This window comes from Hugenholtzia roseola DSM 9546 (genome assembly GCF_000422585.1).
GTDB lineage: Bacteria > Bacteroidota > Bacteroidia > Cytophagales > Bernardetiaceae > Hugenholtzia > Hugenholtzia roseola.
The window spans coordinates 177,083-234,753 of record NZ_KE383878.1 but is presented as its reverse complement, the minus strand read 5'-3'; the positions used below and the strand labels follow the sequence as shown (position 1 = coordinate 234,753).

Here is a 57,671-nt window from a genome sequence, read left to right as displayed (position 1 = left end):
CTTTCTTATCGAGCGTTTTGGAGCAGACGCTTAGTTTTTGGGTCTTATTTGGGGGCTTTTTTGTATAAATAAAACGCCACTAAGCCGAAGGTGATATTAGGCAAAAAAGCCACTATTTCGGGCGGGTAGCTGCCACTTTGCCCCAAACTGCGCGAAATAATCACAAAAATTAGAAAGACAAACGCCAAAATAAAACCCAAGGCGATTTGAAAACTTGTACCCTGTCGGGTTTTGCGCGAAGAAACGGCTACGCCCAGTAGGGTCAGCACCAAAATAGAAAAAGGCGAGGCATAGCGTTGGAATTTTTCTACATAATAAATCCCTAAGTCTTGGATTCTGCCGCGCTGCTGTTGGGTGCTGATATAATTTTCTAATTCGGGGAAGGTGAGCGTTTCGTAATAACGGTGCTTGCTCTCAAAGTCTTTGGGTTGTAAAGCGATAAGGGTGTCCAAATCGCGCCCTTCTTTGAGCTTTTCTTTTTCACCGTCAAAATAGTGGATGACGTAATTTTCTAAGTGCCAACTTCGGCGTGCCGTATCCCAAGTAATGACATCGGCTTGTAATTTTTCTATAATTTGATGGTTGATGATTTTTTCTAATGAAAAATAACGCCCTGTATGGGTCTGATTGTTGTAGCTCTGCATATAGGCATAGACATTTTCGCCTACGCGCGAATGGAAATTGCGCTCATCAAAACTATAAGGCTTTTTGATGTAGCGCACCTCGAAGGCGATACGCTCTTTATTGGCATCTGGCACTACCCAACCGCCCAAATAAAAGGAGAAAATTCCGATAAGGGTTGCCCCTGCAAAATAAGGCACAAGCAAACGCCGAAAACTCACGCCCGAACTTAGCATGGCTATCCATTCGGTACGCCCTGCCAAACGCGCCGTAATAAAGACCGTCGCGATAAAGACCAAAAGTGGCGTGATAAGGGTTGCTAAATGGAGAATGAAATTGATGTAGTAATCAAATAAAATTTCCGAAAGGGGAACGGCATTTTTGATAAAATCGTCGCTTTTTTCGCTATAATCTATCACACAAATTACCAAAACCAGAATTAAGACCGTAAAGAGGTAGGTCGTCAGGAATTGAAAAAAGATGTATCTATCTAATAATTTCATACAGAGATAATTTCATACAAAAAGGAGGGCAGGCAGAGATAATTTTAGGCAAAGGCTTCAAAGAAGCCAAGAAACAAGCGGCAAATGAGCCATTCAGTTGGCAGACACCGATAACAGACGCAAAATTAGCCTTTTTGCGCTATTTTGCACCCAAGTTTGCCTTTTTTAAGACAAGGAAAAAAGCCAAAAAAACCTAAGAGCCTGCAAGACGCTTAGGTTTTAACTCGAAGTTAAGAATGTGAGTGTTAAGGTAGTCTATCAAAGACCTAATATAAAGTGCGGTGTATTTTTAGCCATTTAGCTCCTTACACCATAATTGTTTTTGCCTTTATCGCCTTCTTTAAACAAGAGATAAAGCCCATAAAACGGTATCAAGCACCACCAACCGCTATTGCCCACATCATGGCTACGCTTGACCGCCTGCGCAAGGCTTATCCAGCAGAGGAACAAACTTAGTAGAGCTACTAAGAAAAGCGCAGTTGTCGGGTCGTCAGAAGCCACAATATTTAGGAAGTATGTAGCTAAACTATTTGCAACAAATACCCCAATTCCAGTAAGGAAATATTCCAAACGCCCGATGCGTCCAGAAAAAGAGAAAATAGACATATTGATTTAGTTTTTAGTTTTGTACTTTCTTCCGAATAACAATTTGCCACCAAGATTGCCTAACGACTTTGCAGCCTCTTTAAAAAGTTTGGCTTGCTTGATGCTATCTTCTTTGCTCATTGGGCGATTAGCAGAAGTAGCAGTGGCGGAATATTTTGCGTTGGGCGAGGCTTTTTTTTCACAAGCCATCAAGCCCAAAAAAGAAAAACAAAGTGCAAGAGGGAGAATGTATTTTTTCATCAGAAATTGAGATAAAGAGGTTTATTCCATGTAGCCTTTAAATTCTAAAACAGAGTTTCTTGCCAGCTCTACTATTTGGCAGGTAAATTTAATTGTACCCTGAATGTAGATTTTCCGCAGTGTTACGGCGCAAGTTCCTCTTTTGTAATCATAGGTGTTTTGATAGTTCCAAGTAAACTTGTATTCGTCATAGCCGTATTGCGTGCTTGTTTCAGCAACTGACCTTTTTTTGAGTGCAGTACAAGCTCCATAAGATTGAGAGTCGCTTTCGCGCCACACGTTTGCAAATGAAAAAGTGCCGCTTTCACTTGTGTAAAAACACAGAGCCACGTCATTATTGATGGCTATGTTGTCGCGATTCACGCCATCGATGGTATAGTTTGTTACCTTAAAACAGACATCGTCTTGTCCCCAAGCGGTGTAGGTAGAGCAGAGTAGCAAAAGCCACAAAAGCCATGTTTTTTTCATTGTGATAGATAAGTTATGCAGTAAGAAAAGGTGTTTCTACTTAATCCTACGCAAAGAACCTAAAAAAAATATAGTTTTCATAAAAAAATGAAATTGCATGAAATTTCATGCAAGACCTCTCTACCTGCCTCGAGCTTCTTTTCTTAAAAAAGTCTAAAAAATAAGGATAAACCACTATTGCTTGCTTCTCTTTTGCAATATGACGAAACAAAATCTTTTTTTTATTAAAGCCAAAAAAACCTAAGAGCCTGCAAGACGCTTAGGTTTTTAGATTTATTTTTGTAGAAAATTAGCCTCTGTATTTTTTCATAATCACACAGGCATTGTGTCCGCCAAAGCCGAAGGTATTGCTCATGGCTACTTCTACCTGACGGTTTTGGGCTTTGTTGAGGGTTAGATTCAGGGCAGGGTCGATGGTTTCGTCGATGGTTTCGTGATTGATAGTAGGGGGTATGATACCCTTTTCTATCGCCATCAAACAGGCTAAGGCTTCTACCGAACCCGCTGCGCCCAAGAGGTGTCCTGTCATCGATTTGGTCGAGCTAATATTCATCTTGTAGGCATGCTGCTCAAAAACTTTCAAGACGGCTTTGATTTCCTGCTCATCACCTAAGGGCGTAGAAGTGCCATGCACGTTGAGATAATCTACCGCCTCTGGCTCTATTTGCGCATCACGCAAGGCATCTAACATCACATTACGCGCTCCCAAGCCTTCGGGGTGTGGGGCAGTTAGGTGGTGCGCATCAGCCGTAATGCCGCCGCCGATAATTTCGGCGTAAATCTTCGCGCCTCTTGCTTTGGCATGCTCCAATTCTTCTAAAATAAGGCAGGCACCGCCTTCGCCCATGACAAAGCCATCGCGATTTTTATCGAAAGGACGAGAAGCCGTTTGGGGCGAATCGTTGCGCTCTGAAAGGGCTTTCATCGCATTGAAACCCCCGATACCCGAACGGGTAATCGCCGCTTCCGAGCCACCCGTAACGATAACATCAGCTCTGCCCAAGCGAATGTAGGTAAAAGCATCAATTAGGGCGTTGGTAGAAGAAGCGCAGGCAGAAACGGTTACGTAGTTGGGACCTCTAAAACCGTATTTGATAGAAATATGCCCCGAACAGATATCGACAATCATCTTAGGAATGAAAAACGGATTGAAGCGTGGCACGCCGCTCCCTTTGGCAAATCCTTCTACTTCCTCTTCGAAAGTGGTGATACCGCCAATGCCAGACCCCCAAATGACCCCGACGCGGTCGGCGTTGCAATTTTGCCCTACCTGCAAGTTGGCATCTGCAACGGCTTGGGTCGCGACTGCCATTGCGTATTGTGTAAAGATGTCCATGCGCTTGGATTCTTTCCTATCCATGTACTGATGGACATCAAAATTTTTGACTTCGCAGGCGAATTTGGTCTTAAAATGTTCGGTATCGAAGCGCGTAATAGGGGCTGCACCGCTCACGCCTGCTGCCAAATTGTCCCAGTAGCTCTGGACATCATTTCCCAGGGGCGTGAGTGCGCCTAAGCCAGTAACAACAACTCTTTTTAATTGCATCATATCAGGCAAATTGATTTGTATGGGTCTTTTGCGTACTTTTTTTCAAAATTAGGCACATGGCTGCATTTTTCAAAATCTTTGCCCTATTTTTATTAGAAAACTCCAATCGCACAAGCCACAATGAACGCGCTACTTTTGGGAACGGCACAAAAAGAACAAGAGAAGCCGTTTTTTGCCTTTCTCTATCCTTTGTGTTTTTTATTTCCAAATTTTATTTTATCTTAGCCCAAAGAAAGGCGGCTTTCTTATGAAAAGCCTACCGACAAGCCAAACAAACCGAACAAATCGGCTACCTTGAAGGTTTGAAAACCATTCACACGTTTTTAGAAATGCAAAAGCAGGTTTGGTAAATAGAATGATAAACATAAAAAAATGAACCTACAAAATCGCTTGCCTTTGTTTTTTTTAGACCAAAAGCGCAAGACACACGCCTTTTTCTGTGCCTTACGCCTTGTTTTGGGTCTGCTTTTTTTCTTTGGCACTTCCTTTTCGGCTGCTTTTTTGATGGCACAAGAAAACTACACCTTGGAAAATACGGATAGTCTGTATCTGTATCAGTTTTCTATTGAAGATTTGCAGGCGAGCGATTCTGCCGAAAATTATACCTCTTTGGCTACCCAAACGCTTTTGGAAAGAAGGGACGCGCCCAGCGTATTAAGCGTAATGGGGCGGCGCGAGATAGAAAACAGCGGTGCAAGGGATTTGATAGACCTGCTTCGGCTTGTGCCAGGGTTTAATTTTGGCGTAGATGTCAATGGCGTGGTGGGCTTGGGTATGCGTGGGAATTGGGCGCACGAGGGCAAAGTCTTATTGATGATTGATGGCTTAGAAATTACGGAATTGCTCTATGCGACAAATCAATTTGGGAATCATATTTCGCCTGACCAAATCGAGCGCATCGAAATCATTCGAGGACCTGGGTCGGCAATTTATGGGGGCGCAGCAGCCTACGCCGTTATCAATGTCGTAACAAGGGCGCAGTCTGCCTTTCAAGGTTTGGAAGCGACGCAGGTTTTGGGTACGATGGAAAAGCCTAACACGCAGCGCAAAAATCTAAACCTAAGTTTGGGCAAGGCGGGTGAAAAATGGTCGGGCGCAGCCTCTGCCTTCGTAGGTGATGCCCTTCGTAGTGCGCAACCTTATACCGATTTTCGCAACCAAACAATTCAGATGCAAGCGGTTTCGCGCCTCCAAACTTTCAACCTAATAGGAAATTTGCGATACAAAGGCTTGGAAATCAGGGCTTTATGGGATAATTATCGCAGCCGTATCCAAACGGGTTTGAACTACATTCGCCCCTACCCTTACGAGCGCAATTTTCAGACAGGCATCATAGATATTCGCTACCTTTGGCAAAATGAAAGTGGCACGCTCAAAATTCTGCCGCGTTTTAGCTATACTTATTCCAATCCTTGGAACTATGAAAGTGGCGATTCGCTCACCAAATCTTTTGAAAATGTGGAAAATGTCCGCCGTTTGCGAGCCAATTTGAGCCTTTTTTATACGCCTATTCAAAATCTAAACCTTACCTTCGGTACGGAATATTTCAACGACAATGCCTTTTATAGAAGCGGCTTTTTTACGGGTTCGCAATGGATTCGCTTCGAAAATATTGCTCTTTTTGGGCAGATGCTCTGGAATCATAAATGGGCAAACCTGACACTTGGGGCGCGTTATGAAAATCATAGCTTCTATGAGTCTGTTTTTGTGCCTCGCTTAGGGCTTACCAAAACTTGGACGCAATTTCACCTCAAACTCCTTTATAGTTCGGCTTTTCGTGCGCCTGTGGTGCAGAACATCAATTTTAGCCTCAATCAAAGCATCAGACCCGAAATTACAAATGTGATAGAATTGGAAGCAGGCTATCAAATTGATAAAAAACTTTCCCTAACGCTTAATTTTTACGACATCACAACGCACGACCCCATTACCTACTTAGTCGTAGATGAAAATACGGAAGGCTACACCAACTATCCACAAACAGGCACGCGCGGTTTTGAAATCGAAACACGCTATCGCTTCACACGTGGCAGCTTATATGCCGCCTACGCCTTTTATACTGTGGCAGGCAAACCGATTATCGATACTTATCGCATCAACGACGAAATAGACAACCAACATTTGGGATTAGCACCTCATAAAATCAGCCTGCAAGCCAGCTATCGCCTCTACAAAGGGTTGCACCTGAATCTAAGTAGCAATTTTCTATCCAAGCGTTGGGCTTTTACTGCCGAAACGCCCGAAGGTGATTTTATTGCCACAGAGCAGAAGGCAGCCCTCATTTTCAATGCCTTTCTCCTCTATCGCAACTTTTTACGTTATGGTCTAAACCTTTCCGTAGGCGTGCATGATGCCTTCAATGCAGCCCCGCCCTTCATACAACCTTACAACGGCGGACATGCACCCTATCCTACCACAAATCGCGAATGGCTCTTGCGCCTCAATTATGCGATAGATTGGTGAAAAATTTAAAATAATATAAAAAAACATAAAAAAGCAATCGCCTTTTTTCCTATTTCCACAAGCAGGAAAAAGGCTTTTAGTTTGAAAGTCCAAATTCAAACCCTTTTGCTATCTTTGCCGTTTGGAAAGAAACGACTTCTTCCTTCGCTTTTTCCTCTGCATCTTCGCGCCTTTTCTATACATAGCGAATCTATGTAAAAGGCGCGTTCCTATTTCCCTTTTCCTATGGCGCAAAAAGAACAGGCAAATCAAAAAATCTTTGATTATGCCACGCTCAAAAAAATATTCCCCTTTGTACGTCCATACCTCCGCCATTTTTACGGTGTGCTGTTGCTTACCATTTTGCTTGGCGTGATTGCTCCTGTTCGTCCGTATCTGATAAAATATACCGTAGATGACCATATCGCGACGGGTAATTTTGCAGGACTCAACCAAATGCTGGTCTTGATGCTCGTCTTTGTCCTTTTGCAAGGGCTGATGGAATTTGCACACAACTATTATTCGGGGTGGCTTGGGCAGTATGTCGTGCGCGACGTGCGCGTGCGTGTATTTGAGCATATTCTCAAATTGCGCCTTAGTTTTTTCGATAAAACCCCCGTTGGTAGGCTTGTTACACGCAATATCTCTGATGTGCAGACGCTTTCGGATATTTTTACACAGGGTTTGGCAAATATTATCGGCGATATTCTACAAATCATCTTTATTTTTAGTGCCATGCTTTATTTGGATTGGAAACTAACCTTAGTGAGCCTAACGGTGTTGCCTTTCCTGATTGTCAGCACCTACATCTTCAAAGAAAAAATAAAGGTAGCCTTCAATCTCACGCGCACTGCTGTTTCTAATCTCAATTCCTTTGTGCAGGAACACATCACAGGCATGGCGATTGTTCAGATTTTTAATAGTGAAAAAAGAGAATACGAAAAGTTTAAAGACATCAATCGCGACCATAAAAAAGCCCAAATCAAGACGGTTTTGTACTATTCGCTTTATTTTCCTGTGGCTGAAATTGTTACGGCAGCAGGGACGGGCTTAGTGGTTTGGTATGGGGCAAAAAGCGTTTTAGAATCTCACTTAGAATTGGGAACGCTTATCGCTTTTATTCTTTTTCTGAATATGTTTTTCCGCCCTATTCGCATGTTGGCAGATAGGTTCAATACGTTGCAGATGGGCATTGTCGGTTCGGATAGGATAATTCAGCTTTTAGAAGATACGGCGCAAATTCAAGTAGATGGCACTTTCGCACCAGAAACCTTAGTGGGCGACATCTCTTTCCAAAAAGTTTGGTTTGCCTACAACGAGCCAGATTTTGTCTTGAAGGACATCTCCTTTGAAGTCCGACGAGGTGAAACGATTGCCTTCGTAGGGGCAACGGGAGCAGGCAAATCTTCTATCATCAATCTTATCAACCGTTTCTATGAAATTCAAGAGGGCAAAATCTTGATAGATGGTTACGATTTAAACGATTTTAAGTTGGAGGCTTTGCGCAGACATATCGGTGTGGTCTTGCAAGATGTATTTCTTTTTTCGGGTACAATTTTAGAAAACATAACCTTAGGCAACCCCGACATTTCGGAAGAAAGGGTGCGTCAGGTAGCCAAATTTATAGGCGCAAGCGAATTTATAGAACGCCTACCCGACAATTTTCACTACAAGGTGCAGGAGCGCGGCGCGACCCTTTCCGTAGGGCAGCGGCAGCTTATTTCCTTTGTGCGTGCTATGGTCTATGACCCGAAGGTTATTATTTTAGATGAAGCCACCTCCTCGGTAGATTCTGAAACAGAAGAACTTATCCAAGTCGCCATCGAAAAAATGATGCAGGGCAGAACTGCCATTGTCATTGCGCACCGTTTGGCTACTATCCAGAAAGCCGACCAAATTATTGTCTTAGATAAGGGCAGTATCGTAGAAAAAGGCACACACGACGAGCTGCTCCGCCAAGATGGTTATTACAAACAACTCTATGAAATGCAGTTTGCACATAGTTTGTAGTAAAATATAGGTAAAATTGAAAAGATAAAACAAAACCAAAATGTTTGACCAAATTTTGATAGACAAGTCATGGAGCTTTTCAGAGTATTCGCCCAAAGACACGTCTTATGTTACGCATAGTTACTACACTTACCCTGCGAAGTTTATTCCACAATTAGCAAGCAGGCTCATTTTGGCGCATAGCCAAGAAGGTGAAATGGTGATAGACCCTTTTATGGGAAGTGGCACGACGATTCTGGAAAGCCTTGTTCATCAAAGGGTTGGGATAGGAACGGACATTAACGAAATTGCTTATCTGGTAGCAAAAACCAAAACTACGCCTATTAAGTCGAGTGATTTGACACAAGAGCTATTTTCATTGGAAATGGATTTAAAAAATCTTACAAATGGTAGAAAAGAATATGCTTGGGAAAAAGCCTGTCAAAAACTTTACTTTCATGAGAGAATAGATTATTGGTATAAATCTTCTCAAAAAGAAAATTTAGCAATTTTGCTTTATAGAATATTAGAGATTGAAGACGAAAGTATCAAAAATTTCTTTTTAGTTGCCTTTGCTCAAATTTTGAAAACCTGCTCTATTTGGCTGCAAAAAAGCATCAAACCCACGCGGGATTTGAAGAAAAAAGATTATGATGTCTTGACTACATTTTTGCGGCAGGCTAAAAAAATGCTCAAAAAAAATGAGGCTTTGTGCCAAATATTGTCCCCACAAGTTGCTGAAAATGTGGAGCATTTTAGAAAAATAGCGTGTCAAGATGCCCGAAATTTACCCTGTCAAAATGAAATGGCAAGCCTTATCGTAACAAGTCCGCCTTATGTAACGAGCTATGAGTATGCCGACTTGCACCAACTTCCCTTATATTGGTTAGGGCATTTAGAAGAGTTGGCACAATTTCGTAAAAAGTTTATTGGTTCTTCGGCTGCACAAAGAGAAGAAGTTGAACTGCACAGCAATTTGGCAACTGCAATCGTGTCAAAATTGGGTAATAATAAAAAAGGGCGTGAGGTTCGCAATTACTTCGCTGATATGTACGAGGTTTTCAAGGAAATGTATCGCGTACTCAAACCGCAGGGCAAGGCTTGTATCGTGATTGGCAATACAAATTTTAGAGGCGTGGAAATCCAAAATGCAGAGGTCTTTGTCGAACAAATGCAGCAGATTGGTTTTCAAATTTTTGACGTTGTAAAAAGAGAAATTCCTTCTAAAATGTTGCCTTCTACCAGAGATAGCCAGACAGGGCAATTTGCCAAAGCTACTGATGCCAACTTGAAATTGGCGTATCCTACCGAATATATCTTAATCATGCAAAAAAGCAACAAGTATGAATATTAAAAACTTGATAGCTATGTACGAAAGAGAAAAAGCGCAACATGGAAAAAATGCGTATCGATATGTTTCAAAACTGCTTTCGGAAGCAAAAGACCTGCATCAAATCGCTTTCCTGCAAAGTAAGACAGCCAAAAAAGCAATACGAGAAGGTAAGTTGCCACAGCCAGACCAGTCTTGGCGTGCCTTTAAAGGCAAAAACTTAGAAAAACTCATTGAATACATCATCAAAGATGAAATTCAAGACTTGGGGTTGAAAGTCATCAACGGAAATGCTTTGGAGAGAACAGAAGGCAAAAATCTAACCGAAGAATTAAGTAAAGTCAAGCGAAACTTGTTGGTAGATTATGGTGAATATGGCTATCATCTGCCTGATGTAGATTTGATAATTTATGAACCTAAAACGTCTAAAATTATCGCCGTTTTGTCAAGTAAAGTTACTTTGCGAGAAAGAGTAGCCCAGACAGGCTATTGGAAAGTAAAGTTAGTAGCCGATACAACAACCAAACACATCAAAGTTTATTTCATTACACCAGATGAAGATGGTACGCTGACTATCAAACGCCCAACGAAAAAGGGTAGAGCCATTGTGGAAATAGACACAGACGGCTGCTACGTTCTGAGTGAAGCCCAAATAGAAGAAAGCGATAAGGTGAAAATGTTTGACAGATTCATTCCAGACTTACAAGTCTTACTTAATACTTAAAGCATCTAACCCCCCCTTTTCCTTTTCTCACAACCAAAATCCTCAAAACAATGTGGCAAATTCTTAAAAAGGAAATGAATAGCTTTCTTAGTTCGCTGATAGGCTATTTGGTAATGGTCATCTTCCTGACCGCTATGGGGCTTTTTGTGTGGGTCTTTCCACAGACGAGCGTCTTGGCGTATGGTTTTGCCGACTTATACGCGCTCTTTTCACTTGCCCCCTATGTCTTTCTCTTTCTTATTCCTGCAATTACGATGCGTGCCTTTGCCGAAGAGCGCAGGGCAGGCACGATGGAATTGCTCCTGACGCGCCCTTTGAGCGATTGGGAAATTATTTTGGGCAAATATTTAGCATGCTTAGGGCTTGCAGTAGTGGCTTTGCTGCCTACTTTGCTCTACTATTACAGCGTCTATCAGTTGGGACTGCCCAAAGGCAACATCGATACCGCTGCCGTTATGGGTTCTTATATCGGACTTTTTTGCTTGGCGGCAGTTTTTACGGCTATTGGTATTTTTGCGTCTTCTATTACCGAAAATCAAATAGTAGCCTTTATCATTGCCGTTTTTGTGAGCTTTATTTTGTATGAAGGCTTTACTTCGCTCTCTCAAATCAATGTTTGGTCGCAGGCAGCTTATACCATTAGCCAATTAGGAATAGATTTTCACTACAACGCCCTTAGCAGAGGTCTGATAGATTCGCGCAACTTGCTCTATTTCCTAAGTCTGATTGTGGTCATGCTCTACGCCACGCGCACAGTGCTAAGGAGCAGAAAATGGTAGCACATTCATAGGTCTTAACACTTCTTTTGAGGCGCACCATCGAAAAAAAAGCTATAAAATGCTTTTCCTTCGGCAATGAATTTGTAAGAACCAAAGAAAAGTATTATTTTTCGCCTAAATGATTTCAAACCGCTTGCTTTTCTCGCCGCCCCCTATAAGCAGTGACGTTAAATTCTAAAAAATAGGTGCAAATATAGGGCAAGGCATTGCCTTGTCCGAAGTGAAATTGAGATAAAAAAAAGGGTTTTCAGACCCAAAAATAGGGCTTAGCCCAAATTTTATTTTTTTTCTAATTTCACAAGACAAAGACTTTTGCAGAATTTAACCTTATTGCCCCTATGAGGGTTTTCTAATAGTACGACCGCATTATGGCAAAACCAGCATTTTGGCTTTATCTAAGCCTTCGCACTTTTCGCGGAAAAATCGTCTTGGGCAGTACCTTTTTAGGCGTACTCACTTTGGCGTTTTTTATCCTATACTTGCTTTACATCGAGGCACAACTTATCACGCCCTACCACCATATCGTCAATAATACCGTCCCGACGCAGTATTATTGCAAGGTAGTAGAGGATTGTATCAATAGCAGCACCAGCGCAACTGCTGTCTATCTTTCCACAGGCGAGGAAAGCTATCGTGCCGAAAGAGAAGCGATTTGGAAAGAGTGTGAGCAGGCACTCGATATGTTGGGAAATTATACCAATACTTGGCAAGATGAAACCATTGTGTCGCTTCTCTACAATGTCAAGACGAAGGCAAACCGTTTGCGAAAGGAACAAGAACACGTAGAACAGCTTTATTTTGTAAAACGCCTCAATCTCAAAGAAGAAGTACGCGACGAGCGTGTCCGACAAATAGACCAGCTCAAAATGCTTGCCGCCGACGCGCGTGCCGAACTCGAACTTATCATCAACATTCAAAGGCAGGAAATTGCACGCACACGCGCTACCATCGATTTTAGCCTCTTCCAACTCAAATATATCTATACCACTATCCTGACTTCGCTCATGGCAGTGGCTTGTGTTTTTGTCGCCTATCAAATCAATCATGCCCTTCTCACGCGCCTAAGAAGGCTTAAAGTACAACTGCGCGAATACACAAAGGGCGCGATTCCTACCCCTATCCCCATAGAGCAGGCTGACGAAATCACGCCCATCGAGATGGCGGCAAACCACCCCAATCAAGACTTACGTAGCATTAAAGAATTTGCCCAAAAGGTAGGCGAAGAAAAATACGACACCCAACTTACTGCCTTCAACCAATCAGGGGAGATAGGCAACGCCCTAATGCAGATGCGCGATAGCTTGCGCATTGTCGCTGAAAAGGAAGACAAAATCTCTTGGGGCATAGCAGGGGAGGCGCGTTTTGCACAAATTCTGCGCATTAGCACCCAAAATATAGAAGAACTCTGCGATATTTTCCTAAAAGAATTAGTCGCCTATTTGAAGGCTGCACAAGCGAGCATCTTTATTTATTATCCCAAAGCAAGCCCTTATCAAGAGGATACCTTAGAAGTAAAAGCCTGGTATGCCTACGATACAAAACGGTATAGAATGCGCCAAATCGCCGTAGGAGAGGGTATCTTGGGCGAGGCTTTTCGTGAAAATCGCCTACTCTACATCGATAGAGTGCCTGAAAGCCACCTCGAAATCGTTTCGGGGTTAGGCGATTCAAAACCACATTCTTTGCTCATTGTGCCGATTTGCATTGGCAACCAAAAAGAAGGCGTGTTAGAATTGGCTACCTTACATAAGATGCAGCCACACGAAATAGAATTTGTAGAAAAAATCATGGAAAGTTTGGCTTCGGCAGTTATTGCAGTGCGAACCAATGAAAAAACTCGTAAGCTCCTCGAAGAATCACAGCAGCAGGCAGAAGCCCTACGCGCACAAGAAGAGGAAATGCGACAAAATTTAGAAGAACTACAAGCCACACAAGAGGAGATGGAGCGCAAAGAGCGTGCTATCAAAAAGATGCTCGACGAGGCAGCAGAAAACGAGCAGAAATTACGTTCGTATGTTCAGCAGTTAGAAGAAGCACGACAAGCGGTAGAGGAGAAAAATAAGGAAATCGAGCTTTTCAAAGAGGAAGAGAAAAATCGTACCGAAACCCAACTAAAAGCCCAAAAAGCACTTTTAGAGCGTGTCAAGAAGCGATACGACGAGCAGGAAGCGCAGGCGCAGGCGCGTATTGCGGCTTTGGAAAAACAGCTAAATGATTTAAACAAATCATAAAAAAACGCCCTACCGCATTTTTTTGCGCTAAAATTTTATTTTTCTTACGCATTGCCAAACAAAATTTCTCACATAAGGTTGCATTTGCTTTTTTTTCTGCATAGTATTTTCTATCTTATCGGTCTGAAATACTCACTCCCCTTTTGAGCAAACTAAATGTTTCCTACTATGCGCGAAAAAATTTACTATTGGGGGCTTCGTCCGCTCCAACTGATATTGACTGCCATTTTTGTCTTGGGTCTTTTTTCGGCTTACCTCTTTACCTTTTGGAAACAAAAAGAATTTGAAACGCGGGAGGCACAGATGCGTTGGGCGCAGCAAGCCCTTGTCCAGCTGCAAAGCTTACAAAATGCAAGCCTGACCTTTGTGCAGGTGCCTACGCCTCAAAAGGCAAGTGGGCTTGAAAATGCTTTGCAGAAGGCAGAAGCCCATTTCTACCCTAATGCCGAATCCGCAGAGGCGGCACTTTTGCAAGCCCTACCGCCTTCCACTTGGCGCAGTTTGCAGGCAGCGCGGCAGGAATGGAAAAGTTTGCAGTTGCCCTTGCAAGGCTTATTAGCCTTGCCCAAACAGAGCGGTTTGAGCCAGACCGATAGCCTTTTGCAGACTTATCGCTTGCAGAGTTTTGAAGAAGCACAGCTCAAATTGGCGCAAAGCCTACTTTTTATCCAAACGGACACAAAGGCAGCTTTTCAAAATGAGTTGGCAAAAACGCAGGGCGAATTTCAGATGGGGCTTTCGGCTTCTTTGATTGGCAGTTTTTTATTGGTCGTGATTTTGATATTTTTAATACGTCAATATTTTTTAAGTCCGATTCAAAAAATTGCGACACAGGTAGGAAAAATGGCACAAGGCGATTTGGAAAAAAATATTTCCTACCAACAAAATAACAATCTGGGACAAATTGGAAAAGGGGTCAATATCTTATTAGAAGAAGTCCGCCGCACCTCTTTTTTTATCCAAAACCTAACAGAGGGCAATTTGGAGCAGCAGTACCAAAGCCAATTTGTGCAACAGACGGAATTGGAAAAGGCTATCTTGCGCATGCAAAGCCAAATGCAGCAGGTTGCCGAGCAGGAAAGCCAACGCCGCTGGATTGCAGACGGTTTGGCACGTTTTGTAGAGATTTTGCGCCAAAACAACAACGATTTACAGAAATTAGCCGACGACTTAATCCTCAATCTGGTCAGCTATATGCAGGTAAATCAGGGCGGACTTTTTATTGTGCGCCTACCCGAAGATGAAGCCGCAGGCTATTTTGAGCTTCTGGCGTGTGTGGCGTATGATAGAAAAAAACATCAGACCAAAACCATTGGCTTGCGAGAGGGGCTTTTAGGGCAGGTCTATGTAGAAAAAGAGGTCATTTATCTGAAAGAAATTCCCAACGAATACTTGCAAATTACTTCGGGATTGGGGCAGGCAAATCCGCAACATCTTCTTATTGTGCCTTTGAAGACGCAAGAAAAAGTCTTGGGCGTTCTCGAATTGGCTTCTTTTGCCGAAATTCCCGACTACAAGCGCGATTTTATCGTCCGCTTAGGTGAAAGTTTGGCAGTGGCTCTGCAAAATGTGCAGACCAACGAGCATACGAAGGTACTTTTAGCCGAGTCGCAAAAATTGGCACAAAACCTCAAAGACCGCGAAGAGGTACTCAAAAGAGCTTTGGAAAAGATGAAGGCAGTGCAGGGCGAAATGGAAACAAAGGAGCTACAACTTTCAGGGCAGCTAACGGCTATCAATAGCACCTTAGCCACTGTGAGTTATTCGCCCAAAGGCTTGATTTTGCAGGCAAATAATATCTTTTTAGAGTTGGTAGGATATGATTTTGCCGAAATTGAGCGCAAGCACCATCAACTTTTTATGCCCCTACAAGAGGGCAAATCCGAGCAGTACAATGCCTTTTGGCAGGAACTTGCGGCAGGAAAGGCGCAATCGGGCGAATTTAAGTTTTTGGGGCGCAATGGCATAGAAATTTGGCTGGCGGCTACTTTTACGCCTATGTTTGATGTGCAGGGAAAGGTGGAAAGCATCTTACAATTAGCACAAGACATCACCGAAGTCAAGACGCGCTCCTTAGATTACGAGCAACAACTGAAAGCCGTAGAAAATTCGGCTGCCTTAGCTCTTTATGACAAAGAAGGCATTTTATTGTATGCCAATCAAGAGTTTTCCGCACTTACGGGCTATCAGGTGTCTGATATTTTGGGCAAAAACCATAAAGTCTTTGCTCTTGCCCAAGAAAGTCAGGGACATGGCTATGTCGAGTTTTGGGAAAAATTGCGGACGGGCGAATCTATCAGAGGCGAATATGAGCGTATCGGCAAAAATGGCGAACATTATTGGGAACAAGCCTCCTACAATCCTATCCTCGACCTAAATGGAAAAGTCGTCAAAGTCATTGCTTTTTCGCAGGACATCACCACGCGCAAGCACCTCGAACTTGTCAATAACAACCAAATTTTAGAATTGCAATCCGTAGAAGAAGAATTGCGACAAAATTTGGAAGAAATGGCGGCGACCCAAGAGGAATTAGAACGCCAAGCCCTTCAAAATGAAGCCATTAAAAATGAATTAGCCGCAAGGCAGGGCGTTATTGATAAGTCTGCCCTTGTTACAGAGTCGGATTTGTATGGTACAATTACTTATGTAAATGAAAGATTTACCCAGATTTCGCAATACACACCCGAAGAAGCCGTAGGCAAGCCGCACAGCATTTTGCGACACCCTGATACGCCCAAAGCCGTTTTCAAAAAGATGTGGGAAACGATTAAGGCGGGCAAAATTTTCCAAGCCACTTATGCCAATCGCGCCAAAGATGGCAGTACGTATTGGGTAGAAACTACGATTGCGCCCATTTTGGACAAAAGTGGAAAACCTGTCAAATACATTGGCGTTAGGTTTGATATTACCGAAAAGGTAAAACAGCAAGACGAAGTCAGCCGCCTGCTCTTTCAAGCCCAACAGCAAAATGAGGAACTTCGCGCACAGGAGGAGGAAATTCGCCAAAATATGGAGGAAATGGCGGCGACCCAAGAGGCTTTGCAGCGAAAAGAGGAGGAGCTAAGTGCCTCGCTCAATGCCATAGACCGCACTTTGGCTACCATTTCTTTTGCCCCCGACGGCAAAATTTTAGACTTCAATGAGTCCTTTGAAAAGATTATCGGCTATCCCAAATCAGAACTTATTGGCAGGCATCATAGCCTACTTTTAGAAGAAGCCGATTCGAAAAGCAAAGGATATGAAAAGTTTTGGCAGCAGCTTCGTGCAGGCATCGCGCAAAGTGGTGAATTTAAAAGGCTCAATAAAAATGGCGATTTCGTGTGGCTTAGTGCCACTTATACTCCCATCATCAGGCGCGACGGCAGCGTTGAGCGCGTCATGAAGTTAGCCATCGATATCACCGATACCAAAATCAAGACGCAACAGTATGCGCAAGAGTTGGAAAAGTTAGCACAAAACTTTGCCATTTTATCGATTGATGCAAAAGGAAAGATTAGTGATTTGAACGAAGTATTTTCACAAATAACAAACTATGGCAAGCAGGAGTTGATAGGCAGAGATTGGCAATATCTCTTTACGCCTTTGGCAGGTTCAGACCTGAATTTGAACGAATGGTCAGAAAAACTATGGCGCGGAACAAACCAGAAAGCCCTTCTACTTTGTAAAAGTAAGCAGGAAAAAACGCCGCTTATCAAGTTCCTTGTAGATGCGCTCCCTTTGCAAGATGAAGAGGGCGAAATCAGACAGGTTGTTTTTTACCTCTCGCCTTTGGAAGGGTAGCATTGTAAGGTTTGGGTCTAAAAATGCTTTTTCAGTGTAGGGATAGGATAGGGGGCTTGTCCGAAGTGAGGTTTGAACCCGAAGCATTGCGAAAAGGCTTAGGGGCTGGTCGTATTGCCAAATTTTATTTTGTTCAAAATCAGATAAGAAAACATGAAGTTTGGAAAAATCTCACAACTCGAAGACCTCAATCGCCTCGATTGGCAGCTTCCGCCTACGCCTTCTGCCACAGCGCGAGTTTTGGCGCAAAGAGAGCCGCTTTCCGATTTGCCCCTACGCATAGGTGCGCCTGTGTGGAACAATCTTGCATGGCGTGGTTCGCTTTATGCACCCAAAACGCCGCAAAAAGATTTCCTCAAAAGTTATGTTACGCAATTAAATTGCATCGAGTTAAACGTTACGCATTATCAAATACCGACGGCGGCTACCATTTTGCGGTGGCAGCAGACGGCAGAGGCAAATCCTGATTTCGAATTTTGCCCCAAAATTTATAAGGGCATTAGCCATGTGCGCAATTTGGCACAAGCGAGCGAACTGACGCATATTTTTTGTGAGCGTCTTAGCGGTTTGGAACGGCACTTGGGTCTGTTTTTTTTACAACTGCCGCCTCATTTTTCGGTAGAAAAGGCAGAGATTTTGGCGCATTTTATAGAAAAATTCCCAAAAGGCTTTGCGTGGGCGATAGAATTTCGCCACCCCTCTTGGTTTTTAGAAGGCGAGCCTACGGCAGAAAAGATGTTTGCCCTGATGGAAAAAGAAAACGTTTCTATGGTGCAAACAGATGTGGCGGGGCGGCGTGATGTGCTTTCGCTGCGCCTGACTACGCCCATTTTGGTCTTGCGTTTGGTAGGAAATGGACTGCACCCTACCGATTATTTACGCGCCCAGCAGTGGATTGAACGCTTAAAAGTATGGAAAAAGCAAGGGCTTCAAAAAGCCTACCTTTGGCTGCACCAGCCCGATAGTTTGCGCGAGCCTGAATTTGCGCATTTCCTTATTTCTAAAATCTTTAAAGAAGCCGACTTACAGAGTTTGGGTTTGAAAGTTCCAACTTTGTATGCCAAACCTTTGCTTTTTTAGCTTATCTTTGGGTCTATTTTTGGACTTATTTTTGAGCTTGTTTTGGGTCTAAAAAAGGCGACTTTGTGCGGCTTCCTCCATCAGGGCTTCGGCGGTGCTTTTTCCCAAATAAGCATCAATGAGCCAATGGGCAACGTAAAGCAAGGGCGTTAGCAAAATGGCGATAACAAATTTGTAGCAGTAATTGACCAAGCCCACTGCCAAGACCTGTTCTAAACTCCAAGCAGGCTGACCAAGAAGATAGAAAGCTACCCAAAGGACAACAAAACTATCGATAAATTGTGAAACCAAAGTAGAACCCGTAGCGCGAAGCCAAATTTTTTTACTACCCGTAAGGCGGCGCAGCCCCTGAAAAATACTTACATCTATAAATTGTCCGATTAAAAAGGCAAGCAAAGAGCCTACAATAATGCCCAAACTTTGCAAGAAGATGCGCTCAAAGGCTAAGTTTATATCCAAAGGCTGATTGATTTGCACCCAAAATTCCGCAGGCGAAAGACCCGCTACCAGCCAAAGCATCACAAAGATATAGACAATGAGCAGAGCCGCCAAAGAGGAAATGTAGCGCACGCCTGCCTTCCCAAAATATTCGTTGATAAGGTCAGTCGTGATAAAGACAAAGGGCCACAAGACCACGCCTGCGGTGAGGTTGAAGGCAAGGGGCTGTTCAAAAAAGGGGAATTGTATGGCAAAGGGCGAAAGACCTAAGCTCGCCTCCAAAGAGAATATTTTTGTGCCGATAATTTCGGCTAAGATGACGTTGGTCAGAAAAAAACTTGCCAAGAGCAAAAATAAGGTCTGTCGTTTGTTCATTTTGTTGCTTCAAATCTTGTAAGCGATTCAAGTGCCTAACACGTAGGGGCGCATTTTGTTTAGGGCTTCAAAATCTGACCCTGAATTTCATAAAAAAGTGTTTCATTGCCCAACGCATTTTCTTTGCCTATGATATGATAGCGTTTGAGTTGCTGCTCCTCAAATTCTAAGGAAAGTGTCTGCTCGATGGCATAAAGGCTATTTTGTTCGCGCTTCTCTACCGTAATTTTTTTCCAACCTCCTGCCTTTGCGCGTTGCAAACAGAGGCGGCGGATAGCCAACTTTTCATCTTTGGCAAGATAGACCAAACTATCGTTGAAATGTGCAATGCTGTATTTGTCGCGCCTTTGTGGGGCGGAAATGTCGGTTTCTTTGAAAAAAAGAAGTTCTTTTTGCCAATCTTTATCTGAAAAAGTGAGAATTTTTTGTTCCTCTTTAATAGGCGCGGCGGCGTTCTGATGGAATTGCAAGATGCGTTTTTCTACTTTGGGTGTTTGTTGGGATAGGATATTTTGCAAAGAATCTGTAAAAAAAGAAGAACTAAAAACACCCGTTTCGAAAGATGAACCAGCCAGTTGCGTCTTTTCCACTGATTCCTGCATCTGACAAGCTCCCAAAAGAAGGAGAAAGGATAGGCACTTGACCGAGCGCAAGGCAAAATGTGTGAGATTGAAAGACATATCTAAAAGGGGGAAAGGTTTTAAAATCGGAAGATTCAAACTGCTTTTGGGTAATGAAAAAAGCGATACAGCTCTACCTGTATCGCTTTTTGGAGAAAGAGCAAGGAAGCAAAATTATTGCTTGTTGTTGTCTTTCATATCTTCTTTTAGTTGTGAAAGGGCATCATTATCTGCCAAAGAAGTAGTCGCTTCTACGTCTTTGATAGAAGTTTTTGCCTCTTCGCCGTCAAACTCTTCGTCTGAACCGTCTTCTTTCTTGCGCTTGCCTTTGCTGGCATCGCCGCTGCGGTAAGTAGCAACGTGAGAGAGAACGATTCGCTGCTCTTCCTTAGAAAACTCTACCACTTTGAAGTCGGCAGTTTCGCCTAATTCAATTTTTGAGCCGTCTTCGCGTACCAAATATTTAGTAGAAGCAAAGCCTTGTACGCCGTAAGCTAATTCGATAGAAGTACCTTTGTCGGTCTTATTCACTACCGTACCCTGATGCACAGAATTAGGCACAAAGATAGTAGCGAAAGTATCCCAAGGGTTTTCTTCTAATTGCTTGTGTCCTAAGGCTAAACGACGCTGCTCGATGTCGAGTTCTAAGACAACGACTTCTAATTCTTCGCCAATCTTGACAAATTCCTTAGGGTCTTTGATTTTCTTTGTCCAAGAGAGGTCGGAGATATGTACCAAACCGTCAATTCCTTCTTGCAATTCTAAGAACAAACCGTAGTTGGTTAGATTGCGAACGATACCTTTATGGCGCGTATTGGCGGCATATTTCTGGTGTACTTCGGTGTTTGTCCAAGGGTCTTCGGTAAGTTGTTTGATACCCAAAGACATCTTGCGCTCTTCGCGGTCGATGGTCAAGACCTCTGCCTGAATTTCATCGCCAATTTGCAAGAACTCCTGTGGGTTGCGCAAATGCTGCGACCACGACATTTCCGAAACGTGAATCAAACCTTCCACGCCGGGCTTAATTTCTAAAAATGCGCCGTAATCGGCTACATTTACAATTCTACCCATAACACGCGAGCCTACTTGAATGGCAGCATCGAGAGAATCCCATGGGTGTGGCTGTAATTGCTTCATACCCAAAGAGATACGCTTCTTGTCTTCGTCGAAGTCTAAAACTACAATATTGACTTTTTGGTCTAATTCCAAAACTTCGCTTGGGTGTGTAATTCTGCCCCAAGAGATGTCGGTGATGTGCAATAAGCCATCTACGCCACCCAAATCTACGAACACGCCGAAGTGTGTGATATTTTTCACCACGCCCTCTAAAACTTGTCCTTTTTCTAAGTTGTTGAGGATTTGCTGACGCTGCGCTTCTAAGTCTTTTTCAATCAAGACTTTATGCGAAACAACTACGTTGTCGTTGGCATAGTTTATCTTGACGACTTTCAATTCCATCTTTTTGCCTACATAGATGTCGAAGTCGCGAATCGGTTTCACATCAATCTGCGAACCGGGAAGGAAGGCTTCAATGCCAAATACATCTGCGATAAGACCGCCTTTGGTACGACGCTTGATAACGCCTTCGATGATGGTATCATTTTTAAACGCCTCGTCAATAGATTTCCACGCGCTTACAGCCATCGCTTTTTTGCGTGAAAGGATAATCTGTCCGTTTGCGTCTTCTTGTTGCTCGATGTACACATCTACTTCGTCGCCTACTTTCAGTTCGGGCAAATCGCGAAATTCAGAAATAGAGACGACACCGTCAGATTTGAAGCCTACATTAACCAAGACTTCGCGGTCGGTGATGCCTACCACTTTGCCTTTCAAAACCTCATTTTCAGAGATTTCGCGCATCGTGCTTTCGTACATCTCTACCAATTCGCTCAACTGTGAGTTGGAAAGCGATTGTTTGTTATCAAGTTCGTCCCAATTGACGTTACCCGCAGTGTTATTTTCTATCATGTAATTAAAACAATTATTTTCAGGCTTGCTATGCCTGTCTTGCAAAATAGAGCCGAGCCAAAACTCTTTTCTGCCTTGCAAGAGGGGTGAAAATTAAAATTTGGAAATAAGGTAAAAACGTGCCTGCAAAGGTAGGCAAAATCTTTGAAAAAGAGAAATTTAACGACTTTTTTCTTCTGGCAAAACCGCTCTAAATTGTAGCAATGTTATGTTCTGAAAGTTCGGTGCAAATGTAGGGACAAGGTACTGCCTTGTCCGCTGTGAGATTGAAATAAAAAAGGGCTTTCAGACCCAAAAATAGGATTCAGCCCAAATTTTATTTCGTTTCTAATTTTGCAAAACAAGACCTTTCGCAGCACTTCATTTCACCGCTCTAAATTGCCCAATTCTGATACGAAATCAAGACCACTGCCACCACTGCCGCCACGACTCCTACTTTATTCCACCAAAAAAGTTTTTCGCTAAAAAGAATAATAGAAAGCAGCGTCGCCGAAACGATAACGCTGATATTGAAAATCGGAAAGACAAGTGCGCCATTGTTGTCGAAAATCCGCAAGACTACCAATAAAAGCAAGACTGAAAAAAAGTTGGGAACGCCCAGTACAATGCCTGCCTTGATGTTTTTAGTGGCTAATTTCTCTTTCTGCCTTATTTTTTGAAAAAGTAGGAAAATTGTACCCAAAATAGCCGCCGAGCCAAAGACCATCGTCGTAAAAATAGATTCTTCACCTGCCTGCAACCAAAGTTCGCTTGCTGTATTAAAAATCGTGTCTATCGTGCCTGTCATCAAAAAAACGATAAAAGGCAAAAGGGCATTTTGTCGCTCTTTTTGGGAGGGTTTGTAACTACTCAATAAAACGGAAATAAAAGCCAGAAAAAGACCTATAATATTTAAAAAACTAAAACTTATTTCTTTGTTTAGTATAAAATAACCTGCCAATAAAGGTATGGCAAAAGAGATACGACTTGCCAGAGATGCCGCCGAAACGCCTGCCTTTTGCGTCGCCAAAGCCGTTAGGTAGAAGCCGCTGATGAAAAGCACGCCCATGCCCGAAGCCGTTAGGAGAAGTTTGATAAAGTTTGGATTCTGACTAATATCAGATACTTCCATCACGCCCAACTGCATAAAAATTGTTCCTACAATCACACAGACCCAATAATTAACCACGATTGCCTCAAAGACTTTTACCTGATAGCGTGTGAAATATTGAAATATTACAAACAATCCTGCTGTAAGTGCAATCCAGAGTATAAAGGGTAGCATATCTTCAAAACGTAAATCGTAGGAAAAGGGAAGCAAATTTTAAAAGCCTGCAAAGTTAGTCATTTTTTAGTTTGCGGCTTAATTATTTTGCGGCGTATCCGAAGCAGGGAAAGAAATTTTAAACGTAGTTCCCTGATTTTCAATGCTTTCTAAGCTAATTTCGCCCTGATTTTGCTCCACAAAATCTTTCACAATCACCAGCCCTAAGCCTGTTCCTTTTTCTCCTGCCGTCCCTTTGGTGCTGTGCTTGTTGCCCAAACTAAACAGTTTTTCCGCAACGGAGGCAGGCATGCCCACGCCTTGGTCAGAAATGAACACATGCACACGTGCGCCCTCTGCTTGGGCGTATATTTTGATGCTACTTGCCGTAAAAGAAAACTTTATCGCATTGCTAATCAGATTGCGCAAAATCGTAGAAAGGGCGTTTTTATCTATCAAAACAGTTCGGTCTTCTTCTATATCAAGTTCGATGTGCAAGGCTTTGTCTTCTATATTTTTCTTTAAAAGCAAGAGTACATCTTCTACTTCTTGTTTTAGATACAAAAGTTGAGGCTTAAATTCCAAAACACTCATCTGTGAGCGCGACCAAGTCAGTAGATTATCTAAAAAATTGTATAAATGCTCAATCGTTTTTTGCTGGTCATGCGCTATTTTTTGGATTTCTTCCGTAGAAAGTTGTGCGCCAAAGGTAGTGAGCAGATGCGAAAAACCCTTTAAAGAGTTGAGCGGACTTTTTAAATCATGGGCGATAATAGAAAAAAACTTGTCCTTAGTTTCATTCAGGCGTGCCAAAGTTGCTTCCGAATCTGCCAACTTTTCATTGAGGCGTTTCACCTGCTCATAATTACTTCTAATTTGGTCATTTTTTTTCTTTAAAATAAACTGCGCCTTTTTATCGTGTCGATAACGATTGTACCAAAAAACGCCAATAATGATAAAAAACGCCGTCAGGAGTAGCAAAAGATTGCGCGTATGGGCTGCCTGCAAAAGTTCTTCGGCTTGTTTTTCGTTTTGCAGCCTTTGTGTTTCGTTTTCTTTTGCCAAATTTTGTTGGTTTTGTTCATATTCAAAGGCTTGTTCTAAGCCTAATTTTTGGTAAGAAGTTTCTATTTTGTGTAGGGAATCTTTTAAAAAAACGTACTTTTTATAAGTTTCAACTTCTTTATCCTTTTCCCCTTCGGCTTCCCACAAAGCCAACTCCAACTCTATGCTACGCAAAAGAAGGCGCAAGTTATGATGTTTTTCTGCCTCCTCTACTGCCTTTTCTTTGTAGAGAAAGGCTTGCGCTGTGTTTTTTTCTTTATGTAAGATTTGTGCCAAAAGTAGCCAAAGTTCGCCTTTCAAAATCGCCTCCTGCTCGTTGCTCGCCAAAGCCTGCTGGACATAACTTTCTGCCGCCTGCATTTCTTCGAGTGCGAAATAAGTCTGGGCTATTTCTTTTCGAATGGCAGCCAAAAAAGGTTTATGAGGTAGGTTCAGGCTTTGTTTTTCGGCTTCAAGGTAGTAAAAAAGTGCGCTATCATACTTTTGTTGGTCTATTTTGAGCCGCCCAATCTCGGTAAAGATTTTGACTACCTCTTTTTCTAATTTTTGTCGCTTGACGGCATAAAGGGCATTTTTAAGGTGAATTGTTGCATCTATTGGCTTATTGATTTGGCGATATAATAAAGCAATTTCCTGACAAACAATAGGATACAGAGAATCTTGCTCCGTACTTTGATGTAAGAAAACGCCGTAATTTTCTATGGCACGACGCGGCTGCAAAACCTCTTTATAGGCGCGTGCCAGCCAAAGGGCAATGCCTTTGGAAAGTTCTTTTTTTTCGCTGCTATAATGGTGTATCCTAAACTCTTGCAAAATTCGCAGGGCGCGATAGGGTTCGTTGTTTTGAATGTAAATTTGTGCTAAAATCAGGGTAAGGCGTTCCTGCTCGTCTTGTGTTCCTATTTTTTCGGCTACATAAAGCGTTTTTTGTGCAAATTCTACTACCTTAGTTGAATAAATAATATTATTTTTTTCTAAAAAAAACAAGGATTTTTTATATTTCAAACTATCACTTTTATAGGAAGGGTGCGAACTGTTCCAAATCAGACTTAAAGTATCGAGAAGTGTTGCCTCTGTTTTGTCTATTTGGGTCTGTCCCGAAGGTTGTCCATAAAGCAATCCTGAACCTACTTTTCCAAAAAAGCTAAAAAAAACTAAAAAAAATACAAGGTACGAAAATAAAAAGGGCGTTCTTTTTTTTCTTTTTTTAAGAAAAACAGTTGTGTTATTTTGTTCAACTTTGAAGCCCTGCATAGGTGAATTGATATAGGTGGTAGCCTTCAAAAAGGTAAAGGTAAGCAAAAAACAAGACAAGTCCAAAGGCAAATATTACTCGACGAGCTTTCCTTCGGCTAATTTTTTATCTAAACCTGCACTATTTTTAGTGTTTTTGGGGTCTTTTTCCAAAGCCTCTTTTGCTTTTTTCCATTGCAAAATTGCCTCTTCTTTTCTATCCAACTGATAGAGCAAATCGCCGTAATGTTCTAAAATGTCGGGCGAAGGGTTCTGTAAGGCTGCTTTTTCCAAGAAAGGCAGTGCTGCCTGATATTCGCCCAGCGTGTATAAGACCCAAGCATGGGTATCCAAATAGGTCGCCTCTTGTGGAAATAGCTCTACAAGGCGCGAGGAGAGTTCTTTGGCGCGTTTGAGGTTTGTTTTTTGCAAAGCCAGATAATAACTATAATTATTCAAAGCCGCATAGTTGGTGCTATGTAGGTTCAAAGCCTTTTCATAGACCTGAAAGGCTTGCGCATAGTCTTGCATTTGATAAAGAATATCTGCTTTTTGCGTTTGCACACGGCTCAATAAAATCTTATCTTCAAAAGTAAGACGCTCGGCTTGGGCAAGCGATTCGAGAGCCTCCTGCGGCTGTTTTTGTTGGTAGAAGGCAAGGGCTTGAAAATACCAAAGTTGGGGCTGATTGGGAAAATAGCTAAGGGCTTCTTCGCAATGCAGTTGTGCCTGTTGGTAGTTTTTTTCACGAAAAGCCAAATCTATGACGCGCTCCCAGATGGTGTAATTATCGGGGTTGTTTTCTAAGGCTCTAAGGTAGGCTTGTCGGGACTCTTCCCATTGGTTTGCCTGAAAGAGAAAATCGCCATAAACTGCCTGTGCAGGGGCTGCCTGCGGATATTGAGCCGCCAAACTTGCCGCCAAAGCAAGCCCTTTTTCCGATTTGGGCTGATTCCTAAATTTTTCGATAAGCAAATTTACTTTCTCCTCCACAGGCAGGTCGTCTGCCTCGATAAGGGCGGCAAGGGCTGTTAGTTCGCCTGCCTCGTCGCCTTGTGCGCCGTATATTTTGGTGCGCAAATAGTGTGCCTCGCCATTATTGGGAAAATCCTTGTCAAATTGTGCCAAATAAACTTTTGCCTTTTCTAATTGACGGCTTCTAAGCAAAAGCTCGATTTGTGCCAACTGATAGCGCGGTTCGTTGGGAAACGCCTCTACCAATTTTTCGCCTTCTGCAAAGGCGGCTTCTGTTTTGCCCAAATTGAAATACAACAACTGCTTTTGGGAAATGGCACGCTCATGGATACCCAAACGGCTTTCTAAAAGGTTTAGAATATCTAAGGCATTTTTATATTGATTTTGGTCTAAATAAAGGGTTACTAATTCAAAATAATAATCCTCACTTAATTTGGGTGCGATGTCCAATATTTTTTTGTAACACCTTTCTGCTTCCTCGAAAAGATATAATTCTTGTGCAATCGCCGCCAAGAAAGCAAAATAGTAGGGGTTGTTTTCGTCTAAAAGGGTCGCTTGGCGGGCATGCGGCAGGGCATTTGAAAATTCGCCCTTATTTGCATAACACTGTGCCAATAGGTAATGGGCAGCATCATTTTGTGGGCTATAGCGCAACGTTTCGGCAAATTTTTTGGCAGCCTTGTCGTATTCTTCTAAAATAAATGCCTTCATGCCATCAAAAAAGACCAGCGAGGAGGAATATTCCAATCGCTCGTTGAGGCTCATGAATTGCTCCTGACTAATGGTATCGGCTTCCTGCCCCTGTGCCGATAGTGAAAGCGGAAAAAAGAATCCGATAAAAGTTAGTGGCAGAAGTGCGAAGAAGACGCGCTTATTTTGAGGCGTGATAAAAAAAAGAGAAAGAAGGTGAGAGGTTCGGTCGCTATCCATGGCACTAAGTTGAAAATAAGGGTGAAGCCGCTGCTTTCGGGGTATCTTTCAAAACGCATAGGCTTTTATCTGAAAGGCAATCTGACAGAAGGCAAAGCCTACGGCGTTTCAAAGGCAGAGGCGGAAAGTAGCAATTTGGCACAAAGGCGGAAATTGCGATTTAGAGCGCAAGGGTAGAAAAATCGCCTAAACTCAAATCCTTGGGGCTACCACAGACTTTGGTGTGGTTGCCGATAAGGGCGTTTTCTAAGACTAAGTGGCTTACCTGCGCCTCTTGCTGTATAATAGAATTGTGTATGACGGCATTTTCTATCACCGAGCCACTTCCTATCGAAACGTAATTCCCGATAACGCTGTTGCTAATTCGCACATTTTCCCCGATAAAAACTTGTGGCGCAAGGGTAGAATTTTCTATTTGGGCAGAATCCGCAACGAGTCCTTCTGTTTTGTCCTGTGTAAGATAGCTCAAATAGCGTTGGTTGGCATAAACAAGTGCTGCCTTATTGCCACAATCGAGCCATTCTTCTACTTGGGCAGGTATAAAAATATGCCCTGCTTGTCGCAAATTCTCTAAGGCGGTAGTGAGTTGGTATTCGCCTTTGTCTTTGATGTCGTTTTCTAAAATATGCGCAATTTCCTTTTTCAAACGTGCGCCATCTTTGAAATAATAAATGCCGATAATGGCTAAATCAGATACAAAGGTCTTGGGTTTTTCTATAAAATCTGTTATCTGGTTTTGTGCATTGAGCTTGACTACCCCGTATGCAGACGGCTCTTCTACGGCTTGCACCCAAATAGCACCATCTTGTTCTTGGCTAAGATTGAGTGAAAAGTTGGCGCGAAAAAGCGTGTCGGCAAAGGCAATGACCACACGCCCCGTTAGCGATTCGGCGGCACAGTAAATCGCATGCGCTGTACCTAAGGCTTTTTCTTGGTAAAAAATCCTACCCTTGCTGCCTACTTTTTCTGCAATCGTTAGAAGTTCTTTTTCTACCTCCGCACCGAAGTCGCCAATAATAAAGGCTATCTCCTCGATGGGTTCTTGGCACATTTTAGCAATGTCTTCTACCAGCCTTTGTACTATCGGTTTGCCTGCAATAGGCATCAGCGGCTTGGGTATGGTAAGCGTATGAGGGCGCAAACGAGTCCCTCTGCCTGCCATCGGAATAATGACTCTCATGATGGGTATGGTGGTGATGGGTATGGTGGGAATGAACGTCAAGAAAAGGCACGTCGGTCTTTTCTCTGCCTCCCTTTGAAGGCGATTCGGTGAAAAGAGAGGACAAATTAGCACTTTTTCGGTAAAAGCCCAAATCTAAAAAATAACCCGCTACAAAAAAAGCAGTCGGACAACCTTGTCCGACTGCTTTTTGTATAAAAATTGGGATTGCTTATTTGTTTGTACCTGCGCGAATCATGGCACAACGGAAGCCGATATGCGAAGTAGAAGAGTCCTCGTCTATGAAACGGCGCGTACCGGGTGTTAGCCAGTAGGCAACATCTTTCCACGAACCACCTTTGAAGATGCGCGAGCGGTTTGTGATAAGGGTTTCTTCGGGGTCATACATCTTCACTTGGTCAATGTATTCATTCCTACGAATTGGGTTTAAATCTTCTACGTCTTCAAAAGACATCGGGCGGAAGAGGTCATAGACCCATTCATTGACGTTGCCCGCCATATTGTAAAGACCAAAGTCGTTAGGGGGATTGGCATAAATCCAGTCGGTAATCATAGCGGTATCATTCAAACGCCCTGCGATACCTGCATAGTCGCCTCTGCCACGCTTGTAGTTTGCCATCATCGTACCCATCAGTTTTCCGTAAGGGTTACGCAAAGAATGACCGTCCCAAGGATAAAGACGCGCATAGTCTTGCATTTCGTCTATGTACTGCGTGCCGATAAGTCCTTTTGCAGCATATTCCCATTCCGCTTCGGTAGGGAGGCGATAGCCGGGCAATACTACACCCGATTCAAGTGGGATACGCTCGCCTGCTTTTGCTTTGTCTTTGATTTCTTTTTTGCCGTCTTTGATGGCTAAATTGTTATTGACAACGGTAGTACGCCAAGTCGCAAAGTCATTTGCCTGCTTCCAAGAAATACCTACGACAGGGAAATAGCGGAAACCGGGGTAGCGCAAATAATGGTCTACGTAAGGGTCGTTGAAGGCAAGCTCGGCAGCCCAAACGGTAGTGTCAGGTAGGGCAGCCTGATAAATTTCTTCCGAAGAGTCGGCTTTGAGGTAGTGGAGGTATTCCAACCAATGCACGTTGGCTACTTCGGTTTCGTCCATGTAGAAAGAGGCAATGGTAATGGTGCGCTCTAAGTTGTCGGCGGCGGTCATTTCGATGTTTTCTTCAAAAGTACCCATCACGTGACGACCCCCTTCTATGAATACTAAGTTCGGTCCTTCGGGTTGTCCCTTGAATTTTTCCATCGCAAATCCGCCATCTTCGCCATTAGGACGTTTTTTACCGAAAGCCATGCCTGTGGTGGTACTTTTCTTACCCGGCTTTGTACTTGTAGGTGGGCTTTTCTGGCAGCCTCCGAAGAGAAGCCCCAAAGAGAGCAAAAGGAGTGCAGCGTAATAGGATTTTATTCTTAACATATTTTGCGTTGATTTAGAGATGTCTTGAAGAGGCTCAAAATTGGCTATTGTATAGAATTTGAAAAGCAAAATCAGATTAGACAAGAAAGCGGCAAAAGGGATAGGCGAAGCCTGCTTTCGTTGTCGGAGCGGGTTTGCCCGATAATGTTTTCTGGATTCTTGTTCCAGATTTTTGGGTTTGTGGCAGTTTGTTTTGCCCTTTCTACCCACTTGGGCGCAGTGGGCTACCTACTTTTAATAATGCAGGAAGTTGGCTTTTATTGTGTAGGCGTGGCGAATTATGCTAAAATTATCTAAAAAAAAGCGGCTTCCAACCCTGCCTTTTTGGGGCAACCTTTACAAAAAGAAACCTACTCTTTTCGCGCCTTTTACAAAAGAGGAGAAGGCATAAAGAGTAGGTTCTGAAATTAGTTGCACTACCGACTAAGCCTTTTGCAGGTTTGCATAAAAAGGGCTTAGGCTTTAAAATTACTTAGCAGGAGCAGCTTCTGTGCTAGTAGCAGCAGAATCAACAGGAGCAGCTTCAGTTGCTGTGTTTTCAGCAGCGTTGTCAGCAGGAGCAGCTTCTGTAGTTTGCTCAGGTGCAGTTTGCTCGGTAGTAGCAGGGTCAGTAGTAGTTTCTTCAGCCTTTTTACCACCACAAGCAAAAGTGAAAGTTGCAAGCAATAAAGCAGTAGCGAATAATTTAGTGAATTTCATCGTGTTTTCTTTTTTGAAATGAATGTACAGAGTGAGTAAAAGCAAAGTGTTTGTTTGGAAAGGCTTTGAGTTTGAAGCCTTTGAAAAACAATGCAAGATTACGACAAAAATCTCAAACACAAGCATCTTTTTCCAAAAAAAACTCAAAAAATTTCTTTTTTTTGGATTTTTGGCTTAGGCTTCTATTTTTTTTGTACTTTTGTACCCTTTTTTTCGAACTTGTGTCGATTTTTTCGCTTTTCGCTTCAAAAATAACAAGGTCTTTTTTGGGATTCAAAGTGAAAAGGGGAGTAACTTTTTTTGTAAGTGTTTGAAAATGAGGGTCTTATTTTTTGAGGTGATAAAAAAAACGGCTTGCTATGTGTTTGTAGGTGCAATATCATACAAGATTTGAATACTTTGCGTCATTTGGCGATAAAGTTCGCCGTAGTGAGGGGGCAGGTGGCTCTGCAAATAGGCAAGGTGCTGGTCTAAGGTCGTTGTATCGCGCCGTAGGGCGGGACCCGTTTGGGCAGCAAAAGGCGAAAGTACGAAGGCTTTTTCTGTGGTTTCCGCAATAAGCGGCTGCAAGAGTTGGAAGTCGAGTCCCTCTTTTTCCAAAATTTGCGCACTAATCGCCCAACAGTGATTGACAAAATTACAAGCAAAGACAGCCGCTACATGCAGTTTGGCGCGTGCCGCACTATTGAGGGCAAGCGTTTGGGGGCTTAGTTTTTTGCCCAACGCCAAGAGTGCCTGCAATAAAGTTTCGTCTTTGGCTTCTACCCCAAGCGGTATCTGTTGCCAATTTACTTCTTTTTCAAAACTAAATGTTTGCAGCGGATAGAAAACGCCGATTCTTACCTTTGGCTCTAAACCTTCCAAGACCGAAAGCGACATCGCACCCGAAGTATGCACAAGAGAAGCTCCCGCAGGCAGTTGGAGTTGGGGTAGGATAGTGGCTACCGCCGAATCGCTGACCGCCAAGATAAATAAGTCGGCTTCTTCCTTCGAAAAATCCGTATGGTTTTGTGTCTTTGCGCCTACTTTCGCCGCCAATTTTTCGGCATGCGCAAGCGTGCGGCTATAAACACAACTTATTTCAAGCGACAAATGCTTGAAAGCCTGTGCTAAGTGAGTGGCAACTCTGCCCGAACCAATAAGGACAATTTTTTGTATTTCAAGCATAAACTTTTTTTTAACCGTCGCCGAGGGCGTTGCCCGTCGGCGAGGTTTTGGATAGCCAAGCCAATATTTTCTACAAAGGAAAAAATGAGGGCATTGTCTTTTATTTTTAGCCCAAAAAAGGCATCTTGACGACTTTTGCCTTGATTCGTTTTCCTTCGCGCACTTCTACAAAGACTTCGCTTCCTATTTTGTGGAAAGGTGTATTTAGATACGCCATGCCGATTGAAATTTTTAGGGTAGGCGATTGCGTTCCCGAAGTTATCTCACCAATAAGATTGCCTTCTGCATCAAAGATTTGATGGTGTTGGCGTGCAATGCCTTTGTCTAAGATTTCTAAGCCTACCAATTTTCGGCTTGTGCCTTCTTCTTTTTGCTTTTTGAGCAGGTCGGCATCAATAAAGTTTTTGTTGAATTTGGTTATCCAACCCAAACCCGCCTCTATGGGTGAAGTGCTATCGTCGATGTCGTTTCCATACAGGCAAAAGCCCATCTCTAAACGCAGAGTATCGCGTGCTGCTAAGCCAATAGGTTGAATTCCCTGTGGCGCACCACTTTCCATTATCGCCTGCCAAACTTTTTCTGCCGCTTCGTTTGGTACATAGACTTCATAGCCGCCTGCGCCTGTGTAGCCTGTGGTAGAAATAAGCACGTCTGGCACGCCTGCAAAGGTGGTTTTGATGAAATGGTAGTATTTCATGCTGCCCAAATTTGCTTCCGTAAGGGGCTGCAAAGCGTCAGTGGCTAATTTGCCCTGAACGGCAAAAAGAGAAGTTTGTGCCGAAATATCGCGCATCTCTACGCCTTCGGGTTTGTGGCTCAAAAGCCAATTCCAATCTTTTTCTATATTAGAGGCATTGACTACCAAAAGATACGATTCCTGACCCAAACGATAAACCAAGAGGTCATCTACGATACCGCCTTTGCCGTTGGGTAGGCAGGAGTATTGCACCTTGCCCTCATAAAGGCTGCTTACGTCGTTGCTGGTTACGTATTGTAAAAAATCGGTCGCGCCTACGCCCGAAACCAAAAATTCGCCCATGTGAGAAACATCAAAGATGCCCACTTTTTGGCGAACCGTCTGATGCTCGGCATTTTGAGAGCTATACCAAACAGGCATCTGAAAACCTGCAAAGGGGACAAGTTTCGCGCCCAACTGCTCATGGATATGGTGCAAGGCTACTTTTTGGAGTGTGTTTGTGTCTGTGTTCATGGTCGAAATGGTACGAATATGGGTATAAAAAGCCTTTTTGCAAAGATAGCGCAATCGAGAGAAAAAAACGCCTTTTTTCACGTTTTCTAAAAAAGAAGCGTATTTTTGCTTTCCTCAACTACTTTCAATTTGAACTGTATGCAGCAAACCACTCTTGCTATTATCGGTCTGGGTTATGTAGGGCTGCCCTTAGCCGTTACCTTTGGGCAGAAATACCCTACAATCGGCTTCGACATCAACCCAAGCCGCATCAAAGAACTACAACAGGGCATCGATAAAACCTTAGAAACAACAGCGCAGGAATTAGCCGCCGCCCAATTTTTATCCTACACAACGCAGTTGGACGATTTAAGGCAAGCCAACATTTTTATCATCACCGTCCCTACGCCCATAGACGCTTACAAAATTCCCGACCTTACGCCGCTCAAACGTGCTTCGCAAATGATAGGAAAGGTCTTGAAAAAAGGCGACATCGTCGTCTATGAATCGACGGTCTATCCTACCTGCACCGAAGAAGATTGCGTTCCCCTTTTAGAAAAGGAAAGCGGCTTGGTCTATAACCGCGATTTCTATTGTGGCTATTCGCCTGAACGCATCAATCCGGGCGATAAGCAGCATACCCTTACCAAAATCAAGAAAGTGGTCAGTGGCAGCACGCCCGATGTGGCACAGCAGCTCAACGCCCTTTATGGCTCTATCATCGAGGCAGGTACGCATTTGGCTTCTTCTATCAAAGTGGCAGAGGCTTCGAAGGTTATCGAAAATGCACAAAGAGATTTGAACATTGCCTTTGTCAATGAGTTGGCTCTTATTTTTGATAGAATGGGCATCGATACGACCGAAGTGCTGGAAGCGGCAGGCACAAAGTGGAACTTTCTCCCCTTTCGCCCTGGTCTGGTAGGGGGGCATTGTATCGGCGTAGACCCCTACTACCTCACACACAAGGCGGAAAGTTTGGGCTATCACCCCGAAGTTATCTTGGCAGGCAGGCGCATCAATGACAATATGGGCAGCTTTATTGCCGCCAAAATCGTCAAACTTTTGATACAAAAAGATATACACGTAAAAGGTGCAAATATCTTGGTCTTAGGCATCACCTTCAAAGAAAATTGCCCCGACATCCGCAATTCCAAAGTTATTGATGTGATTCGCGAATTGCAGGATTTTGGTACGACCGTATCCATTCACGACCCATGGGCAAGCCCCGAAGAAGTCCTGCACGAGTACGGAATTGATTTGATGACAACCCAAAAATTAGAACAAGCCGCACCCTTCGACGCACTTGTCTTGGCAGTGGCGCATCGTGAGTTTGAAAATTTGGAAATAAAAAAACTCTGCAATGCAAAGTCGGTAGTTTATGATGTCAAATCCAAACTTGCCAAAGAGGTCATTACGGCACGCCTTTAAGATTTCCTCCTTCTTTTCTTGTCATTTTTCTTTTGCAGCCCCGCCCCAATAATGTTAAGCAATGTTAAAATGTTAAGTTCTGTGGAAAGCCTTATTTTGTCAAAGTTTTGTCAAAGTCTTGTCAAATTAGAAACGAAATAAAATTTGGTTTTGAAACCCTCCCTTTGGGGGAGGGCAGGGTGGGGTTCATTCCTTTTTTTATTTCAATCTCACTGCGGACAAGTCACTGCCTTGTCCCTACCTTTGTATTTGATTTTTAGAATTTAACATCACTACGCCTGCTGCTACTATGTTTTTTCTGCTCTCTAAAACGCTGGATTTTCTGCTTTCGCCTGCTTTTTGGCTCTTGCTGATGTTGCTCTTTTTGCTTTTTATGAAAAATAGCCATTGGAAGCGGCGGCTTTTGCGCTTTATGATAGTGTTTTTTTTGATTTTTACGAATAAGTTTATTGTCAATGAGGCGTGGCTGCTTTGGGAAATTCCCCCAACGCCGATGGAAGAAGTCGGAAGCTATCAAGTGGGCATTGTCCTGACAGGGGTTACACAACCTTTCAAATCGCCTTACGACCGCGTTTATTTCGATAAGGGTGCGGATAGGATTTTCCATGCCTTGCTTTTGTATAGAAAAGGGAAAATCAAAAAAATTATGGTCTGTGGTGCGCCTCATATCCGTTGGAACGGGCAGACAGACGGCAAACAGACGCAGGACGTAGAGCAAATGCTGATAGCGGCAGGCGTGCCGATTGGCGATATTATTTTGGAAAGGAAGTCGAAGAATACCTATGAAAACGCCCTTTTTGCCAAAAAAATGCTCACTACCTACCAAATCAAGGAAAAGCCCTTGCTTATTACCTCTGCCTTTCATTTGCGCAGGGCGCGTGCCTGTTTCGAAAAAGCAGACATTGCCGTTGATACGTTCAGCACTGATTTTTACTCCATAGAAAGGGAATTTGCCTACAATCCCATTCCTTCCGAAAAAAACTTGTACGATTGGGGCAAACTCATACACGAATGGGCAGGCTATCTGGTCTATAAAATGACAGGAAAGATTTGAAAAGTGGCGAAGTGGTAGAAAAAATGCAGCGACAAGGCATTGTCCGAAGGTAGGCAGAAATGCAAGGGCGATTTCATAGCCGAGATACGATACAAGCCAAATTTTATTTTGTTTTAAGTTTGAAAACAAGTAGCTTTTGGTAGAATCTAACCTTATTTGGGCTTGGCGTTGTAACAACAACACCTTCGCGCTTGTGCCGCGCTTGTGGTCATACTTTCTAAGGGTTTGTCCTTAAAAAAGGGCTTTTCAACAAAAAAAGAGAAAAAAAGTTGTGTGCTACCTTTATTATGCTTTTCTTAGGCTTTTATTTTTAGTCTGATACGTTTTTGGCTCAAAATCATCTTCTAACCCTATTTCAATACGCTTCAAACACTTTTCGCATGACTTGGGATATTGCAGTTTTAGAATCATACCGCCACAAAGCCGACCCTTTGGCTGATGCCGTAGTTGCCAAAATTATAGAAAGTGGCGAGGTAGAACACGTCAATCAACTTTTTAGGAAGATGGTAGAAAATATGTCGCTACCGATGGAGGAAATGCCCGACTATGTGCGCGATTATTTCCTACAAACCGCCCAACTTCCTGCCTTTGCTGATACCCGTTTGATAGCGATAGGGCAGCAAGTTTTTGCTACCTATGGTCCCGAAATTTCGATGATGCTGCTCTGCAAGGCATTGCCTTCGAGCTACACTTGCGGCAATGGAGCAGAGGTATTGTATGCCACAGGGCGTTTGAACGAACAACATGGCGACTTACAACCCTTTACGCGCCGCCTGATGGAAACTTCACAATTTGTGATTGATGTATTAGCCGAAAAAGGCATTGAGCCAAGTGGTAGGGGGATTCGCTCGGCACAAAAGGTGCGCCTCATGCATGCCTCCATTCGCTACTTTCTGCACCAAAGGGGCGATTGGGACTACGAAAAATTGGGTATTCCCATCAATCAAGAAGACATGGCGGGTACGCTCATGGCTTTTGCCGCCTATCCCATCGAGGGCTTGGGGCAGATTGGCATAGACCTCTCGAAAGAACAAAAAGAGGGCTATTTTCACGTTTGGCGACTTATCGGGACGGTCATGGGCGTAGAGCCTGACCTGATACCCACTCATTTTGAGGCAGGCATGAAATTGGGGTATGCCATTTTAGACCACCAAAAACGACAGACGCAGGCAGGAATTGAGTTAGGGAAAGCCTGTTTAGATTTCTTAAAAAGCATCACCCCAACGACGCTTTTTGATTTTTACCCCCAAATGTTGGTGCGCTACCTCATGGGCGACGAACTCGCTAACATTATCGCCGTCCCCGACTTTCCAAATTATGCTGAAAAATTGTTACAAAAACTCACCATTGCTATTTTTGGAAAAGTGGATAAGACAATGGATAGAAATGGACTCATTGCAGCTCTGGCACGCCATTTCAATACGCGCCTTTTAGAAGGTATGATAAATCATTTCAATCATGAAAAGCAAATCAATTTTTATATTCCCCCTTCTTTGCAAGAAAATTGGCTGCCCAAGCCGCTGGTAGAAAGTTGGAAGACCCAACTGGCGACTCCTGATATTTTGGGCTACCGTCTGGCTTTGCAAAAGAAAGAAAAAAACTAAACCCTTTATCAACTTTTCACCATCAAATTACGAATATGGAGGCTTGGATAAACTTGAAAGATTACACGCTTTTGCAGCAATCTTTTTTTATTTTAGATACCCTTTTTTGGCTTGTGGTTTATGTTTTGGTAGAATATAAAGCGCAAAAATACAAATATGTAGGTATTCCTGCTATGGCTTTGGCTGCCAACATTGGTTGGGAGTTCGTTTGGAGTTGGGTTTTAGTTACTGACTTGGGCGAACTTTTTGTCTGGGGGGCGCGGCTTTGGTTCTTCTTTGATGTTTTGCTTTTTTACCGTCTGATGCAATACGGCGACAAGCAAATAAGCAATTTTTTCCTTAAAAAATATTTCAAGCTCTGGGTTTCGTTGGCTGTGGTGATGTGGGCGGCACTTATTTATACTTTTACCGTTCAGTTTGGCGACCCCATTGGCGGCACAACAGGCTATATTCTCAATTTGATGATGTCTATTTTGTTTATTGTGCTTTTTTTATCGAATCCAAAAGAAAAAGCCTTATCTTTGGGTATTGCTTGGTGCAAAATGATAGGTACTGTGCTGATTGTTATTAGTTTTTGGGTAGGGGCAGGCGAATTTCCTTTTGTTACGGTTATTGGTATCGCAACTTTTTTGATAGACTTGTGTTATATTGCTTTGCTTTCAAATCGCCAAAAAATCGTGTCTGTTCTTGCTCAAAACCAGAAGTAAATCCTTACCCTCTGCCATCTAACCCTTCGAGGCTGAATAAAATGCGTTTCTCTGCTCTACGTTTTGCTTCTTTTTTGCTTTGGCTCGGCTTTCTGTTTGTGCTTGCATTTCTCGAAATGCAGGCGCAGCCTATTCTGTTTGAGGCACATCTATCACGCACTCCCATCGAGGCACAAATCCGCGTTTGGCAAAATGCAGAGGAGAAGATTGAAGTGGCGCAGGTGCGGCAGATGTACTTAGAAAAGCCCGAACTTTTCGTTCCTTATCAATGGGAGAAATTGCCTTTGGGGGCTTCCCAAAATTGGCTGCATTTTACGATTCAAAATCGAGACAAAAAGCCCCAAAAGTGTGTCATACAAACTACAAAATTTGATTTCCTTACGTTTTATGTTCTCCAAAAAGACGGCACTTGGAAAAGTATTGAAACGGGAACTTCTTATCCACAAAGCCAAAAAGAGAACGTTTTTGGGGCTTATTCTATCGCGCTTTTAGAGTTGGACGCAGAGGCACAAACGGAGGTCTTTGTAAAGGCAACCTACTTAGAACGCACCGAATTGGATTTGAGTCCTATTCAGATGAACTTTCACATACAATCTGAATCATACTATCAGACCCAAAAAGACACGCGCAATTTAGCCATGAGTTTTTACACAGGGGCTTTACTTGTGATGTTGCTCTACAACTTTTTTCTCTACCTCATCACAAGAGATGTGCATTATAGGCTTTATTTGCTCATTGCGCCTTCTATCTATGCCTTTATCTTTTTTTCCTCTGGACTGGGAGTAGATTTGATAGAAAATGCCGCAAATACGGCTCTCTATCTGATGATAACCTCTTTTTTTCATATCAATTTTCACGTGCTTTTTTCGTTTTATATCCTGCGCATCAAGACCTTTTTTCCCAAAGTCGTCAAGGTTATTATGGTGGTTTTGGCGGTCTATAATGTTTTATTATTTATCGCGCCGCTCTCAAATGGGCTGGTCGGCGTTTTAGCGCGTGCCTTAGCAACGCCTTTGGTCTTTGGGCTTTTTGGCTATACGCTTTATTTAGCGTTTCGCGTCTGGAAGAAAGAAGACTACGCACCTGCTTATTATTTCTTTTGGGCGAACTTTTTTTACATGGTCTTTATGGTGATTGCGGTGCTTCAATTACTTGGGGTGCTGCCCTTTCAATTTTTGGGCTTAGAATCGTGGCAGAACAATCTTATCGGTTCGGTTATCGAGCTGACTCTTTTTTCTTTGAGCATCAGTGCTAAAATTACACACATGCAAAAAGAACTTGCCAAACAGCAAATCGAGCAAGCCCGCATTTTAAAAGAAGAAGAAACCAAGCGTTTGGCTTTGATAGAAAAGCAAAACCGCGAATTAGAACAAAAGGTAGCCGAGCGCACTGCCGAATTGGTAGAGCGCAACGAAGAAATCCAGCAGCAAAATGAGGAGTTGCAAATTACGTCGGAAAAATTAGAACACCAGCACCACCTCTTAGAAGAAGTCTATAAAGACATTCAGGCTTCGATAAGCTATGCCCAGCGCATACAAGAAGCGCATTTGCCCAAAACCGACCTTTTGCAGCGTTGTTTTTCAGATTATTTTATCTTCTTTCAGCCGCGCGATGTCGTGAGTGGCGATTTTTATTGGGCTGCCGAAATTTGGGTACAAGGTATGAAAAGGCAGGTCTTTGTCGTTGCCGACTGCACAGGACATGGCGTACCGGGTGCTTTTATGAGTCTGATTTGTGCTAATTTATTAAATCAAATTATCATAGAAAGAAACTATCACGACCCTGCCCAAATCCTGACTAAATTAGACCAAACCCTGCGCCTTTTCCTCAATAAGGACATCACCCAGAATCACGACGGCATGGACTGTGCCTTGATTGTTTTAGATAAAAATAAAAAAGAATTGCACTTTTCAGGTGCAAAACGTCCGCTTTTCTATTTTCAAAAGCAGGAACTACACATCTTGCGTGGCGACTCGAAAAGTATCGGCGGACACGAGCGCGAAAAGGGCTTCTTTCACACCCACACACTTTCTTTTGAAGAGCCGACACGTTTTTACCTTTTCTCTGATGGCTACGCCGACCAAATTGGGGGCGAACAAAATCGCAAGTTTATGATAAAAAACTTTCGCGACCTGCTCACCCAAATTCATCTCGACGATTTCAAGACCCAAAAGCAAAAAGTTGAAAGCACTTTTTGGAAATGGCAGGGCAAAGAGAGCCAAGTAGATGACATTTTAGTCGTCGGTTTTGAAGTGTAATTCTAAAAGTTAGGCGCAAATGTAGAAACAAGGCACTGTTCTCTCCGCAGCGAGGCTTAAACCCTAAGTGTCTTCAAGACGCTTAGGGTTTGCGTGTTTTGCCAAGTTTTATTTCCTGTCAAATTTGAAAATGTGGCGTTTTTTATAGCGCGTAAAATTGTTGCCCAAAGGAGAGGATTGTCGTTAGGCATCTCTATTTTACTTCAAAATCTAATATTTTTTCTGTTTCTAAAAAGGCTTCTAATCTGTCCCCTATCTTGACGGCTGCCACACCTGCGGGCGTGCCTGTAAAGATAATATCGCCAACTTTGAGGGTAAAAAATTGAGAAACATAAGCAATGATTTCATCAAAATCCCAAATCATGAGCTTGCTATTGCCTTGTTGTCTAATTTGCCCATTGACGGAAAGCGAAAAGTTGAGGTCTTTGAGATTGGCGAAATGTTCCTTTGGCACAAAATCAGAAATAGGGGCAGAGCCATTAAAGCCTTTGGCAATTTCCCAAGGCAAGCCTTTGGCTTTGAGTTGGTTTTGCAGGTCGCGTGCCGTAAAATCTATACCCAAGCCGATTTTATCGTAATAATTGGGCGCAAATTTTTTGTCGATGTACTTTCCTTCACGGCTAATTCGCAAGATAATTTCCAATTCGTGGTGAATATCATTTGAAAAATCAGGGTGATAAAAAGGGGCGTTATTTTTTAGAACTGCCGTATCGGGTTTGAGAAAAACAACAGGTGCAGCAGGTCTTTCGTTGGCAAGTTCGGCGATATGGTCGGCGTAGTTTCTGCCAATAGCAATTATTTTCATTAGTGATTTGGTTTTAGTTGTAATACTTTTTCAATAAAATTGATGCCAATTTGTCCATTTTTTCTACCCAAAATGGCTAAGTAGTAGGGGGGAGCATAGCCTTTTTCGTGCGCCCACTGCAAAAAAGTGTAGGAGGCACTTAGAAAGTGCAAGTTTTTATCAATATTAGACAAATGACACCAAACTTTTAGCTTTCGCAAGACTCTGCGCTCGATGCTACGCTCACTAATTTGCGCTTCCTTTTGAAAGTGAAAAACCTTGCTTTGGGGCTTTTCTTCGCCCAATTCGGCTTTGTTGCGCAAAAACATCTGTACGGGAAAGGGCAGCAAATAAGGTTCAGACTCAAAACCTTCTACGGGCAGGTAGTATTCGCCCTTCTTTTTGATAAGTTTGTCCCAAGTCAGGGAAAAGGCATCACGCCAATTTGCACCTGTGTAGCAGGCGTAGAGAAAAATATGGCGAATATCTTTTTCGAAATTGATTTCTGTGCTGCCCAATATTTCCAATTCGGCGGCAGTTAGGAAATCAGGTAGCGGGGCTTCTACCGTTTGCAGTTGGGCTTCTTTTGGAATTTCGCGACAGGGATTGCTGGAAATATGCCCCTCTTTTTGAGCTTCATCTAAGGCACTTTTTAGCACTTTGAAGTAGTTGTAAGCCGTATTGGGGCTGACGTATTGGCTCAAATGCTTTTGAAAGCCCAAGACCCACTTGGTATTGATAGTTTTAAAAGGCACTTTTTTTGCCCCCTGCATATACTTTTGGAGTTGATAATAGGTGCTGGAACGGTTTGGAAAATGGGGGTTCTTGTCCATCAGTTCTTCGAAGAAAAGAAAAAAATCGGTTGCAGCGGAAGGACTTGCCATAAAGTTGGTGTTTTAGAATGAAGAAGCCAAGATACGCTTTTTTTGAAATGCGACAAAATTTTTTTTGGGGAAAGCGCAACTTAAAAAAGGGTCAGGCTTATCAAAATGCCATAACCGCTTATCATACCATCTAAAAAAAGCACGTGATAATGGGCAATGCGTTGCGATTGGGTATGTTGTGCAAAAATAGAAAAAAGTAGCATAAAAACAAAACTGATAACCTGCGGCGCACGAAATTTTATTTGGATAGGAGCGAGTATTTCCCAAAGGATAAGGAAGGAGAAAAGAAAAAACACCAAAAAACTTACACGCTTTTTTCCCAAGTGCTGTGCCAAAGTGGGGAGCGATTGTTGGGAGTCGGAGTCGGCATCACGTAGGTCGAAGGGCAGGGTAATGGCAAAAATCCAAAGTAGGCGTTGGAAAAAAAGTTGCAAGATAATTGGGTCGTCTATCCAAAGATTTTCTTCAAGGGTAGGGAAGATAACCGTAGAGCTTGCCCATACATAGGCGACGATAAAAATTTTGAGATAGGGAATTTTGCGCAAAGGCGGGATAGCCCAACGCGAAGAAAGTGGAAGGGGTAAGGTATAAAAAATAGACAAAAATCCTAAATGTATCAAGAAAAGAAGCTGATTGGCACTCATCAAAAAGACCAACCCTGAAAGGGCGCAAGTGCTTGAAAGTAAGATGATTTTACCCATCTTTTCGCCTTTTTGTAACATAAAAAATGGAAAACCTTGCTTTTTTTCATACCAAAAAATAAAAAGATTATAGGTCAGGAGGGTAGCAAAAAAAATTACCCACAGAAGCGAGAGATGGATTTTTTTTTCCGTTTGTAGGCAGGTAGCAAAAGTAGCCCAAACCGCTCCTGCGGCTATCCAAATCTGGCTGCGCAAAAGCAGGTGCAAACCCTTTTCAAACCTATTTGCGCCCTGCACCCACTTAGGGGGCAGATTTCGAAAAAAGGATTGGAAAAATATAAGGAGTGCTTTCAAAAGGATAATAGAGATGATAAACAAAAAGGAAATACCCAACTATTTCATAAAGGCTTCCTACAAAGTTACGAAAAGGCGAACAAGTGGCGTAGAGAAGTGAAAAAACAGCAACTTTCTGGCATCTTTTTCGTTAAATAGAATAAAAACCTTACATCAAAACGCAATCTCTTGAATTTTGCCGCGCTTTTCAAAAAATAAGATGAAATATAACGATAAAATGATACGACCATGAAAAATTCTCTACCTCTCCCTGCTGCCGCGCCTTCATTTGAGGATAGGCGTGAAGCCTACTTTACTTTTCCACTTATCGCCCCTGCGCATTTTTTAGGCAAAAAAACGCCTATTTCTTTTTCTGTTTTATTGCGCTTTCTTTTTGTGCTTACCCTGATGGGGCTGCCCTTTGCGCCTTCTTATGCCCAACACGAGGGTCTGGATTGGTATGTTAATGGGGAAAATCATCGCAAGCAAGCGCGTTATGATTTAGCACTTTCCGACTACGACAAGGCTGTGCAGCGCGAACCACAAAATCCGCACTATCTCTACGCCAAGGCGCAATGCGAATACCAACTCAAACGCCCCGAAGCGGCGATTCAGTCCCTTCAAACGGCAGTAAAGGCAAATGCTACCTACGCGCCTGCCTATGGGCTTTTGGGGCGCATCTATTTGGAAAAAAACGAAACCGAAAATGCGGCGCGTCTGTATGATATTGCAGCCCGCTATGAAAAAGACCAAGAGAAAAAGTTTTTTTACAAAACTTTTGTTATCAATCACTACATACGCGAAAAAAAATGGGAAACCGCCTTTCAGAAAGCCCAAGAAGCGAAAGTAGATTTTGGCTCTGACCCCGAAGTGCGCTATTTGGAGGCGCGTACTGCCAATCAGCTCAAAAAATACGAAGTGGCGCGTGAGGCAATTTTAGCCATCGAGGGCAAAGTTGCTACTTTGCACCAAAGCGAAAATGCGAAATTTTACTACCAATTAGGCTATGCCTACTATCATTTGGAAGACTATGAGCTGGCTTCTAAGGCGTGGAATAAGGCTAATTACGGCAACTTCAAGACACAGATTGAGGTCTTTTCGGCTCCTTATTTGGCAAAATTAGCCGAATCTTATTGCCTGATTCAGGATTGGGAAAAAGCGCGTGCCTTTGCCGAAAAGACGGTTCGCATCGATGCCCAAAATGCTACGGCTTATATGGTTTTGGCAAAAATAGCGGCTCAAAATCGTCCTATCAGTGCGCCGCTCGAACTTTACGAAAAGGCGGCACGATTTGAAAAAGACCTCAAACGCTCGGCACTTTTGTATGAAGAAATTGCCAACTGCCATTTGGCGCAAGAAAATTATCCTGCTGCCCTTCAAGCGGCTGAAAATGGACTTACCTTTTCGGCTACTCACAAGAACTTACTTTATCTCAAAGCCCTTTCTCTTTTTCATCTCAAACGCTATCAGGAGGCAATTTTGGCAGCCGAGCGCGTCATTCCCTACCTTCGCGACAAGGTAGAACAGAGTCAGATGCTTTTCCTTTTGGGTAAGGCATATCAAATGATGGGGAAAGATAATTTGGCGCGTCGTGCGTATAGTGCCGTAGAAGAAGAGCCGTTCAAAATTGCGGCAAGCTATGAATTGCGGCTGATGAATGGCGAATAGTGCCTACTTTTCGAAACAAGATTCAAACCCTACAAGATTCAAACCCTAAGCGTCTGCAAGGCTCTTAGGGTTTTCTATTTTGGCTCTCATTGGGGCAGGAAGAGGCTAAAAAAGGCTACAAAAAAAAGCCTGCTCCCAAATTGGAAACAGACCTTTTTCACTCTATACATCAAAAACGATTATTGAGCGTTTGCTGTGGCACTTGCTTGGGTCTTGAACTCAAAACCTAAGTTAATTTTGTTGTGGATAAACTTGTCGCCTAAGCTCTTGTCGCCTTCCGACTTATAGACGATACCCCAGTTGGTACGGTCGATGTTGAATTTGGCACTGCCCGAAGCACCATCGGCGGCGGCAGAAAGGTTGGCATAGAAAGTAATGCTATTGGTCTTATCCAAAATGGTGAGGTTGCCCGTAACTTTGTGAGTAGGGTTTTGCGTGTTGTGTTCGCCTTCGAGCTTCACTTCACCAGAGATAGGCTCTACACTTGCAATCTCAAAAGTTGCGGTAGGATATTGTTCGGCATTGAAGAAGTCTGCGCCTTTGAGGTGTCCTACCAAATCGGCGTTTGATTTTTCGTCAGTGATGTCTTTCACTACGATACTGTTCATATCAATCACAATTTTTCCACCTGTAACCTGATTGTTTTCCACATATATCTTGCCTTCTTTGATACCAATAGTACCGTCGTGCTGTCCTGTGGGTTTTGTACCAATCCAAGTAACGGTGCTAACCTGTGGGTCGATAGCAAATTCTTGGGCTGTGGCTTTTTGCTCTTCTGTATTGACAACTACCTCTTCTTTGGTTTCAGCCTCTTGGCTTTGAGGCGCACTATTGCAGGCTACTACCAAAGCAGCTAAAAAAAACGCGGCAATCGCTAAACGAACAGATTTGAAAATCATAAGACAATGGGTTTAAATGTGTAGAAAAAGCTAAAAACGCAATTTCAAAAATCCATCGCAAAGGTAGGCAAAAGGTTTTAATCTTCCAAATAGTTGTAGGTACAATTATTTTAGCGCACCCCATACAACACCTGCAAAAAAAGTAGGGTTGGAATATCCTGACCCTACTTTTAGCTCGTTTTTGGTTCAAATCCTGCTTCCTTTTGTTAGGAAGAAAGGCAAATGTTACCTTACGGTCTTGATTTTAGCAATGGTATCGATGCGCTTTTGTGCAATGGCAATCGCTACTTCTTGCGCATTTTGTTTTTTGGTCAGAGAGGTTTTCAAAACTTCTAAACAAGCGTCGTAGAGGCTTTCTGTTTTATTGACTACCCACTCGTTTGGCAATTTGGCATATTCCGAATAGACATTGATGACTCCGCCTGCATTGATAAGGAAGTCGGGTACGTAGATAATGCCTTTTTCTAAACAAGCGTCGCCGTGTCGTTTTTCGTCTTGTAGTTGGTTATTGGCACAGCCCGCAATGATTTGGCACTTCAAACGGCTTAGGGTTTGGTCATTAACGGTAGCACCTAAGGCACAAGGCGCGTAGATATCGACATCTAAATCATAAATGTCTTCCTTTCCAACAATTTCTACTTTGTACTTCTTGGCAATCGCTTGCAGGCGGTCGGCGTAGATGTCGGTTACAAAAATGGTAGCCCCTTCTTTTTCCAGATGCGCAATGATATGCTCGCCTACGTTGCCTGCACCCTGAATCGCCACTTTCTTGCCTGCCAAACTGTCATTGCCATAGGCGACTTTGGCGGCAGCTTTCATGCCTACATACGTGCCTAAGGCGGTATAAGGAGAGGGGTCGCCTGCGCCGCCTCTGCTCTCTGCCAAGCCCGTAACGTGTTGGGTTTCCATCGCGATATAATCCATGTCGCGCTCGTTCATGCCTACATCTTCGGCAGTGATATACTTTCCGTTAAGGCTCTGCACAAACTTTCCAAACCTGCGCAAAAGGGCTTCATTTTTTTGCGTGCGTGCATCGCCGATAATAACCGCCTTGCCGCCTCCCAAATTCAGACCCGCAATGGCATTCTTGAACGTCATGCCGCGCGAAAGGCGTAGCGCGTCGCGTACCGCATCAGCTTCATTTTCATAAACCCACATGCGCGTCCCCCCCAAGGCGGGACCTAAAACGGTGTTATGCACGCCGATAATAGCTTTCAAACCTGTTGCGTCGTCGTAGCAAAAGACGACATTTTCATGCCCCATGGTAGAGATTTGCTCGAAGAGCGAGGGTGCATGCGTGGTAGAAGTAGTCGTTTCAACCATGAGAGTCCTCTATTAAGAAAGTGTGTAATGTGTATGTGTGGTGGGTCGGATATAAACAAGACACCCTTGCGGCTGCCTTGCTGCCCTTTTTCCTGCAAGCAGGAAGTTGTTTTTTTGAGAGGCGGCTGCCCTGCGGATTTTTCGCCTCAAACGTTCGCCTCGAATGAAAGCCTCGATTTTTGTCTTCCTTTGTTGCCCGAAGTAGGCTAAGACTTTGTCTATAAGGCTAATAGCAAAATTAGGGCTTTTTCTAAGAAAAACAACACAAAAAAGCGACACGCTCCAAAAAAGGGCAACTTTCTTAGGCGACTCCTTTTTTACAAAAGTTGGTAGAAGATAGCACAAGGCGAAGATTATTTGTTCTTTGTTTGTTTAAGAAAAATTAACACGTTTGAAAAGCCTATCCGATAAAGATAAATTTTTTTCGCGCCGCGCCCCTATTTTCTTCTTTTTTTTCGCTTTTTTCCTAAAAATGCTCCTTTTTGAGGTCTTGTACCGATAATTTTCGCGTGTGTAGCAAATTTATGAGCCAAAAGAGCCTTTTTTTTCAAAAAAAAACTTAAATTTGAAAAAATGAGTTGAGGCTAACGCTATTATTTTCTATCTTTTATTTTTTTTGTTACAAAAACTAATATGAAACGTCGTCTTTTTATAGAAAAAACACTCAAAGCACTTCCCTTGGTCTTGCTTACGCCCACTGTGCTTAGTGCTTGTTCGGGCGAAGACGAACCCGAAGATGAGGTCGTTGTTCCGAATGGAAAAAGTGTCTTGGTGATAGGGGCAGGCATGGCAGGTTTGGCAGCAGGGCAGAAGCTCAAAAGCAAAGGCTTTGCCGTTACAATCTTGGAAGCACAAAATAGGGTAGGCGGCAGGATTCGTACCTCCTTAGATACAGGTGTTCCTTTTGACGAAGGCGCAAGTTGGATTCATGGCATTAGCGGCAATCCGATGTCGAACTTGGCAAATTTGGCAGGAGCAGCCACGCGCACCACCGACGACGATAGCTATGTCTGCGTCGATAGCAATGGTTCGCGCTATTCCGATAACGACTATCAGCGCAAGCAACGCAATTTTGAGCGCATGCTCGAAACCTTGCACGAGCGAGGGGCAGTAGGGACAAGTTTTCAGACCGTTTTCAATCAAAACTATCCCAACGAAGCCCAAGATAGGCTTTGGAAGTTTTTTATATCTTCTTATCTTACCTTTGACACAGGCGATTTAGACCAACTTTCCTCGCGCTATTATTACGAAGGAGAAGAATACGGAGGGGCAGAGGCTGTTTTGCCACAAGGCTATCAAGCCCTTACCGATTATTTGGCACAGGGGCAGGACATTCGTTTGCAGGAAACCCTAACGGCACTTGATTATCAGGGCAATAAAGTGCAAGCCCAAACTGCTTCGGGTCAGACCTTTGAGGCGGATTATGCCGTTGTTACCCTGCCTTTGGGCGTTTTGAAGCGCGACCAAATTGCCTTTTCGCCTGCTTTGCCCACTAATAAAAAAGAGGCTATCGCAAAAGTAGGCTACAACTGCGTCAATAAATTTTTATTAACTTGGGAAACTGCCTTTTGGGAAAACAAAGACTACCTTTCCTACACGCCTGATGAAGTAGATAAGTATAACTATTTTGTGAATTTGCATAAATTTGGCGCACCCAAACCTGCCCTTCTTACCTTTGCCTATGCGCAGGCAGCACGCCAGACCGAATCGCTTTCTGATGCGCAAATTGTGGAGGAGATTATGGCACATCTAAGGGTTATGTATGGCAATGACATTCCACTACCCACAGGCTTTGCACGCACCCGTTGGCAGAGCAATCCATACAGTTATGGGGGCTATTCCTTTACCGCCCTACAAACGGAAATGCGTCATTTTGACGATTTGGCACAGGACATTCAGAAGCGCGTCTTTTTTGCAGGCGAGCATACACACAAGGAGTATTTTTCCACTGCCCATGGCGCGTATTTGAGTGGCATTAGAGAAGCCGACAAAATTATCGGACTTTGATGTTTGCTTTGGAGCAGGGCAAGGCATTGCCTTGTCCTATGCCCCAAACCCTAAGGGTCTTGAAGACCCTTAGGGTTTAAGTCTAAATTTTATTTCGTGTTAAATTTGAAAAAAACTGTAATAAAACAAGGCTTTTCATAGAACTTAACATTACTGGCGCAAGGCTTTTTCGGTCATCTTCAAAAAAACAAAAAGATTCGACAACATTCAGACCCATATAGGCTTAGATAGCTTTAAAAAACAAACCCTAAGAACCTTGAAGATGCTTAGGGTTTTTAGATACAAAAAAGTTGCTAAAAATATTTTCAACAAACCATCTTGACCCAATTTTTAGATGTGCAGCGGACGGTTTTCGGTGGCGGCTAAACAGGCTTCCTTCACTGCTTCCATGTAGGTGGGGTGTGCATGGCTCATGCGCGAAACATCTTCGGCAGAGGCGCGATATTCCATCGCCGTTACTGCGGCGGCTATCATATCGGCGGCTCGCGCTCCTATGATATGTACGCCCAAAATTTCGTCTGTATTTTTATCAGCCAATACTTTCACCAAGCCGTCTGTGTCCATAGAGGCACGCGCCCTACCTAATGCCATAAAGGGGAATGTTCCCAACTTATAGGCTCTGCCCTGCTCTTTGAGCTGTTCTTCGGTGTAGCCTACGCCTGCCACTTCGGGCCAAGTATAAACCACGTTGGGAATGAGTAGGTAGTTGATATGAGGCTTCTGCCCTGCCAAAAGTTCGGCTACCATTACGCCTTCTTCTTCGGCTTTGTGTGCCAACATTGCACCACGCACGACATCACCGATGGCGTAGATATTGCCTACTCCTGTATGCAAATGGTCATCTACGGGGATAGCTCCGCGCTTATCTACCTGAATCCCTACTTTTTCTAAGCCCAGCCCTGCCGTATAGGGGCTTCTTCCTACCGAAAGTAGGCAGTAGTCGCCGCGCAGTTCTACTTCATTGCCTTTTTTATCCTTTGCGATAACGACAACTTCGTCCCCTTCTTGATAGGTCTTTTCTACTTTGTGTTGTAGGTAGAATTTCGCGCCGAGCGTCTTTTTCGTTACGCGCTCCAATTCTTTGCCCATGCTGCTATCCATGCCTGCAATGATTCTATCCATAAATTCTACCACAGACACCTTTGCGCCCAAACGCGCATAGACCGAACCCAACTCCATGCCAATCACGCCGCCGCCAATCACGATAAGGTGCTTGGGAATTTCGGAAAGTTCTAAGGCTTCGGTAGAGGTAATAAAACGCTTCTTGTCGTAGGGAAAGAAGGGGAAAATAGACGGCTTCGAGCCTGTGGCGATGATGATATTTTTGCCCGTAATTTGGCTTTTCTTGCCCTCTGCCGTTATTTCTACTGTATTTTTATCTACAAAAGAGCCGATGCCTTGATGCACCTCTATTTTGTTTTTTTTCATCAAAAAGGCGATACCCGAATTGTTCTGTTTGACTACATCACGCTTGCGGTCTATCATTTGGGTAAAATTGATTGCCGTTTCTTTTACCTCAATGCCATGTGTTTTGAAGCTATGCAGGGCATTGTGGTAGTGTTCGGAAGAGTCTAAAAGTGCCTTCGAAGGAATACAGCCTACATTGAGGCAAGTGCCGCCCAAGTTGGGGTACTTTTCTATGATGGCAGTTTTCATGCCTAATTGGGCGCAGCGGATAGCCGCTACATATCCGCCAGGTCCTGAGCCGATAACGATAACGTCGTATTGCATGAGGTTTCGAGTGGGAATAAAAGGTACGTGTTTGTTTCGAAAGATAAAGCTAAACAATTTAGTGGCAAATGCCAAATTTACTGCCTCCGTCTTCTCTATAAAAAGGGCATAGATTGTCCTGAAAGCCCAAATAAAGCCTATTTTTTTCTGTAAAAATAAGATAGTTTCTTTGGAAATAAGGCGGACGGCTTCACAAAAATTTCATCTAACCGAAAAAAAATTTTCGCATTTCAAAAGTTTTTCGTTTTTTTGCTTGCAGTTCGGCAGAGAATCGCTATTTTAGTCTGAAATTTGCCAACCTACACAAAAGTCTCGCGCTCCTTTGGCGGTAAAAAGCCCACTCCTGCCTCATTTGGTTCAAAAGCCTCTTTTCTAAGATTCTTTTTTTTTCTAAAAATGTCCCTAATACGCTTTGCTCACTTTTCTTATCGGTCGTTGCTTTTTGCGATTGTCCTGCTTATACAAGCAGCGAGTGTGGCGCAGGCACAAATTCGTAGGGAATTTTTGAAGGTAGAACAAATTTCTATAGAAAACGGACTTTCTCAAAATTCCTCACAAGTAATCCTACAAGATAAGGAAGGTTATCTTTGGGTAGGTACGCAAGACGGTCTGAACCGTTACAACGCTTACGAAATTACCATTTTTAGAAGCAAGCGCGACGATACCACTGCCATTTGCGACAACAACATCTCTGCCCTTTTGGAAGACTCGCAAGGGCTACTTTGGATAGGCACAACGCGCGGCGTTTCCGTCTTTGATAGGAAAACGCAAAAATTTCGCTCCTTTTTCCGAAATGCCAACGACCCCAAAAGCCTTATCGCCTCCGAAGTTAGTGCCTTAGCCGAAGATAAAAATGGCAACGTTTGGGTAGGAACGAGTATGGGTTTGAGCCGTTTTGATAGAAAAAAGCAGCATTTCGAAAATTTTTTACACGACGAAAACAATCCTGCCTCCCTTCCTGCCAACGACATCACCTGTTTGCTGCCCGACGGCGACCAACTTTGGATAGGCACAAATGGCGGCGGTTTGGCGCGATATGGCTTACAAAATAAAGCCTTTGAAATTTTCAAACCTATCGAAGGCGACACGACTTCGGTATCGAGCATCACGGTTACTTGCTTGCACAAAGACAAGGAAGGCAAGATTTGGGTAGGCGGCAACGGATTGCAATATTACGACCCCGCAACTCATACTTTTCCCTATCATATCCGCAGAAATATTCGTTTTAATCGGATTGTAGATTGGAAAGAAAACGAATTGATGGTAGTGGCGGCTGGTGGCACAATTTTGCGCGTACCAAAGACTGAAAAGGAAACCTTTGTGATACAAGACCTCAAATATGATGTAGGGCAGATTATCTATCAACTCTACATCGATAGGGCGGGTATCTTGTGGATAGGAAACCAAAATTCGGGCGTTTTGTATCACGACGAGCAGATGGATAGGTTCAAGCACTATATCCACCAAGATAAAAACCCCCAAAGCCTCAATGCCCCTGTGGTTTGGCACATGAGCAAAGACCAAGATGGTTTTATTTGGGTAGCGACCGAAAACGGTCTTACGCGCATAGACCCCAAAAACAATCAATACTGGCAATACCAAGCTAACATAGAGCAGCTCCGCCCCAATGAATTGCAAGGCAACAACCTAACCACTACCTTAGTAGATAGGGACGGCACGCTTTGGGTTGGTGCAATGGGCGCAGGTCTGCACCGTTTGGAGAGCATTTCGGCAGATGGTAAAAATCTTGCCTTTACCGTTTTTCGCCCAGAAAGGGACAACCCCAATAGTTTGGCTACCAATCAGTTCTTGCTCATGCGCCAAGTGTCTAATGGCGATATTTGGATAGGGGGCTTCAACGGACTCACGCGCCTTGTAAAAGATGCCGCCAATCCTAAAAATGTACGCTTCGAAAAATACATTCACAACCCCGACGACCCCAGTAGCCTGCCTGCCCGTCACGTTTGGGGGCTGTTTGAAGATAGCGAAGGCACACTTTGGATAGGGACAAATTCGGGTATTTTACGCACCGAAAGAGATAGCGAAGGCAAGATTTTGAGCTTCACCCATTACAAACACGACCCCAACGACGATACCACCGTAAGCCACGAGGAAGTACGTGCGCTTGCAGAAGACTCGAAGGGTAATTTTTGGCTTGGAACGTCCAATGGTTTGAATCTTTTTGATAGAAAAACAGGAAAAGCAAAGCATTTAGGCTTAGAATATGAACAAGCAAACTATTCTATTTATGCGATTTTGGTAGATAAATCCGATAACCTTTGGATAAGTACCAACAATGGCATTATGAAATATCTGGCAAATCCTGAGGCAAATCAGGCGCGTTTTATCGTTTTCAATGTCAAAGATGGTTTGCAGAGCAACGAATTTAATTCAGGCTCTTATCATTTGGCAGAGGACGGCGAAATGTTTTTTGGCGGCATCAATGGTTTCAATTCTTTTTATCCTGAAAAGATAGTACCGAACCCTTACAAGCCGCCTGTTGTGTTCACTGATTTCAAAATTTTCAATAAATCGGTAGAAATATCGCGCGAGGAGCAGGAAACGCCCCTTTTGGCACATATCTCTCAAACAGAAGAAATCATCTTGACGCATGAGGATAGGGTCTTTTCTTTCGAATTTGCGGCACTTAATTACCGTCTTTCTGAAAAGAACCAGTATTTTTACAAGATGGAAGGCTTTGATGAAGATTGGGTAGAAGCAGGCAATCGCCGTTTTGCACAATACAGCAATATGCCCGCAGGGAGTTATGTCTTTCGCGTCCGCGCGGTCAATAACGACGGCATTGGTGATGAGCAAGGTATTGCCATTCGTGTCATTATCAAGCCGCCTTTTTGGAAAACTTGGTGGTTTATTTCGCTTTCTGTCGTGAGTATTATCGGGCTTACCTTCGCTATTTATGCCAATAGGGTGCGTTCTATTCAAAACCAGAAGCGCAAGCTCGAACAGCAGGTTGCCGAGCGTACCACCGAAATTGCCAATCAAAACCTAAAATTAGAAGCACAAAAAGGTGAAATCGAGCGTTCTTATGATAACATTCGAATTTTGAGCGAAATTGGGCAGAAAATCACCGCCATTCTCGATTTAGACACCGTCATCAATACCGTTTATGGCTATGTCAATCAGCTCACAGATGCCTCCGCCTTTGGAATTGGTATGTATCATCACGAAGGGCGCAGGCTCGAATTTCGTGGATTTATGGAAAAGGGTGAGCGTATTCCCGATAGTTACGACGAACTGCGCGAAGACAATCTTCTTTCTGTTTGGTGCTTCAAAACGGGCAAAGAGGTCTTTATCAACGACGTAGAAAAGGAAATTCAGCAGTACGCCAAAAACATGACCCTGCCCACAGTTGGCGATAGGTACAATTCTATTATCTATTTGCCACTCACTGCCGAAGGCAAAAATATTGGCGTAATTACGGTACAAAGTCAGAAAATTAACGCTTATACGCATAATGATTTAACCATCTTGCGAACTTTAGCCTCTTATATTTCTATCGCCTTAGAAAATGCGTCTAATTTCCAACGCCTTGCAGAGGCAAACGAAATTATCAAGAGCAAGAACCAAGCTATTTTGAGCAGTATCCGATACGGCGAAACGATACAGCAGGCTATCCTGCCCGACGAAAAGATTTTTGCCCACCATTTTGCCGACCATTTTATCCTCTTTATGCCGCAGGCTATGGTTTCGGGCGACTTCTATTGGTGCTTGCGAGCGCACAACAAAATCTTCGTTGCCGCTGTGGATTGCACAGGGCATGGCGTGCCGGGTGCTTTTATGTCTATGATTGGAAACGCGCTTTTACACGAAATTATTACCCTGAAAAGCGTCACCGAGCCTGCACTAATTCTCGAAGAGCTACACAAAGACGTGCGAGATGCCCTCCATCAAGATGACGACCAAAATTCAGATGGCATGGACGTTTGCCTCTGTGTCTTTGACGAAGAGTGGCGCGAAGGACGCAGAAAAGTAGTTTTTGCAGGTGCAAAACGCCCACTTTTTATTTACAAAGACGACAAACTTATCGAAATCAAAGGCAGCAGAAAATCCATCGGCGGCAGGCAGAAAGACGAAAAATCTTTCGAGCAGCGCGAACTTTTCCTCGAAGCAGGCACAACCTTATACCTCACTACCGACGGTTATGTAGACCAACACAACCTACGCCGCACCAAATTTGGCACATTGCGATTTAAAGAATTTATTGATGCCAACGCACACCGAAGCCTACTTGTACAAAGGGAACTTTTAATAGAAGAACTCATCGACCACATGGGGCAGGAAGAACAGCGCGATGATGTTACTCTTATCGGCATTAAATTATAGCAAAATTTAGGTTGCTTTCAAAATTATCTCTTTTCGCCTTAACCTGTGGTTGAAAAAAATATTAACTTTATCTTTCCACCACCTTCTTTTCCCGTTTTATGGATAGTATAAAAAGAAAAGCAATTTGGTTGTTGCTTTTTTGGTTTTTTATCGCCTGCCAACAAGAAAATAGTAGCCCTGATGCACAAAAGGCTTTAGCGCGTGTAGGCGACACCTTTTTGTATGAACAAGAGGTAAGCAATTTAGTACCCGAAGATGCAAATCCCAAAGATAGTGCAGCAATGGTGCAGCGGTATGTAGATAGTTGGATAAAAAAACAACTTCTTTTATTGGAGGCTGAAAATAGCGAAGTGCTTTCGCCAGAGGAAATTCAAAAGCGATTAGAGGAGTACAAATTTCAGTTGCTTGTTCATGCCTACAAAGAAAAAATTGTATCGCAAAAATTAGATACCGTCTTTTCGGCGCAAGAAATAGAAACTTATTATCAAGAAAACTTAGCAAACTTCGAACTCAAAGAGCCTATTACGCGCTGCTTTTTCTTGAAATTATCCAAAGAATTGCCTAAAAGTCAATTAGATGAGGCAGCACAGCTCCTCAAAAGCAAAAAAGAAGCCGATTGGGAGCAGCTTCAAACCTATGCCTACGCCTTTGCAACACAGCACCTTTTGGAAGCGCAAAAGTGGCTACCGCTTACTCAAATCACGACGCAATCTCCATTTTCCGAAGAGCAACTTCTCAATAGGGGCTATTTTTTGGAAGCCGAAGACGAGGCTTTCAAATATTGGGTAAAAATATGGGAAGTAAAACGCAAAAAAGACATAGCACCGCTTAGTTTTGTGCAGAACCAGATAGAAAGTATTTTGCTTAATAAACGAAAAGTAGAAATACAGCAAAACTTGGAACGCCAAATCTATCAGCAAGCAGAGAAAAAAAATACTTACGAAATTTTCAAACCTTAGTCTATCTCCACTTTATTTTCCTTCAAAAGCAATACCATGAACAAAGTTAAAATTACAATCAATAACAATGGCTCTGCCAAAATCGAGGGCGATTTTGAAATTGTAGATGCGCAAGGCAATCCCTACGATTTGGCGGGGCGCACCCTCATTTCCCTTTGCAGATGTGGGCTTTCCAAAAATAAACCCTTTTGCGACGGCGCACATCGTGGGCATTTCGACCATGAGGCAGTCGCCTTTGCCCTACCTCCCAAAAAGGTGTAGAGGCAATTTTTACAAAACAAAAAACTTAGGGCAAACTACAAAATAGCTTGTCCTAAGTGTTTAAAATTTGATACAAAATGAATTATATCGGCTCAAAATATAGCTTGGCAAATTTCCTAAGAACGACAATCCAGCAGGTTGTGGGTCAGAAATTGGAAAGTGCCATATTTTGTGATTTGTTTGCAGGGACAGGCATGGTAGGACGAATTTTTCAAGATAGAGTAAAAAAAATAATTTCAAATGATATAGAATATTACGCTTATATTTTAAATAGGAACTATATCGGAAATAGAACACCTTTGCCTAACGCGCCTTTTTCCAAACTCAATGCCTTAGAAGGGGTCGAAGGTTTTATTTTTCACCAGTACGCAGAAGGGGGCAGGGCTTCACGCCAATATTTTAGCCATTACAACGGAAAAAAAATAGATGCTATTAGAAAAAAAATAGAGTGCCTGAAAAATGAAAACGAAATTTGTCAGGATACTTACTTTTTTTTGTTAGCTTCTCTTTTGGAAAGTGCAGATAAAGTTGCCAACACTGCCTCTGTTTATGCGGCTTATTTGAAAAAATTGAAAAAAACTGCCCAAAAAAATTTGGTCTTGCAGCCTGCGCAATTTGAAATCAACGACCAAAAAAATGAAGTTTTTAATCAAGATGCCAATATTCTAATTAAAAATATAGAAGGAAATATTCTCTATTTAGACCCTCCTTACAATGCAAGGCAGTATAGCACCAACTACCACCTCCTCAATACCATTGCCTTATACGACGAGTTTGCGCCACAAGGAAAAACGGGATTGCGACCAAATTATACCAAATCAAAATACTGCCAAAAGCAGAAAGCGGAGCAGGCTTTGGAGGAATTGATAAAAAATGCAAACTTCGAATACATCTTTTTGAGCTATAACAACGAGGGTATTATTGCTGATACAGAGGTGCGAGCTATTTTCGAAAAGTATGGGCGTTATGATTTGGCTACCCAAACCTATGCGCGTTTTATGGCAGATAAGGCAGAAAATAGAAAGATTGGTGGTTCGAAGGTAGTTGAGTATTTGCATATTTTAGAGAAAAAATAGGCTTAAAAAATATAGAAAAGCCTGCAAAGACAAAATATTTTCAACACTTGGCTCATTGGCACGATTCTTTTAACCGCTACAAAAAATAAAGCCTGATACCCAAATTTCTTTTTTTGGTTTTTTTATGCTATTTTGCATGACCCTATCCGAAGCTACTCCTTTTTTTTCCTACAAGTTTTGTTTTTGAGCTTGTATATCATAAAAACAATAGAAACCATCACTCAAAATGAACAAATCCGATTTTTTACAACTGATAGAAGACCCTTCGAAAGCTAAGGCGGCGCAGGCACTTGATTTACAGAAAGTTATTAAAAAATTTCCCTACTTTCAGGCGGCTTCCTTGCTTTTAGCAAAGGCGGAGGGCAGCGAAAAGAGCATTGCCCAAGCTGCCCTCAAGATTGCAGATAGAGCGATTTTAAAAAAAACATTACATCCTGATTTTAAGCCGTTTCTCAAAAAAAAGCAAGAGGCAAAGAAGCAAGACTTTCCCGTTTTGGAGCATCTCGACTTACAAGCCGAGTCTGTCAATGCTTTTGAAAAATTAGCTGATACCGAGCCTAAAAACAAAGATTTTGCCGAAATTATCCTAACAAAGACAGAGGAAAAGCCGCTGCACCCCTTTGAGTCTTTGCCAAAAGAAACAGAGGCAGAGCAGGAAACAACAACACAGACCTCCAACTTTTTTGAAGAATTAGACCAAAAAAAAGAAAAACTTACATCTGAAAAAAAAAATGAAATAGCTATCACTACTTCGCCTTTATCCGAAAGCGAAACGGTTTTGGGTGAAAACTTCTTTGAAAGTGAAAGTCAAGATTTTGCGACAAATGTAGGTGAAAATATAGGTGAAAATGTAAGTGAAA

The 57,671-nt window shown here is 43.0% G+C and carries 45 protein-coding genes and 1 pseudogene (1 of these 46 cut by a window edge); 24 read left to right on the top strand and 22 right to left on the bottom strand.

Annotation, left to right across the window (positions count from 1 at the left end; genetic code table 11):
- Window positions 1–34, top strand: the final stretch of a protein-coding gene (locus G500_RS0109500) for a helix-turn-helix transcriptional regulator (protein WP_027002395.1). It extends 1,775 nt beyond the left edge of the window; the window shows 34 of its 1,809 coding nt (coding positions 1,776–1,809); its start codon lies beyond the left edge, outside the window; it ends in the stop codon at window positions 32–34.
- A 10-nt stretch (window positions 35–44) separates the two neighbouring features.
- Here the strand turns inward: G500_RS0109500 and G500_RS0109495 are convergent, their stop codons facing one another.
- From G500_RS0109495 to fabF, 5 genes are all read right to left on the bottom strand, one after another.
- Window positions 45–1,124 (bottom strand): LptF/LptG family permease, encoded by a 1,080-nt coding sequence (locus tag G500_RS0109495; protein ID WP_027002394.1) that lies wholly within the window; start codon window positions 1,122–1,124, stop codon window positions 45–47.
- 297 nt (window positions 1,125–1,421) lie between these two features.
- Entirely contained in the window at window positions 1,422–1,730 is a 309-nt protein-coding gene (locus tag G500_RS0109490) for a DUF805 domain-containing protein (RefSeq protein WP_035756895.1), read from the bottom strand.
- Window positions 1,731–1,736: 6 nt separating this feature from the next.
- On the bottom strand, window positions 1,737–1,970 hold the full coding sequence (locus tag G500_RS25995) for a hypothetical protein (RefSeq protein WP_161626113.1): 234 nt from the start codon (window positions 1,968–1,970) through the stop codon (window positions 1,737–1,739).
- 21 nt (window positions 1,971–1,991) lie between these two features.
- A complete protein-coding gene (locus tag G500_RS0109475) occupies window positions 1,992–2,438 on the bottom strand; it encodes a hypothetical protein (protein ID WP_027002392.1) in 447 nt (148 codons plus the stop codon).
- Between the two features lie 289 nt (window positions 2,439–2,727).
- Window positions 2,728–3,984 (bottom strand): beta-ketoacyl-ACP synthase II, encoded by a 1,257-nt coding sequence (fabF, locus tag G500_RS0109465; protein WP_027002391.1) that lies wholly within the window; start codon window positions 3,982–3,984, stop codon window positions 2,728–2,730.
- A 59-nt stretch (window positions 3,985–4,043) separates the two neighbouring features.
- Between fabF and G500_RS0109460 the strand changes: the two genes are divergently transcribed.
- The 9 genes from G500_RS0109460 to G500_RS0109410 all read left to right on the top strand — a co-directional run bounded on the left by G500_RS0109460 (window position 4,044) and on the right by G500_RS0109410 (window position 18,342).
- Window positions 4,044–4,238 carry a hypothetical protein gene (locus G500_RS0109460; protein WP_027002390.1) on the top strand — a complete coding sequence of 65 codons (195 nt, stop codon included), beginning with the start codon at window positions 4,044–4,046 and terminating at the stop codon, window positions 4,236–4,238.
- A gap of 121 nt (window positions 4,239–4,359) precedes the next feature.
- Window positions 4,360–6,450: a TonB-dependent receptor plug domain-containing protein gene (locus G500_RS0109455; protein WP_027002389.1), complete on the top strand. Its 2,091-nt coding sequence runs from the start codon at window positions 4,360–4,362 to the stop codon at window positions 6,448–6,450.
- A 225-nt stretch (window positions 6,451–6,675) separates the two neighbouring features.
- A complete protein-coding gene (locus tag G500_RS0109450) occupies window positions 6,676–8,439 on the top strand; it encodes an ABC transporter ATP-binding protein (protein ID WP_027002388.1) in 1,764 nt (587 codons plus the stop codon).
- 40 nt (window positions 8,440–8,479) lie between these two features.
- Window positions 8,480–9,772 carry a DNA methyltransferase gene (locus G500_RS0109445; protein WP_027002387.1) on the top strand — a complete coding sequence of 431 codons (1,293 nt, stop codon included), beginning with the start codon at window positions 8,480–8,482 and terminating at the stop codon, window positions 9,770–9,772.
- A complete protein-coding gene (locus G500_RS0109440) occupies window positions 9,762–10,472 on the top strand; it encodes a BsaWI family type II restriction enzyme (protein WP_027002386.1) in 711 nt (236 codons plus the stop codon). Before G500_RS0109445 ends, G500_RS0109440 begins: the two co-directional genes overlap by 11 nt.
- Before the next feature lie 50 nt (window positions 10,473–10,522).
- On the top strand, window positions 10,523–11,251 hold the full coding sequence (gene gldF, locus G500_RS0109435) for a gliding motility-associated ABC transporter permease subunit GldF (protein WP_027002385.1): 729 nt from the start codon (window positions 10,523–10,525) through the stop codon (window positions 11,249–11,251).
- A gap of 368 nt (window positions 11,252–11,619) precedes the next feature.
- Window positions 11,620–13,482 (top strand): GAF domain-containing protein, encoded by a 1,863-nt coding sequence (locus G500_RS25010; protein WP_027002384.1) that lies wholly within the window; start codon window positions 11,620–11,622, stop codon window positions 13,480–13,482.
- Between the two features lie 168 nt (window positions 13,483–13,650).
- Window positions 13,651–17,262 (top strand): PAS domain S-box protein, encoded by a 3,612-nt coding sequence (locus tag G500_RS0109415; RefSeq protein ID WP_161626112.1) that lies wholly within the window; start codon window positions 13,651–13,653, stop codon window positions 17,260–17,262.
- Window positions 17,263–17,415: 153 nt separating this feature from the next.
- The gene (locus G500_RS0109410) at window positions 17,416–18,342 is read left to right on the top strand and encodes a DUF72 domain-containing protein (protein ID WP_027002382.1); all 927 of its coding nucleotides are present in this window, start codon (window positions 17,416–17,418) and stop codon (window positions 18,340–18,342) included.
- 48 nt (window positions 18,343–18,390) lie between these two features.
- On the opposite strand, the gene G500_RS0109405 is transcribed toward G500_RS0109410, so the two are convergent.
- The 6 genes from G500_RS0109405 to G500_RS0109380 form a co-directional block, all read right to left on the bottom strand.
- The gene (locus tag G500_RS0109405; RefSeq protein WP_027002381.1) at window positions 18,391–19,155 is read right to left on the bottom strand and encodes a queuosine precursor transporter; all 765 of its coding nucleotides are present in this window, start codon (window positions 19,153–19,155) and stop codon (window positions 18,391–18,393) included.
- Window positions 19,156–19,214: 59 nt separating this feature from the next.
- Window positions 19,215–19,835, bottom strand: coding sequence for a hypothetical protein (locus tag G500_RS0109400; RefSeq protein WP_154657102.1), 621 nt, complete (start codon window positions 19,833–19,835; stop codon window positions 19,215–19,217).
- A 114-nt stretch (window positions 19,836–19,949) separates the two neighbouring features.
- Window positions 19,950–21,743 (bottom strand): 30S ribosomal protein S1, encoded by a 1,794-nt coding sequence (gene rpsA, locus G500_RS0109395; RefSeq protein ID WP_027002379.1) that lies wholly within the window; start codon window positions 21,741–21,743, stop codon window positions 19,950–19,952.
- Between the two features lie 373 nt (window positions 21,744–22,116).
- Window positions 22,117–23,007, bottom strand: a complete 891-nt coding sequence (locus G500_RS0109390; RefSeq protein ID WP_211220149.1) for a DMT family transporter — start codon at window positions 23,005–23,007, stop codon at window positions 22,117–22,119.
- Window positions 23,008–23,085: 78 nt separating this feature from the next.
- A complete protein-coding gene (locus G500_RS0109385) occupies window positions 23,086–25,170 on the bottom strand; it encodes a tetratricopeptide repeat-containing sensor histidine kinase (protein ID WP_161626111.1) in 2,085 nt (694 codons plus the stop codon).
- Window positions 25,171–25,380: 210 nt separating this feature from the next.
- Window positions 25,381–27,189, bottom strand: coding sequence for a tetratricopeptide repeat protein (locus G500_RS0109380; RefSeq protein WP_027002376.1), 1,809 nt, complete (start codon window positions 27,187–27,189; stop codon window positions 25,381–25,383).
- Between G500_RS0109380 and G500_RS25690 the strand changes: the two genes are divergently transcribed.
- Window positions 27,166–27,366 carry a hypothetical protein gene (locus tag G500_RS25690; protein ID WP_154657100.1) on the top strand — a complete coding sequence of 67 codons (201 nt, stop codon included), beginning with the start codon at window positions 27,166–27,168 and terminating at the stop codon, window positions 27,364–27,366. The two genes, G500_RS0109380 and G500_RS25690, sit on opposite strands and share 24 nt — an antisense overlap.
- Here G500_RS25690 and G500_RS0109370 read toward each other — a convergent pair.
- Both G500_RS0109370 and gldJ read right to left on the bottom strand, forming a co-directional pair.
- Window positions 27,350–28,369 carry a sugar phosphate nucleotidyltransferase gene (locus G500_RS0109370; protein ID WP_027002375.1) on the bottom strand — a complete coding sequence of 340 codons (1,020 nt, stop codon included), beginning with the start codon at window positions 28,367–28,369 and terminating at the stop codon, window positions 27,350–27,352. The two genes, G500_RS25690 and G500_RS0109370, sit on opposite strands and share 17 nt — an antisense overlap.
- A 211-nt stretch (window positions 28,370–28,580) precedes the next feature.
- The gene (gene gldJ, locus G500_RS0109365) at window positions 28,581–29,795 is read right to left on the bottom strand and encodes a gliding motility lipoprotein GldJ (RefSeq protein ID WP_027002374.1); all 1,215 of its coding nucleotides are present in this window, start codon (window positions 29,793–29,795) and stop codon (window positions 28,581–28,583) included.
- 144 nt (window positions 29,796–29,939) lie between these two features.
- On the opposite strand from gldJ, the gene G500_RS25685 reads away from it, so the two are divergent.
- A complete protein-coding gene (locus G500_RS25685) occupies window positions 29,940–30,092 on the top strand; it encodes a hypothetical protein (RefSeq protein WP_154657099.1) in 153 nt (50 codons plus the stop codon).
- 171 nt (window positions 30,093–30,263) lie between these two features.
- On the opposite strand, the gene G500_RS23040 is transcribed toward G500_RS25685, so the two are convergent.
- The 3 genes and pseudogenes from G500_RS23040 to gcvT form a co-directional block, all read right to left on the bottom strand.
- Entirely contained in the window at window positions 30,264–30,641 is a 378-nt protein-coding gene (locus G500_RS23040) for a hypothetical protein (RefSeq protein ID WP_154657098.1), read from the bottom strand.
- A gap of 210 nt (window positions 30,642–30,851) precedes the next feature.
- Window positions 30,852–31,664, bottom strand: a pseudogene (locus G500_RS23035) (Rossmann-like and DUF2520 domain-containing protein); the annotation flags it as partial.
- Between the two features lie 103 nt (window positions 31,665–31,767).
- Complete coding sequence (gene gcvT / locus G500_RS0109335) at window positions 31,768–32,871, bottom strand: glycine cleavage system aminomethyltransferase GcvT (protein ID WP_035757019.1); 1,104 nt, start codon at window positions 32,869–32,871, stop codon at window positions 31,768–31,770.
- 138 nt (window positions 32,872–33,009) lie between these two features.
- Between gcvT and G500_RS0109330 the strand changes: the two genes are divergently transcribed.
- From G500_RS0109330 to G500_RS0109310, 5 genes are all read left to right on the top strand, one after another.
- A complete protein-coding gene (locus tag G500_RS0109330) occupies window positions 33,010–34,278 on the top strand; it encodes a nucleotide sugar dehydrogenase (RefSeq protein ID WP_035756886.1) in 1,269 nt (422 codons plus the stop codon).
- 289 nt (window positions 34,279–34,567) lie between these two features.
- Window positions 34,568–35,332 carry a YdcF family protein gene (locus G500_RS0109325; protein WP_027002370.1) on the top strand — a complete coding sequence of 255 codons (765 nt, stop codon included), beginning with the start codon at window positions 34,568–34,570 and terminating at the stop codon, window positions 35,330–35,332.
- Window positions 35,333–35,712: 380 nt separating this feature from the next.
- Window positions 35,713–36,936 (top strand): oxygenase MpaB family protein, encoded by a 1,224-nt coding sequence (locus G500_RS23030; RefSeq protein WP_051203405.1) that lies wholly within the window; start codon window positions 35,713–35,715, stop codon window positions 36,934–36,936.
- Window positions 36,937–36,971: 35 nt separating this feature from the next.
- The gene (locus tag G500_RS0109315) at window positions 36,972–37,643 is read left to right on the top strand and encodes a transmembrane-type terpene cyclase (RefSeq protein ID WP_027002369.1); all 672 of its coding nucleotides are present in this window, start codon (window positions 36,972–36,974) and stop codon (window positions 37,641–37,643) included.
- Between the two features lie 41 nt (window positions 37,644–37,684).
- Window positions 37,685–39,901 (top strand): 7TM diverse intracellular signaling domain-containing protein, encoded by a 2,217-nt coding sequence (locus tag G500_RS0109310; RefSeq protein ID WP_027002368.1) that lies wholly within the window; start codon window positions 37,685–37,687, stop codon window positions 39,899–39,901.
- 193 nt (window positions 39,902–40,094) lie between these two features.
- On the opposite strand, the gene G500_RS0109300 is transcribed toward G500_RS0109310, so the two are convergent.
- The 3 genes from G500_RS0109300 to G500_RS25005 form a co-directional block, all read right to left on the bottom strand.
- Complete coding sequence (locus G500_RS0109300) at window positions 40,095–40,706, bottom strand: fumarylacetoacetate hydrolase family protein (RefSeq protein ID WP_027002367.1); 612 nt, start codon at window positions 40,704–40,706, stop codon at window positions 40,095–40,097.
- Window positions 40,706–41,569 carry a tyrosine-type recombinase/integrase gene (locus G500_RS0109295; RefSeq protein WP_027002366.1) on the bottom strand — a complete coding sequence of 288 codons (864 nt, stop codon included), beginning with the start codon at window positions 41,567–41,569 and terminating at the stop codon, window positions 40,706–40,708. The genes G500_RS0109300 and G500_RS0109295 overlap by 1 nt, the downstream gene beginning before the upstream one ends.
- Before the next feature lie 80 nt (window positions 41,570–41,649).
- Window positions 41,650–42,564 (bottom strand): UbiA prenyltransferase family protein, encoded by a 915-nt coding sequence (locus G500_RS25005; protein ID WP_154657097.1) that lies wholly within the window; start codon window positions 42,562–42,564, stop codon window positions 41,650–41,652.
- A 228-nt stretch (window positions 42,565–42,792) separates the two neighbouring features.
- On the opposite strand from G500_RS25005, the gene G500_RS0109280 reads away from it, so the two are divergent.
- The gene (locus G500_RS0109280; protein WP_027002364.1) at window positions 42,793–44,211 is read left to right on the top strand and encodes a tetratricopeptide repeat protein; all 1,419 of its coding nucleotides are present in this window, start codon (window positions 42,793–42,795) and stop codon (window positions 44,209–44,211) included.
- 179 nt (window positions 44,212–44,390) lie between these two features.
- On the opposite strand, the gene G500_RS23020 is transcribed toward G500_RS0109280, so the two are convergent.
- Window positions 44,391–45,110, bottom strand: a complete 720-nt coding sequence (locus tag G500_RS23020; RefSeq protein ID WP_051203403.1) for a YceI family protein — start codon at window positions 45,108–45,110, stop codon at window positions 44,391–44,393.
- A 225-nt stretch (window positions 45,111–45,335) separates the two neighbouring features.
- Window positions 45,336–46,433 carry a Glu/Leu/Phe/Val family dehydrogenase gene (locus G500_RS0109270; protein ID WP_027002363.1) on the bottom strand — a complete coding sequence of 366 codons (1,098 nt, stop codon included), beginning with the start codon at window positions 46,431–46,433 and terminating at the stop codon, window positions 45,336–45,338.
- A gap of 633 nt (window positions 46,434–47,066) precedes the next feature.
- On the opposite strand from G500_RS0109270, the gene G500_RS0109255 reads away from it, so the two are divergent.
- Window positions 47,067–48,440, top strand: a complete 1,374-nt coding sequence (locus G500_RS0109255; RefSeq protein WP_027002361.1) for a flavin monoamine oxidase family protein — start codon at window positions 47,067–47,069, stop codon at window positions 48,438–48,440.
- A gap of 330 nt (window positions 48,441–48,770) precedes the next feature.
- On the opposite strand, the gene lpdA is transcribed toward G500_RS0109255, so the two are convergent.
- A complete protein-coding gene (lpdA, locus tag G500_RS0109245; RefSeq protein ID WP_027002360.1) occupies window positions 48,771–50,171 on the bottom strand; it encodes a dihydrolipoyl dehydrogenase in 1,401 nt (466 codons plus the stop codon).
- 396 nt (window positions 50,172–50,567) lie between these two features.
- On the opposite strand from lpdA, the gene G500_RS0109240 reads away from it, so the two are divergent.
- The 5 genes from G500_RS0109240 to G500_RS25990 all read left to right on the top strand — a co-directional run.
- Window positions 50,568–54,515 carry a two-component regulator propeller domain-containing protein gene (locus G500_RS0109240; protein WP_027002359.1) on the top strand — a complete coding sequence of 1,316 codons (3,948 nt, stop codon included), beginning with the start codon at window positions 50,568–50,570 and terminating at the stop codon, window positions 54,513–54,515.
- A gap of 98 nt (window positions 54,516–54,613) precedes the next feature.
- Complete coding sequence (locus tag G500_RS0109235) at window positions 54,614–55,474, top strand: hypothetical protein (protein WP_154657096.1); 861 nt, start codon at window positions 54,614–54,616, stop codon at window positions 55,472–55,474.
- A 36-nt stretch (window positions 55,475–55,510) separates the two neighbouring features.
- Window positions 55,511–55,735: a CDGSH iron-sulfur domain-containing protein gene (locus G500_RS0109230; protein ID WP_027002357.1), complete on the top strand. Its 225-nt coding sequence runs from the start codon at window positions 55,511–55,513 to the stop codon at window positions 55,733–55,735.
- Between the two features lie 77 nt (window positions 55,736–55,812).
- Window positions 55,813–56,811, top strand: a complete 999-nt coding sequence (locus tag G500_RS0109225) for a DNA adenine methylase (protein ID WP_027002356.1) — start codon at window positions 55,813–55,815, stop codon at window positions 56,809–56,811.
- Window positions 56,812–57,037: 226 nt separating this feature from the next.
- Window positions 57,038–57,671: hypothetical protein (locus G500_RS25990; RefSeq protein WP_035756883.1), on the top strand; the 634-nt coding region annotated here is incomplete at its 3' end.

What these genes read in the sequence shown, in the direction of transcription:
- G500_RS0109495 (WP_027002394.1), bottom strand. Translation starts at nt 1,124, where the DNA reads ATGAAATTATTAGATAGATACATCTTTTTTCAATTCCTGACGACCTAC.
- G500_RS0109490 (WP_035756895.1), bottom strand. Translation starts at nt 1,730, where the DNA reads ATGTCTATTTTCTCTTTTTCTGGACGCATCGGGCGTTTGGAATATTTC.
- G500_RS25995 (WP_161626113.1), bottom strand. Translation starts at nt 1,970, where the DNA reads ATGAAAAAATACATTCTCCCTCTTGCACTTTGTTTTTCTTTTTTGGGC.
- G500_RS0109475 (WP_027002392.1), bottom strand. Translation starts at nt 2,438, where the DNA reads ATGAAAAAAACATGGCTTTTGTGGCTTTTGCTACTCTGCTCTACCTAC.
- fabF (WP_027002391.1), bottom strand. Translation starts at nt 3,984, where the DNA reads ATGCAATTAAAAAGAGTTGTTGTTACTGGCTTAGGCGCACTCACGCCC.
- G500_RS0109460 (WP_027002390.1), top strand. Translation starts at nt 4,044, where the DNA reads ATGGCTGCATTTTTCAAAATCTTTGCCCTATTTTTATTAGAAAACTCC.
- G500_RS0109455 (WP_027002389.1), top strand. Translation starts at nt 4,360, where the DNA reads ATGAACCTACAAAATCGCTTGCCTTTGTTTTTTTTAGACCAAAAGCGC.
- G500_RS0109450 (WP_027002388.1), top strand. Translation starts at nt 6,676, where the DNA reads ATGGCGCAAAAAGAACAGGCAAATCAAAAAATCTTTGATTATGCCACG.
- G500_RS0109445 (WP_027002387.1), top strand. Translation starts at nt 8,480, where the DNA reads ATGTTTGACCAAATTTTGATAGACAAGTCATGGAGCTTTTCAGAGTAT.
- G500_RS0109440 (WP_027002386.1), top strand. Translation starts at nt 9,762, where the DNA reads ATGAATATTAAAAACTTGATAGCTATGTACGAAAGAGAAAAAGCGCAA.
- gldF (WP_027002385.1), top strand. Translation starts at nt 10,523, where the DNA reads ATGTGGCAAATTCTTAAAAAGGAAATGAATAGCTTTCTTAGTTCGCTG.
- G500_RS25010 (WP_027002384.1), top strand. Translation starts at nt 11,620, where the DNA reads ATGGCAAAACCAGCATTTTGGCTTTATCTAAGCCTTCGCACTTTTCGC.
- G500_RS0109415 (WP_161626112.1), top strand. Translation starts at nt 13,651, where the DNA reads ATGCGCGAAAAAATTTACTATTGGGGGCTTCGTCCGCTCCAACTGATA.
- G500_RS0109410 (WP_027002382.1), top strand. Translation starts at nt 17,416, where the DNA reads ATGAAGTTTGGAAAAATCTCACAACTCGAAGACCTCAATCGCCTCGAT.
- G500_RS0109405 (WP_027002381.1), bottom strand. Translation starts at nt 19,155, where the DNA reads ATGAACAAACGACAGACCTTATTTTTGCTCTTGGCAAGTTTTTTTCTG.
- G500_RS0109400 (WP_154657102.1), bottom strand. Translation starts at nt 19,835, where the DNA reads ATGTCTTTCAATCTCACACATTTTGCCTTGCGCTCGGTCAAGTGCCTA.
- rpsA (WP_027002379.1), bottom strand. Translation starts at nt 21,743, where the DNA reads ATGATAGAAAATAACACTGCGGGTAACGTCAATTGGGACGAACTTGAT.
- G500_RS0109390 (WP_211220149.1), bottom strand. Translation starts at nt 23,007, where the DNA reads ATGCTACCCTTTATACTCTGGATTGCACTTACAGCAGGATTGTTTGTA.
- G500_RS0109380 (WP_027002376.1), bottom strand. Translation starts at nt 27,189, where the DNA reads ATGGATAGCGACCGAACCTCTCACCTTCTTTCTCTTTTTTTTATCACG.
- G500_RS0109370 (WP_027002375.1), bottom strand. Translation starts at nt 28,369, where the DNA reads ATGAGAGTCATTATTCCGATGGCAGGCAGAGGGACTCGTTTGCGCCCT.
- gldJ (WP_027002374.1), bottom strand. Translation starts at nt 29,795, where the DNA reads ATGTTAAGAATAAAATCCTATTACGCTGCACTCCTTTTGCTCTCTTTG.
- G500_RS25685 (WP_154657099.1), top strand. Translation starts at nt 29,940, where the DNA reads ATGTTTTCTGGATTCTTGTTCCAGATTTTTGGGTTTGTGGCAGTTTGT.
- gcvT (WP_035757019.1), bottom strand. Translation starts at nt 32,871, where the DNA reads ATGAACACAGACACAAACACACTCCAAAAAGTAGCCTTGCACCATATC.
- G500_RS0109330 (WP_035756886.1), top strand. Translation starts at nt 33,010, where the DNA reads ATGCAGCAAACCACTCTTGCTATTATCGGTCTGGGTTATGTAGGGCTG.
- G500_RS0109325 (WP_027002370.1), top strand. Translation starts at nt 34,568, where the DNA reads ATGTTTTTTCTGCTCTCTAAAACGCTGGATTTTCTGCTTTCGCCTGCT.
- G500_RS23030 (WP_051203405.1), top strand. Translation starts at nt 35,713, where the DNA reads ATGACTTGGGATATTGCAGTTTTAGAATCATACCGCCACAAAGCCGAC.
- G500_RS0109315 (WP_027002369.1), top strand. Translation starts at nt 36,972, where the DNA reads ATGGAGGCTTGGATAAACTTGAAAGATTACACGCTTTTGCAGCAATCT.
- G500_RS0109310 (WP_027002368.1), top strand. Translation starts at nt 37,685, where the DNA reads ATGCGTTTCTCTGCTCTACGTTTTGCTTCTTTTTTGCTTTGGCTCGGC.
- G500_RS0109300 (WP_027002367.1), bottom strand. Translation starts at nt 40,706, where the DNA reads ATGAAAATAATTGCTATTGGCAGAAACTACGCCGACCATATCGCCGAA.
- G500_RS0109295 (WP_027002366.1), bottom strand. Translation starts at nt 41,569, where the DNA reads ATGGCAAGTCCTTCCGCTGCAACCGATTTTTTTCTTTTCTTCGAAGAA.
- G500_RS0109280 (WP_027002364.1), top strand. Translation starts at nt 42,793, where the DNA reads ATGAAAAATTCTCTACCTCTCCCTGCTGCCGCGCCTTCATTTGAGGAT.
- G500_RS23020 (WP_051203403.1), bottom strand. Translation starts at nt 45,110, where the DNA reads ATGATTTTCAAATCTGTTCGTTTAGCGATTGCCGCGTTTTTTTTAGCT.
- G500_RS0109270 (WP_027002363.1), bottom strand. Translation starts at nt 46,433, where the DNA reads ATGGTTGAAACGACTACTTCTACCACGCATGCACCCTCGCTCTTCGAG.
- G500_RS0109255 (WP_027002361.1), top strand. Translation starts at nt 47,067, where the DNA reads ATGAAACGTCGTCTTTTTATAGAAAAAACACTCAAAGCACTTCCCTTG.
- lpdA (WP_027002360.1), bottom strand. Translation starts at nt 50,171, where the DNA reads ATGCAATACGACGTTATCGTTATCGGCTCAGGACCTGGCGGATATGTA.
- G500_RS0109240 (WP_027002359.1), top strand. Translation starts at nt 50,568, where the DNA reads ATGTCCCTAATACGCTTTGCTCACTTTTCTTATCGGTCGTTGCTTTTT.
- G500_RS0109235 (WP_154657096.1), top strand. Translation starts at nt 54,614, where the DNA reads ATGGATAGTATAAAAAGAAAAGCAATTTGGTTGTTGCTTTTTTGGTTT.
- G500_RS0109230 (WP_027002357.1), top strand. Translation starts at nt 55,511, where the DNA reads ATGAACAAAGTTAAAATTACAATCAATAACAATGGCTCTGCCAAAATC.
- G500_RS0109225 (WP_027002356.1), top strand. Translation starts at nt 55,813, where the DNA reads ATGAATTATATCGGCTCAAAATATAGCTTGGCAAATTTCCTAAGAACG.